This is a genomic window from Vibrio sp. JZG120, from assembly GCF_053890955.1.
In genome coordinates this window covers 230,686-288,356 of the sequence record NZ_JBSRRK010000001.1, presented here as the reverse complement: position 1 = coordinate 288,356, position 57,671 = coordinate 230,686, and the positions used below count along the sequence as shown (strand labels likewise).

At 45.9% G+C, this 57,671-nt stretch carries 52 protein-coding genes (2 of these 52 only partly in view); 27 read left to right on the top strand and 25 right to left on the bottom strand.

Annotation, left to right across the window (positions count from 1 at the left end):
* A protein-coding gene (locus ACWPOD_RS01310; RefSeq protein WP_203347615.1) for a LacI family DNA-binding transcriptional regulator crosses the window boundary here: on the top strand, nt 1-463 show its 3' portion. 524 nt of this gene lie to the left of the window's left edge; the window shows 463 of its 987 coding nt (coding positions 525-987); the start codon falls outside the window, past its left edge; its stop codon occupies nt 461-463.
* A 63-nt stretch (nt 464-526) separates the two neighbouring features.
* On the opposite strand, the gene ACWPOD_RS01305 is transcribed toward ACWPOD_RS01310, so the two are convergent.
* From ACWPOD_RS01305 to ACWPOD_RS01280, 6 genes are all read right to left on the bottom strand, one after another.
* Nucleotides 527-1,900: a carbohydrate porin gene (locus ACWPOD_RS01305; RefSeq protein WP_456231660.1), complete on the bottom strand. Its 1,374-nt coding sequence runs from the start codon at nt 1,898-1,900 to the stop codon at nt 527-529.
* A 532-nt stretch (nt 1,901-2,432) separates the two neighbouring features.
* Nucleotides 2,433-3,164 carry a hypothetical protein gene (locus tag ACWPOD_RS01300; protein WP_012842374.1) on the bottom strand — a complete coding sequence of 244 codons (732 nt, stop codon included), beginning with the start codon at nt 3,162-3,164 and terminating at the stop codon, nt 2,433-2,435.
* 311 nt (nt 3,165-3,475) lie between these two features.
* Complete coding sequence (locus ACWPOD_RS01295; protein ID WP_456231453.1) at nt 3,476-4,195, bottom strand: beta-ketoacyl-ACP reductase; 720 nt, start codon at nt 4,193-4,195, stop codon at nt 3,476-3,478.
* Nucleotides 4,196-4,467: 272 nt separating this feature from the next.
* Complete coding sequence (locus ACWPOD_RS01290) at nt 4,468-5,271, bottom strand: metal ABC transporter permease (RefSeq protein WP_104973465.1); 804 nt, start codon at nt 5,269-5,271, stop codon at nt 4,468-4,470.
* A gap of 2 nt (nt 5,272-5,273) precedes the next feature.
* Nucleotides 5,274-6,200 carry a metal ABC transporter solute-binding protein, Zn/Mn family gene (locus tag ACWPOD_RS01285; RefSeq protein ID WP_456231452.1) on the bottom strand — a complete coding sequence of 309 codons (927 nt, stop codon included), beginning with the start codon at nt 6,198-6,200 and terminating at the stop codon, nt 5,274-5,276.
* Nucleotides 6,190-7,332: a hypothetical protein gene (locus ACWPOD_RS01280; protein ID WP_085343244.1), complete on the bottom strand. Its 1,143-nt coding sequence runs from the start codon at nt 7,330-7,332 to the stop codon at nt 6,190-6,192. The genes ACWPOD_RS01285 and ACWPOD_RS01280 overlap by 11 nt, the downstream gene beginning before the upstream one ends.
* 206 nt (nt 7,333-7,538) lie before the next feature.
* Here ACWPOD_RS01280 and ACWPOD_RS01275 point away from each other — a divergent pair, with 206 nt between their 5' ends.
* Nucleotides 7,539-8,210, top strand: a complete 672-nt coding sequence (locus ACWPOD_RS01275) for a cupin domain-containing protein (RefSeq protein WP_456231451.1) — start codon at nt 7,539-7,541, stop codon at nt 8,208-8,210.
* 73 nt (nt 8,211-8,283) lie between these two features.
* Here the strand turns inward: ACWPOD_RS01275 and ACWPOD_RS01270 are convergent, their stop codons facing one another.
* Nucleotides 8,284-8,523 carry a YdcH family protein gene (locus ACWPOD_RS01270; RefSeq protein ID WP_005392770.1) on the bottom strand — a complete coding sequence of 80 codons (240 nt, stop codon included), beginning with the start codon at nt 8,521-8,523 and terminating at the stop codon, nt 8,284-8,286.
* Nucleotides 8,524-8,755: 232 nt separating this feature from the next.
* On the opposite strand from ACWPOD_RS01270, the gene ACWPOD_RS01265 reads away from it, so the two are divergent.
* Nucleotides 8,756-9,793: a DUF4382 domain-containing protein gene (locus tag ACWPOD_RS01265; protein ID WP_170892140.1), complete on the top strand. Its 1,038-nt coding sequence runs from the start codon at nt 8,756-8,758 to the stop codon at nt 9,791-9,793.
* 114 nt (nt 9,794-9,907) lie between these two features.
* Here ACWPOD_RS01265 and ACWPOD_RS01260 read toward each other — a convergent pair whose 3' ends face one another.
* Complete coding sequence (locus tag ACWPOD_RS01260; protein WP_258621235.1) at nt 9,908-10,777, bottom strand: AraC family transcriptional regulator; 870 nt, start codon at nt 10,775-10,777, stop codon at nt 9,908-9,910.
* Nucleotides 10,778-10,902: 125 nt separating this feature from the next.
* Here ACWPOD_RS01260 and ACWPOD_RS01255 point away from each other — a divergent pair, with 125 nt between their 5' ends.
* Together ACWPOD_RS01255 and ACWPOD_RS01250 are read left to right on the top strand one after the other, a co-directional pair.
* The gene (locus ACWPOD_RS01255) at nt 10,903-12,051 is read left to right on the top strand and encodes an aminotransferase-like domain-containing protein (protein WP_005392764.1); all 1,149 of its coding nucleotides are present in this window, start codon (nt 10,903-10,905) and stop codon (nt 12,049-12,051) included.
* Between the two features lie 412 nt (nt 12,052-12,463).
* The gene (locus tag ACWPOD_RS01250; RefSeq protein ID WP_258621239.1) at nt 12,464-13,492 is read left to right on the top strand and encodes a hypothetical protein; all 1,029 of its coding nucleotides are present in this window, start codon (nt 12,464-12,466) and stop codon (nt 13,490-13,492) included.
* Between the two features lie 103 nt (nt 13,493-13,595).
* Here the strand turns inward: ACWPOD_RS01250 and ACWPOD_RS01245 are convergent, their stop codons facing one another.
* Nucleotides 13,596-13,925, bottom strand: a complete 330-nt coding sequence (locus ACWPOD_RS01245) for a DUF4156 domain-containing protein (RefSeq protein WP_005392758.1) — start codon at nt 13,923-13,925, stop codon at nt 13,596-13,598.
* A gap of 195 nt (nt 13,926-14,120) precedes the next feature.
* Here ACWPOD_RS01245 and ACWPOD_RS01240 point away from each other — a divergent pair, with 195 nt between their 5' ends.
* Nucleotides 14,121-14,831 carry a lipoate--protein ligase family protein gene (locus tag ACWPOD_RS01240; RefSeq protein ID WP_456231450.1) on the top strand — a complete coding sequence of 237 codons (711 nt, stop codon included), beginning with the start codon at nt 14,121-14,123 and terminating at the stop codon, nt 14,829-14,831.
* A gap of 61 nt (nt 14,832-14,892) precedes the next feature.
* Here ACWPOD_RS01240 and ACWPOD_RS01235 read toward each other — a convergent pair whose 3' ends face one another.
* From ACWPOD_RS01235 to ACWPOD_RS01225, 3 genes are read right to left on the bottom strand one after another with little or no spacing between them, the layout of a single operon-like run.
* Nucleotides 14,893-15,930 (bottom strand): HlyD family secretion protein, encoded by a 1,038-nt coding sequence (locus ACWPOD_RS01235; protein WP_456231449.1) that lies wholly within the window; start codon nt 15,928-15,930, stop codon nt 14,893-14,895.
* A 1-nt stretch (nt 15,931) separates the two neighbouring features.
* Nucleotides 15,932-17,248 carry a glycosyltransferase family 2 protein gene (locus ACWPOD_RS01230; RefSeq protein WP_237284869.1) on the bottom strand — a complete coding sequence of 439 codons (1,317 nt, stop codon included), beginning with the start codon at nt 17,246-17,248 and terminating at the stop codon, nt 15,932-15,934.
* The gene (locus tag ACWPOD_RS01225) at nt 17,235-18,590 is read right to left on the bottom strand and encodes a TackOD1 domain-containing metal-binding protein (RefSeq protein ID WP_237284868.1); all 1,356 of its coding nucleotides are present in this window, start codon (nt 18,588-18,590) and stop codon (nt 17,235-17,237) included. The genes ACWPOD_RS01230 and ACWPOD_RS01225 overlap by 14 nt, the downstream gene beginning before the upstream one ends.
* 718 nt (nt 18,591-19,308) lie before the next feature.
* On the opposite strand from ACWPOD_RS01225, the gene ACWPOD_RS01220 reads away from it, so the two are divergent.
* Nucleotides 19,309-20,862: a DEAD/DEAH box helicase gene (locus ACWPOD_RS01220; RefSeq protein ID WP_456231448.1), complete on the top strand. Its 1,554-nt coding sequence runs from the start codon at nt 19,309-19,311 to the stop codon at nt 20,860-20,862.
* 105 nt (nt 20,863-20,967) lie between these two features.
* Here ACWPOD_RS01220 and ACWPOD_RS01215 read toward each other — a convergent pair whose 3' ends face one another.
* Nucleotides 20,968-23,847, bottom strand: coding sequence for an MGH1-like glycoside hydrolase domain-containing protein (locus ACWPOD_RS01215; protein ID WP_456231447.1), 2,880 nt, complete (start codon nt 23,845-23,847; stop codon nt 20,968-20,970).
* A gap of 220 nt (nt 23,848-24,067) precedes the next feature.
* On the opposite strand from ACWPOD_RS01215, the gene ACWPOD_RS01210 reads away from it, so the two are divergent.
* Nucleotides 24,068-24,979 (top strand): LysR family transcriptional regulator, encoded by a 912-nt coding sequence (locus tag ACWPOD_RS01210; protein ID WP_005392753.1) that lies wholly within the window; start codon nt 24,068-24,070, stop codon nt 24,977-24,979.
* On the opposite strand, the gene ACWPOD_RS01205 is transcribed toward ACWPOD_RS01210, so the two are convergent.
* A complete protein-coding gene (locus ACWPOD_RS01205) occupies nt 24,932-25,867 on the bottom strand; it encodes a LysR family transcriptional regulator (RefSeq protein WP_237284865.1) in 936 nt (311 codons plus the stop codon). The genes ACWPOD_RS01210 and ACWPOD_RS01205 overlap by 48 nt on opposite strands.
* Before the next feature lie 198 nt (nt 25,868-26,065).
* Here ACWPOD_RS01205 and grxB point away from each other — a divergent pair, with 198 nt between their 5' ends.
* Nucleotides 26,066-26,695, top strand: a complete 630-nt coding sequence (grxB, locus tag ACWPOD_RS01200; RefSeq protein ID WP_456231446.1) for a glutaredoxin 2 — start codon at nt 26,066-26,068, stop codon at nt 26,693-26,695.
* Nucleotides 26,696-26,705: 10 nt separating this feature from the next.
* The gene (locus ACWPOD_RS01195; protein WP_456231445.1) at nt 26,706-27,830 is read left to right on the top strand and encodes an alkene reductase; all 1,125 of its coding nucleotides are present in this window, start codon (nt 26,706-26,708) and stop codon (nt 27,828-27,830) included.
* 70 nt (nt 27,831-27,900) lie between these two features.
* Here ACWPOD_RS01195 and ACWPOD_RS01190 read toward each other — a convergent pair whose 3' ends face one another.
* Genes ACWPOD_RS01190 through ACWPOD_RS01180 form a run of 3 tightly spaced genes read right to left on the bottom strand, consistent with a single transcriptional unit; the run spans nt 27,901 to nt 30,287 of the window.
* The gene (locus ACWPOD_RS01190) at nt 27,901-28,959 is read right to left on the bottom strand and encodes a zinc-binding dehydrogenase (RefSeq protein WP_375223247.1); all 1,059 of its coding nucleotides are present in this window, start codon (nt 28,957-28,959) and stop codon (nt 27,901-27,903) included.
* Nucleotides 28,960-28,963: 4 nt separating this feature from the next.
* On the bottom strand, nt 28,964-29,476 hold the full coding sequence (locus tag ACWPOD_RS01185; RefSeq protein ID WP_053809405.1) for a 2,4'-dihydroxyacetophenone dioxygenase family protein: 513 nt from the start codon (nt 29,474-29,476) through the stop codon (nt 28,964-28,966).
* 49 nt (nt 29,477-29,525) lie between these two features.
* The gene (locus tag ACWPOD_RS01180) at nt 29,526-30,287 is read right to left on the bottom strand and encodes an SDR family NAD(P)-dependent oxidoreductase (protein ID WP_104970502.1); all 762 of its coding nucleotides are present in this window, start codon (nt 30,285-30,287) and stop codon (nt 29,526-29,528) included.
* Between the two features lie 131 nt (nt 30,288-30,418).
* Between ACWPOD_RS01180 and ACWPOD_RS01175 the strand changes: the two genes are divergently transcribed.
* On the top strand, nt 30,419-31,420 hold the full coding sequence (locus ACWPOD_RS01175; protein WP_258644535.1) for an AraC family transcriptional regulator: 1,002 nt from the start codon (nt 30,419-30,421) through the stop codon (nt 31,418-31,420).
* Nucleotides 31,421-31,484: 64 nt separating this feature from the next.
* Here ACWPOD_RS01175 and ACWPOD_RS01170 read toward each other — a convergent pair whose 3' ends face one another.
* The 3 genes from ACWPOD_RS01170 to ehuR all read right to left on the bottom strand — a co-directional run bounded on the left by ACWPOD_RS01170 (nt 31,485) and on the right by ehuR (nt 34,882).
* On the bottom strand, nt 31,485-32,762 hold the full coding sequence (locus ACWPOD_RS01170; protein ID WP_005392736.1) for a TRAP transporter large permease: 1,278 nt from the start codon (nt 32,760-32,762) through the stop codon (nt 31,485-31,487).
* Nucleotides 32,759-33,316, bottom strand: a complete 558-nt coding sequence (locus tag ACWPOD_RS01165; protein ID WP_006741397.1) for a TRAP transporter small permease — start codon at nt 33,314-33,316, stop codon at nt 32,759-32,761. Before ACWPOD_RS01165 ends, ACWPOD_RS01170 begins: the two co-directional genes overlap by 4 nt.
* A gap of 132 nt (nt 33,317-33,448) precedes the next feature.
* Entirely contained in the window at nt 33,449-34,882 is a 1,434-nt protein-coding gene (ehuR, locus tag ACWPOD_RS01160) for a MocR-like ectoine utilization transcription factor EhuR (protein WP_256894362.1), read from the bottom strand.
* A 273-nt stretch (nt 34,883-35,155) separates the two neighbouring features.
* Here ehuR and doeA point away from each other — a divergent pair, with 273 nt between their 5' ends.
* The 10 genes from doeA (at nt 35,156) to ACWPOD_RS01110 (ending at nt 45,883) form a co-directional block, all read left to right on the top strand.
* Nucleotides 35,156-36,343 carry an ectoine hydrolase DoeA gene (gene doeA / locus ACWPOD_RS01155; RefSeq protein ID WP_005392731.1) on the top strand — a complete coding sequence of 396 codons (1,188 nt, stop codon included), beginning with the start codon at nt 35,156-35,158 and terminating at the stop codon, nt 36,341-36,343.
* A gap of 54 nt (nt 36,344-36,397) precedes the next feature.
* Nucleotides 36,398-37,405, top strand: a complete 1,008-nt coding sequence (doeB, locus tag ACWPOD_RS01150; RefSeq protein WP_456231444.1) for a N(2)-acetyl-L-2,4-diaminobutanoate deacetylase DoeB — start codon at nt 36,398-36,400, stop codon at nt 37,403-37,405.
* Between the two features lie 332 nt (nt 37,406-37,737).
* Nucleotides 37,738-38,751: a TRAP transporter substrate-binding protein gene (locus tag ACWPOD_RS01145; protein ID WP_005392727.1), complete on the top strand. Its 1,014-nt coding sequence runs from the start codon at nt 37,738-37,740 to the stop codon at nt 38,749-38,751.
* Between the two features lie 91 nt (nt 38,752-38,842).
* Nucleotides 38,843-39,322 carry an Lrp/AsnC family transcriptional regulator gene (locus tag ACWPOD_RS01140; protein WP_006741393.1) on the top strand — a complete coding sequence of 160 codons (480 nt, stop codon included), beginning with the start codon at nt 38,843-38,845 and terminating at the stop codon, nt 39,320-39,322.
* 155 nt (nt 39,323-39,477) lie between these two features.
* On the top strand, nt 39,478-40,998 hold the full coding sequence (locus ACWPOD_RS01135; protein WP_456231443.1) for an NAD-dependent succinate-semialdehyde dehydrogenase: 1,521 nt from the start codon (nt 39,478-39,480) through the stop codon (nt 40,996-40,998).
* 41 nt (nt 40,999-41,039) lie between these two features.
* Nucleotides 41,040-42,446, top strand: a complete 1,407-nt coding sequence (locus ACWPOD_RS01130) for an aminotransferase (RefSeq protein WP_456231442.1) — start codon at nt 41,040-41,042, stop codon at nt 42,444-42,446.
* Nucleotides 42,447-42,532: 86 nt separating this feature from the next.
* Nucleotides 42,533-43,507 (top strand): hydroxyectoine utilization dehydratase EutB, encoded by a 975-nt coding sequence (eutB, locus tag ACWPOD_RS01125; RefSeq protein ID WP_258692162.1) that lies wholly within the window; start codon nt 42,533-42,535, stop codon nt 43,505-43,507.
* Nucleotides 43,508-43,521: 14 nt separating this feature from the next.
* Nucleotides 43,522-44,481 carry a cyclodeaminase gene (locus tag ACWPOD_RS01120; RefSeq protein ID WP_006741389.1) on the top strand — a complete coding sequence of 320 codons (960 nt, stop codon included), beginning with the start codon at nt 43,522-43,524 and terminating at the stop codon, nt 44,479-44,481.
* A 56-nt stretch (nt 44,482-44,537) separates the two neighbouring features.
* Complete coding sequence (locus ACWPOD_RS01115; protein WP_114323418.1) at nt 44,538-45,314, top strand: maleate cis-trans isomerase family protein; 777 nt, start codon at nt 44,538-44,540, stop codon at nt 45,312-45,314.
* Between the two features lie 47 nt (nt 45,315-45,361).
* Nucleotides 45,362-45,883, top strand: coding sequence for a DUF2058 domain-containing protein (locus ACWPOD_RS01110; RefSeq protein WP_006741387.1), 522 nt, complete (start codon nt 45,362-45,364; stop codon nt 45,881-45,883).
* Nucleotides 45,884-45,976: 93 nt separating this feature from the next.
* Here ACWPOD_RS01110 and ACWPOD_RS01105 read toward each other — a convergent pair whose 3' ends face one another.
* From ACWPOD_RS01105 to ACWPOD_RS01095, 3 genes are all read right to left on the bottom strand, one after another.
* The gene (locus ACWPOD_RS01105; RefSeq protein ID WP_006741386.1) at nt 45,977-46,591 is read right to left on the bottom strand and encodes a LysE family translocator; all 615 of its coding nucleotides are present in this window, start codon (nt 46,589-46,591) and stop codon (nt 45,977-45,979) included.
* Between the two features lie 79 nt (nt 46,592-46,670).
* Nucleotides 46,671-47,063 carry a ribosome recycling factor family protein gene (locus ACWPOD_RS01100; RefSeq protein WP_048624767.1) on the bottom strand — a complete coding sequence of 131 codons (393 nt, stop codon included), beginning with the start codon at nt 47,061-47,063 and terminating at the stop codon, nt 46,671-46,673.
* A gap of 3 nt (nt 47,064-47,066) precedes the next feature.
* Nucleotides 47,067-47,936 (bottom strand): LysR family transcriptional regulator, encoded by an 870-nt coding sequence (locus ACWPOD_RS01095; protein ID WP_253644534.1) that lies wholly within the window; start codon nt 47,934-47,936, stop codon nt 47,067-47,069.
* A 105-nt stretch (nt 47,937-48,041) separates the two neighbouring features.
* Here ACWPOD_RS01095 and ACWPOD_RS01090 point away from each other — a divergent pair, with 105 nt between their 5' ends.
* Together ACWPOD_RS01090 and ansB are read left to right on the top strand one after the other, a co-directional pair.
* Nucleotides 48,042-49,298, top strand: a complete 1,257-nt coding sequence (locus ACWPOD_RS01090; protein ID WP_104973443.1) for an adenylosuccinate synthase — start codon at nt 48,042-48,044, stop codon at nt 49,296-49,298.
* Nucleotides 49,299-49,669: 371 nt separating this feature from the next.
* The gene (gene ansB, locus ACWPOD_RS01085) at nt 49,670-50,734 is read left to right on the top strand and encodes an L-asparaginase 2 (protein ID WP_005392710.1); all 1,065 of its coding nucleotides are present in this window, start codon (nt 49,670-49,672) and stop codon (nt 50,732-50,734) included.
* A gap of 76 nt (nt 50,735-50,810) precedes the next feature.
* On the opposite strand, the gene ppsR is transcribed toward ansB, so the two are convergent.
* On the bottom strand, nt 50,811-51,647 hold the full coding sequence (gene ppsR / locus ACWPOD_RS01080) for a posphoenolpyruvate synthetase regulatory kinase/phosphorylase PpsR (protein WP_005392709.1): 837 nt from the start codon (nt 51,645-51,647) through the stop codon (nt 50,811-50,813).
* 251 nt (nt 51,648-51,898) lie between these two features.
* Between ppsR and ppsA the strand changes: the two genes are divergently transcribed.
* The 4 genes from ppsA to tyrS all read left to right on the top strand — a co-directional run bounded on the left by ppsA (nt 51,899) and on the right by tyrS (nt 57,563).
* The gene (ppsA, locus tag ACWPOD_RS01075) at nt 51,899-54,271 is read left to right on the top strand and encodes a phosphoenolpyruvate synthase (RefSeq protein WP_006741382.1); all 2,373 of its coding nucleotides are present in this window, start codon (nt 51,899-51,901) and stop codon (nt 54,269-54,271) included.
* Between the two features lie 170 nt (nt 54,272-54,441).
* Entirely contained in the window at nt 54,442-55,221 is a 780-nt protein-coding gene (locus ACWPOD_RS01070; RefSeq protein WP_395202297.1) for a lipid-binding SYLF domain-containing protein, read from the top strand.
* Between the two features lie 193 nt (nt 55,222-55,414).
* Nucleotides 55,415-56,221, top strand: coding sequence for a response regulator transcription factor (locus tag ACWPOD_RS01065; protein ID WP_258661714.1), 807 nt, complete (start codon nt 55,415-55,417; stop codon nt 56,219-56,221).
* An 82-nt stretch (nt 56,222-56,303) separates the two neighbouring features.
* Nucleotides 56,304-57,563, top strand: a complete 1,260-nt coding sequence (gene tyrS, locus ACWPOD_RS01060) for a tyrosine--tRNA ligase (protein ID WP_237310760.1) — start codon at nt 56,304-56,306, stop codon at nt 57,561-57,563.
* Nucleotides 57,564-57,641: 78 nt separating this feature from the next.
* Here tyrS and ACWPOD_RS01055 read toward each other — a convergent pair whose 3' ends face one another.
* Nucleotides 57,642-57,671, bottom strand: partial view of a DUF6559 family protein gene (locus ACWPOD_RS01055; protein WP_152813364.1) — the 3' end only. Its footprint extends 330 nt past the window's final position; 30 of the gene's 360 nt are visible here — the last part of the coding sequence; its start codon lies beyond the right edge, outside the window — the gene reads right to left on this strand; its stop codon occupies nt 57,642-57,644.

The following is a 57,671-nucleotide window of genomic DNA, read 5'->3' as shown; positions in this document are numbered from 1 at the left end:
TTGCCAAACCATGGGTTTTATTGGTGTGCAAGGTGACGATATCGCGGTAGATAAGCAACGCTCTGAAGGATTTGTTCAAGCGTTACAACATCATGGTTTTGAGCTCGCCTTCCATGCTCGTGGTGACTTTACAATCGATTCTGGCTATTCATTGGCAAAACAACACTTAACAAAGAACCCTAAGCTAGATGGCTTGTTCTGTGCGACAGACCGTATTGCTATCGGTGCGATGAGAGCGATTCAAGAGCTCGGGTTAACACCGGGTAAAGACGTTTTAGTGCTAGGAGTTGGTGATGATGAGCTCGCATCAGTGTGCACCCCAACCTTATCAACATTTAACTATGCATTTGATAAAGCAGGGGAAAATGGTGCGAAACTGTTACTAGATAGAATTGCCAACAGAAGTTTTGAAATGAGTAAGATGGTACTAACCTTCAAAACAATTGAGCGTCAGTCCTGTTAATGAAAAAGCGCCAACTGAAATCAGTTGGCGCTTTTCTTATTACTCTTTGTAGGTTAGATCCCTTTAGAACCAAGTTTCCATTTGCAGTGCAAACAGAACTTCACCACCATCACCCATCGTTGCAGCGCCCGCATCCTGGCTAATCGAGTAGCCATTCAAGTCTTCGCTCCAATCAACGTAGCTAACAGCAAAACGTAGCTCCGGACGGTCAAAGAAACCTGCTGCGGTAGACATCTTAAGCGTTGGTGCAATTGTCGCTTTGTAAAAACTGCCACTTGCTTTATCAATCGCATTGTCTAGGTCCATGTATTGGTATGAGCCTTCATAAACCATCTCAAAGTTTTGTGTAAACTCTTGCGCTAAGCGGATGTTGAACGATGCCCAAGTAAATTCATCATTTTTAGCAAAGCGATCTTGGCTGTGTTCTGCTAGCAACGCAGGTGCTACACGCCAGTTGTCGCCGATGCGTGTTACACCATAACTGAACAAGCGTACGGCTTTTGCGTCTTCTAGCAAATCACCGTTTGAACCAATGCCTTTAAGTTCTGCACCCAGTCCATCACCCACCAAAATACCAGTTTTAGAGAAGCCTTCACTCATGCCAAAGAAGTTATCGCCATGGTAAGCAAACATCGCATGTAAACCTTTGTCCGCTGCTCCTTCTACGCGATCATTGTTATCAGCTGACGTCATGCCGCTCATCATCAATTGCCAATTACCAAAGCGGTTGTTCATTGTCGCGATATAGTTTTCAACATCAGTTGACGAGCTATCAATCTCACCAAAATCACGACCATAGATCGAGAAGTTTGCTTTCCATGAATCGTTCATTTGGACGTCATACACGCCTGCACCAGTACCAGATAAGAAAACGATATCCGAGTCAAAGAAGTGAATATCAAAGTTATCACGGTCAAATCGTTTACCTGCCCAAAACGTTGCGTCAGCAAACGCACTTGATTCAGAGAACATGCTCAACTTGTTTAGCTCAGCATATACCTGACGAACGTTTAATTGACTCTCACTCGCTGTCCATTCGTTATTCGTTTCCGTACTATCTGCCAGCATGATTCGGAACAATGCGCTGGAACCATCATCTGCAAAGCGTTTGTGAATAAGGTTTGCTTCCACATAATGATCATCCTCAACCCCTAATCGTCCAATTGGCGCGCCGATAGCACCAGCAGCCGTCATGTAAGGACCAGTACCCACTGCACCATTCAGATCGTCATTAATGAGCAGCCCGGAACGAGCGTAGCCATGAAACTCAAAGCTTGAGGCTTTCTCATTTGCTTCTGTGGATACTTTTTCTGTCTGTTCAAGTCTCTGTTCTAATTCATTAATTCGCTTTTCAAGAGCGTCAACATCTGTTGTTGCGAATGCAGGTACAGTAACCAGCCCAAGCGCTACTGCCATCGTCAAAGTGTGTAGTTTCATTTCCATAGTCTCACGTAAATTTATACTTAGGTTATTTGCAAACGTTCCCAAGAAAAATTGCAAACTTATGGTGACTTTAAATGCCCATATAAAGCCTGAATTTCAGAGCGCTCAGACTCAGAGCGTCTCTACCACTTGTATCAATGGGGCGATAATATAGAAAACTTTCGGGAACGTTACCGCAAGGAAGCGATTTTGTTACTTCTATCACGTTCAATTGTGTTACTTACATAAAAATCATTAACCAGCGCACATTTGAATGGTAATGAGAAACAGGCATTGAAATTCAGCCTTATTAACAGGTGGCATTGTGGCAGAGACGTTGGCTCAACGTCTTTTATAGATTGTCTTGTGGTTAGAGCGCACAAAAAACTTCATAGAATCAGTGAGAGCATTGGCTCCATGCATTTTAATATCTACAAAACTCATTTTTTGAACATAAATGAGTTTTGTAAAATCCAATAATCTTGCTCATGGTCACATCGGTTTCGAAAAGCCACTCATTACCAAAAAGTAATCAAGCTAATGTAGTCTAATGCATCTCAACGTTATTCTCTTTGGCGACTAGTAAGTATTTAATTTGATGTTGAAAATCTGCCTCAATTATCTCTTCTCGACCTTTGGACATAACGGTGTCGTAAACCATGTTTACATATTCATACGGCAGATATTTATCAAAAACATGAACTATATCGTCGTTAATTAAAATTTCACCGTAACAAGCTAAGTCTTCATCAAACGTATTTTGGTAACAAGATATTTTAGAACTATCCCATCCAGAGTAAAATTTGACACTCTTGACATCGTCATACATCGCAATGAATAACTTTTCGATTCCAAGCTTTCCTTCAGCCTCAAACCTCGACTCAAAGTTAACATAGCCGATAGCAATACCTTCATTAGAAGCTGAGTAATCTTTATTAACTCCGTAGTGGACTTGGTTTTCTCTAAGTTTAGAATTGCCAATAGCTTTCCAAGTTAGACGGTTCCCATCAATATTTTCACCAAATGTAAGCTCTTCTTTGACCTCAATAATTTGGTTCGCCAATTGGTAAGTTAAAGGCAGGTCAAGATCCGGAACGTTAGTGGCAAGACTTAGACCTTTCCTGCTATGTTTTTCGTAAATTACCTGATGTTTTCTTGGCTCGGAGTGAGAGCTTACAACTATCCATCCGCTTTCTTCAGTAGATGGGTTAGTTGATTCGGAGTTACAGCCCAAAATAAGAAGAGTTGACGCGCTAAACAGTACAGTTTTTAAGTACATAGTGAGTATTCAAAGTTAATTATTTAGTGGCATTATCATTTAAAACAATATCATGGGCAATAAAATCATACTTTAATACCTCAATAGTTATTCTATTTCGAAGTTAATATTTTTGATTAGCTAAATTGCTAGGTTAATAACAGAGAACGATGCCAGAATGAATTACGTGTTCTAACTCTATACTTAATCATACAAATCCGGCAGTGCGAAACGAATAAAGTGAACGTGTCAAAAGCCCGAATAGCGTTACCCAACAAAACGCCCTTCACATAAGTAAAGGGCGTTTGTTATTTGAGATTTTGATTAGCGAGCTATAACACCAACCCACCATCAATCTTGAGCACTTGTCCGGTTATAAACGCACTTTTATCAGACGCTAGAAACGCAACGCCATTGGCAATGTCTTGCGCCGAGCCCATGCGTCCCAGAGGCGTTTTACTTTCCATCATTTGAATGACTTTTTCAGGCAAGCTCTTTGTCATGTCGGTAGCGATAAAACCTGGAGCAACACAGTTGACTCGGATTTGAGCGCCTTTTCTTGCGAACTCTTTCGCCCAGCCTTTGCTCATCGCTATCACGCCACCTTTACTCGCGCCATAATTACTTTGACCAATATTGCCATCCGTTCCCACGATAGACGAAATACTGACAATACTGCCTGCGCCTTGCTCTAGCATGACAGGTGCAACGCGCTGGGTGAGTAAAAACACCGCCTTTAGGTTCACGTCGATAACGCTGTCCCAGTCTTGCTCTAACATGTCTGGCAGCAGTGCATCTCTCGTTATCCCGGCGTTGTTGACCAGAACATCAATGCGTTGATGTTTCGCGACGATGCTGTCGACCACTTCACTTACCGCTGCGGCCTCACAGAGATTCACTTGATAACTTGAAAGGTTTGGCGACTGACTCCACTCCACAGGCGAGATATCTAGTCCCACGACGTGGAATCCATCTTCGAGCAATTGCTTGCAAATGGCCTGCCCTATACCGCGAGCAGCCCCTGTAACGACGGCGACTTTTTCGTCTTTCATCTTGATCTTCCTTAAATGTTGAGAGTACAAATCTTGCTTGCTCCTAAGCGCTTATCGTTATGTGGTTTTGTGCTTCTCATACGCAAAGGGGTTTATTTAGATAATGAAACTATAGGAATATTCTGGAAGTAGGATGTGAATGAATCAAGACAACTTGATGATGTTTCAGCCCGTATTATTCCTAGAATCAAGATAGAAATACGATGGAGAGCCCTAAGCCTTTGAAGAAAAAAGCACCAACAATGCCAGTGGTGCTTTGAGTAAATGCCGTGTTAATGCTTTGTCTCTAACAAGACGTGCCTTTTGAAGGGTGGGAGCAGGTTAAATATCACTCCGATGATAAACAACGTAATAACAATCGTCGCACCGCTCGGTAAATCATACTTTGCAGAAGCTGCTATCCCCAGCAGAATACCAATTGTTCCGATACCTAAACTGGCGATTAAAAAACGTTTACCTTTAAGGCTTGCGGCACATAAAGCTGGAATCACAAGCAAGGCAAACTCCAAGTAAATCCCTGTCAGTTTGACGGTGATAGGCATCAAAATAGCGAAGATGAGGTAAAAACCGCAACCATGCATAAACTCCGGTTTCAGCGTTAGCAGCAATAACATTGCCCCCGTAATTGCAGCCAAAGGCCAAACATCTTGCCATGTTGACCACAGTAGCTGACCATTCAAGATCCCTTGAATAAAATCGGCACCGTGTGGGTCTTTGCTAACCAGTAATACTGCCAATGAAGCAGACACAACAAACAAGCTGCCGATCATCGGTTCTAGGTGAGGATGGTTACGCTTTTCAAGCGCAGCAATAACACCACAAAGCACCAAAGACATCATCCAAGGACCAAGCATGCTGCCAAGCCATGATTCGGATAGCCAAGGAGAACCAGCATACCAAGAAGAAGAGTTCAGCCAATAGTGACTTAGCGCTGCTCCCAATGCTGCGACCTGAGCAACCGCCAGATCGATAAAAATGATCTGCCGCTGTAAGACTTGCTGCCCAAGCACAACATTCCCAACTAGCGCAATTAATCCGCACAAAACGGCTGGCGCCAACCAAAGGTATTCACCCATAATTAAAATTTCACTGAACTGGGTGATACCAACGTGGCGAGCAGATCAGTGATCACCTCATCATAGAGATCATCTAAACTTTGCTGTTTTGAGACCGTCAAAGGTAACTGCGCTACAGGCTTATCCGTTTGTTGCTGTAACCACATCGCCGGACGTTGATCTTGATGAGATGAAAACACAATAGCGTCAAACTGTTTGGCATCCAATTGAGTTAAAGATTGCAGATGTGAGGTCGTTGGCGATATCCCCGGTTTCGGTTCAAGATCCGCGACTTGAACCATACCTAGCCAATCAAACAAGTATCGGTAGGTGGAGTGATATCCAACGACCCGTTTCCCCTGTAATGGTTGAGCTTTTTGTTCCCATTCATTGAGCTTTTTTTGCCACTTCGCGCGAAACTTCATACCATTAACTTGGTAACTTTGCGCGTTGTCGGGATCAATCGCTTTTAAGCGCTCCGTCACTTTACGAGATAACGGAATCATGTCTTTTGCTGCAAATTGAACATGTGGATTTCCGTGCGCATGAATGTCCCCCATGCTGCGGTCAACATGATCATGAGAGTCCAACATACGCACGAAATCGGTCGCATAAATCATGCTTTGAGCACCATTTTGAACAGCACTATTACCACTTCTATTTTGAAGCATCGGCAACCAACCTACCTCCAACTCAGCGCCAGAGCACATCGCCATGTCAGCTTGGCGCATCTTGGCAATTAAAGACGGACGAGCTTGAACATAATGCGGATCTTGCTTAGCCGTGGTTGCTGAGTAAATGGTGGCGTTTGGGGCATGACTTTCAAGAAAAGCTTTCCATTCAGGCTCACAAACGAAAATGTTGAGAGCCAAAGCAGGCGAAGAGATGATGGCAGATCCCGCCGCCATCATCACTAAACTGTATTTACTTATCGCAAGTTTAGAACGCATGTGCACCGTGCGCTCCAAATGTCATCACGTATTGCAGAGTAAACACGTTGTCTGTTTCGCTGTCTTGGTTATCAATGCGAGTGTATTGCGCACGGATCGTACCGAAATGAGAAGAATCCCATGCGATCATCGCATCCATCTCTTTATCATTCAGTGCAGTGAAATGCATATGATCGCCGTGTGCGTGGCCATCATAGCTTTCTGCTTCGCCGTAACGTAGGCCTGCAGACCAACTTGGGTTGAAGCGATAAACGCCCGAAACATAGTATGCGCTTAAGTTGTCTGGTGACTCTGCATCGTTCTTGTATTTGCTGTCTACTACACCGTCTAACAACATGTATTCCGCAGATAGCGTGAAGTTGCTGTACTTGTAGTTACCATCTGGTGCCCACTTCCACACAAAATCTGCGCCGTATAGGTTCGCACCCGTTACAGCCGCAGCGTGGCTGTGGTCATGTTCTTCTTCGTGACCATGACCATGGTCGTGATCTTCGAATTCTTTAACTTTGCCATTTTCGTTACGCAGGTAACTTAAACCAAACTGCCAACTTGAAGATTCAGAGAAATCATTACCAAGCTTCATCGTTGTCGTGTAAACACCAACTTTAGAGCCATCTTCAACAGAAGACATCTTGTTGCCGCTTAATGCTTCTACACCAAACTTCACGTAAAGATCGGTTGGCAGAACGATGTTTGCGCGTACACCGTCATCATAGTAATGCGAACCAAGGAAAGTACGGTAAGCAATTGGGCGTTCAACGAAACTGTCAGTGTGCATATGTTGATTGTTGAGGTAACCGAAGTCAGATAGGAATCGGCCTGCGCGCACGTTTACACCGTAAGGCAATGCCAAAGTTTCGATGAATGCTTCTTCAAGCTCTAATTCTGTCTCATCGCCATGACTTTCAAGAACAGCGGTCAACGCACCGTGAAACTTGTCGTCAATATTTGATGATAAGTTCAATTCCGTATGGCCTAGACCAAAACCTTCTTCGCGCTCAGAATTATGACGTTGACCATCTTGGTAGTAGCCATCAACAACAACACCAATCTGTGGGTTCGATAATGTATCGGCAAAAACAGGGGACGCAAAAATGCTACCGATCGCGAGAGAAACCAATTTCTTATTCACTACTTTTTCCTTTTGTTATGTTATAACATTTAATTTTGCGATGTTATAATATAACAATTATCATTACACAAGCAGAAATTTAACTTGGTTCCGACTGCTAGCTCGTATTCAATCCCTGATTTTGACTATCAATAAGTGAATCAATTGATGTTTTTTATACGTATACTATTGAGAGTCAATCATTAGATAAGTAATGGAATTTCAGTATGTTGAATATGGATTTCTCGAAAAGAATCGTGATAGAAACAGGGGAACAGGAGTGGATCGCCAGCCCTTCCAAAGGCGTGTGGCGTAAACCTTTGGAAAGAGAAGCCAAAGAATCAGGGCACACCACCAGCGTAGTGAAGTATGAGCCAAACTCGCACTTTTCGACTCATCCTCATCCTCACGGAGAAGAAATATTAGTGCTCGAAGGAGTGTTCTCTGACGAAGATGGTGACTACCCTGCTGGAACCTACTTGCGTAACCCTCCTGGAAGTCAACATGCGCCCTATAGCAAAGAAGGCTGTGTGATTTTAGTTAAACTAAATCAATTCAATTCTGATGATCTTGAAACAGTTCGCATCAACACGAACGAAGCGAATTGGTTACCTGGCACCGGTGGGCTGAAAGTCATGCCATTGCATGATTTTGAGCATGAACATGTCGCATTGGTTAAATGGCCGAAAGGCGAGAAGTTTCAACCACACCGTCACTTTGGTGGTGAAGAAATTTTTGTGTTATCGGGGGAATTTAAAGACGAGCTAGGAACCTATCCTCCCTACTCTTGGATACGCAGTCCACATATGAGTGAGCACTTTCCTTTTGTAGAGCAAGAAACGGTCATTTGGGTAAAAACAGGCCACCTGCCACTCCAAGCTCCTGCTCAGCAATCCTAATGTTGGAATACTTGGCATCGTCCCTTGAAACTAAAATCGGCTCGTAGATTACGAGCCGATGATCATTGCGTCGCTAAGAACCCATAATTCTCGAGTGGAGCCAATCTTTGAGCTCAGCTCGATTATGTTTTAACACGTTCATTTCGTGATCATCAATCGGGCTTCCTTGCAGTTCTAGTACGCGGATTTCCTTATCTAAAGCATTGTAGTTTTTAACGGTTTCAGCAAATGATGCATCGTTTTCGGCAAGCTGAGTAATGGTATCCAAATGCTCTGGGAATTCATGAGTTAATGAGTGATTTTCACCTAACATAGAGACCTCTTGGCTAGAGTTATTGATGTATATCTCCGCTCATTTTTTGAGCGACACATTTTTAACCATAGCACTTCATTGAGCACAATATCGTCGATTTGAGCACACTTTTACTGAACGTCTTAATGATGGTTCGTGGCTGTTTTCGACCCGGTAACTCCGCTCGTTGTTATTCTGTACTTTGTCAATAATCGGCTACATTTAATACACTTCTCATAAAAAGGTACATCTAATGAACAGCATGAAAACTGGCCTAATCAGTGCATCAATAGCCGTTGCACTTATTGGCTGTAATTCAGACAGTGACTCTGTCAGTACAATGACTCCTGTTACTTTGTCCGTATCAGATGCCCCTATTGATGACGTATCAGAAGTGGTGATCACATATAACAAAGTTGCATTTCTTCCTCTGGATGGTGGCACACCACAAGTATTCGATGTGTATAAAACAGACGAAGAAGGCAATTTGGTCGACGAAGATGGTAACCCCCTTCCCGAAGGTGAAGATCCACTCCCACTAAGTGTTAACTTACTCAATTTCCAAGGCAGTGACGCGCAGGAATTGGTGGATGATGAACTGATACCAACTGGTAATTATAAACTCTGCGTGTTTGCTAATGATGGCGATCATCCAAACTACCCATCGTATGTGATTGACGAAGCGACAGGAAATCAAATCCCACTGACCGTCAAAGGTGATGGTGCTTGCCCACAAGGTGTCGGAAAGGATCCTGACTCTAGAGTACTGTTCTTTAACAACACCTTTGCAGTCAACCCTGACAATAATGAGTTCGTAGTTGAATTTGATCTGCGCCGCGGCTTAAAAGACGGAACAGGCCAAAACGAAGGCTACAGCATTCAACGCACCTCCGTCACTTTAATTAACACGGTTACAACGGGAGAGATTCAGGGTGATGTCGCAACATTGACCTATCAAAGCTGCGAAACGGATACCCCAAGTGCAAACGGATATGCGCACGCGGTCTACTTATATCAAGGAAATATCGCTGAAGAAAACATGGGGCCATTTGCCGGCGCAGAAGGCCAAGCAATGCCAATCGCAGCAGCGAACGTGGTTCAAGATGTTGATGATGCAAATTACGAGTACGAATTCGGTTTTGTAGAACCTGGTACTTACTCGGTCGGTTATACCTGTACGGCAAATGACGATTCTGAAGAAGGTATTGTCGCTGGCGAAACTTTCAGCATTTATCAATCAACTAGCGGACTTAACGTATCCGTTGGTACTAATACAGACGCAAACTTTTAAGATCCCCTAGAAATGGCAGAGTCAGCACAAGCTCTGCCTTTTCTTCATGGCGTTCTTGGTCAGCTCTTTGCTCACCACAAATCGACTCACAAGATAATACGTTCGTTTTCATCCTTAGAAGAAGCTAATGGGTAGATAGAAATCCAGCTCAAACGCCTCATCATGGCTGAGAAAGTGATTTTTATGATAATGGACATAAGCGGGTGTAGAACGCTGTTTAAAGCCAGAGTTAGGCAACCACTTCTCTAGTACCATACTGAGTTGAGGAAGAAGCTCACCATATACGCCCGTTAAGCGAAAGACGGCATGCAAACCACCCGGAATCGTCATTTGATTCACGACGCCGCGCACTTTGAGCGGCGTATCAATTGCCATACAAGCCACATAACGACACTTGTCGAGTTCGACCCAAGCAGGGTTGGAGTGATGCAAACCATATTGAACCGAAAAGTCCCGATTCTCAGAACTTGCCCACGCTTTCAAAATCAGCCACGCATTGCGAATGGAACGGTTATAGCCCTCATGTCGAACATACGCCGCAAAGCGTTGTGGGACCTCCATAATTTTAGGTTCTGGCAACTCGCGTTTCGCAACCCGATGATAACCCGCAGCCACTTCCGGATCTTTTAGATACGGCTTTTCTGCGACTTGTAAATCATGCTTTCGCCATGCACCAGGAGACATAGCGAACGTTGCTTTAAACGCTCGGCTAAAAGAAGATACCGAGCTAAAGCCGCACTTGTTAGCAATGTCTAACACCGACGAGCTGGTATCAAACATCAGTTGATTGGCGGCGTATTCCATTCTTGTGCGGCGGATATATTGATGGACAGACTCCCCTACCACGTCTTTAAAAATACGATGGAAGTGTTGTTCAGAATAGGCTGCTACATCTGCTAGCTCTTTAGCCGATAACTCTCTGCTAATATCCTGATGAATGTAAAACAACACGTCATTGATTCTGGAAACTTGTTGATGGCTCACGGAGTAAACTTTCGCTCAAATAGCATAAATGGACATATTTAACAGCATAAATGGACACACCAAGCTTGGCAATTTACCTATACTATTTCTGACATAAAAAAAGACAATTACGAGAAGCACAGCACATGGAAATAGCACAGTCATTACAACAAACTAAGTCATCCTACATCCGAGAGATCCTCGCAGCAGCGAGCGATAAGAACGTCATTTCTCTTGCGGGTGGCTTACCGGACGAAAAAACCTTCCCGATCGACTTAATGAAACCGACGCTCGAAAACCTCGCGAACATGCCAGAGGTGTTTCAATACGGCGCAACAGCAGGCTACGCACCGCTACTTAACTTTTTGACCGATTATTACCAACTGCCAGAATCTCATTTGGCGATGATCACAACGGGTTCTCAGCAAGGGCTAGATTTGATTGCGCGGGCGTACGTGAATCCGGGCGATAAAGTGGTGATGGAAGCACCAAGCTACCTTGGTGCTATGCAAGTATTCGGTTTAGTGCAAGCCAATATCGTGACCGTTTCACAAACCGAGTGTGGCCCAAACCTTGAAGAACTCGAGCAATGCTTTGCCACGCAGCAACCAAAAATGTTCTACGCCGTGCCCGATTTTCACAACCCAACGGGCGTATGCTGGGCGCTAGAGACTCGCCAAAAAGTTGCCGAGCTTTGTATCCAATACGACGTTGCATTCATTGAAGACGCACCATACCGCGAACTGCGTTTTTCTGGTGAAGCACTGCCACTGGTTTCGGAGTTCTGCCCGCAGCACTCCATCGTGTTGCGTTCATTCTCCAAAATCGCCTCACCAGGCTTGCGTATTGGTGTGGTAACCGGAAAACGCAGTTACCTTGAGCCACTCATCAAAATCAAACAAGGTGCCGATCTGCACTCTAGTATTCCTATGCAAGCTTTGCTGCATGGTCTACTGCAACATGACAACTTCGAAACGCACATTTCAACCATCTGTGCGCTTTACAAATCGCGTTACGATGTCATGTTTACTGAGCTGCAAAAACAGCTGCCAGAAAGTTGCGTACTCAAACCTGTCGATGGTGGTATGTTTGTCTGGGTAGAAATTCCAGAATGTGACACGTTCGAACTTGCGAAGACCCTTCTTGCAAACTGGGTTGCTGTGGTGCCAAGCCCGGTATTTTATCCGGAAGGTTCAAAGGTAAAAGCCGCTCTGCGTCTTAACTTTACCAATGCCACACCAGAAGAACTGACGACTGCTGTCACTCGACTTGCGGATGTACTCAACGCTTTGTAATTAAGCGCATGCGTTAGAATTTGCCTTTGAGATTCGAAAAAGTCTCAAAGGCAGCATCAAAAAAGTTCCCCAAAAAATTTTATATTTTTCTCTCAAATCAACTCTCTACAGTAAGTGCCTGTTTTCTCTTGATCCTCTCACTCATATAAAAATGAGAACCTAATCACGTATTTGATGGTTAGAAAAGTTACGTCTATCTTTCAAACAAAAGACATCAACTTCGCAGCATTAATGTTCTCAATTTCAGACACTTTACTCAGTCGTGGCTTAGCGATTGAGTAAACGACTAGAAAGCATCTGCGGGCATACCCACTACGAAGGATTGACCAGAACCATTCTGAATGTCGCGAGCCAGTCTTTTGATTGGCAATTACGTCAGTGAATCGCACCAAATGACAGAGGGGTTATCAGGATGAACACTCGAACCACGACAGGACTCGTCGCCACTGGCTGGTCCGTTATCTTTTCACTTTTTACCGCATTCGCCGCGTATGCGAATACGTCTCCAAACTGTAGTGATGTTTTAGCGGGAAACACAACTGCCGTATCGCAAAAAATGATGGTTTTACTGGGCGAAGACATCACTAAATCCAACCGCATCACCACGGTGATTCCGGCCGAAAACAATCCATTTGTAACCGAAGAATTGGTCTCGGTTTCCAATGACGTATCGCCCAATGGACGTTTGCCACAAAAGACATTGGAAGAGATCCGAAAAGTACGCTCAGATTTAGAAAAAGCCGCACAGGAAGTAAGCCGATTACAAGGTACTTTTGAAGTCGCATTTGTTAGCTTGATTGATGGTTACTGCCAGTTCTCGAACCACGAACTTACTCAGCATGCCAAAATCGACTTTGACCATTTGGAAGGTCTCACGTTGTATTCAATCCCCGCTTTGTTAGCAATGGTGGATCAATCTTACGCCATGGCAGAAAATAGAATTGCTAGCGAGCAGGAACAGTTAAGCAACATCGAGAAAGAACAACAGAGACAGAAACAGCAAGCCAGTGCTGCCGCAGCAGCACGTTACCAAGACGGTAACGTGTTGGTGAAAGTCGAGAATTTTGATGGCTCTAATGTGACGTTTTCCGTCACTAACGTCGGTTCACAAGGTTCATTACAGCCAAACTTCAACACGTTTAATGCCTATCGCACCGAAAGCGGAGAGCTAGTGTATAAATCGGAGTCTTTGTTGAACTTAGCAGATACTGCGGGTAACACGCTTGAAACCATGGGGATCGCAGAGCTATCATCACGAGGGGGAGACAACTTGTCAATCTCTCCGGGTGAAACCCGAAAATTCGTCACCAGTATCGCTTCAGAAGTCGCACCACACGCACAGTTAAGCTTGGAGTTCCCAGCCAAAGTATTAAATACCGAACAAGACTTCACGCTGTCGTTTTCTGACACGACGGCTGTGGCTACAGCGAATGTAAATTAGCTGAAAAGTGCTCATCACAACGCGCACAGACGTAAACTTGTTGTTTGGCAGCAAGAGCAAAGACAGGCACATTTCGCCTGTCTTTGCTTTCGGAAAAGTAAAATTATGGCTGTTTGCACTTATAAGCATTGGCAAACATGGTAACCGATGTGGAGAAGTCCAACGGCTCATATAAATACAATGTATCTGCGCCCAAATCTGCCGCTTTGATGCGCATTTGGTTTAACGTACCCCAAACCATGTCTTTATCTGCGTGCAGCCAATAATCATAAAAGTGCCCTTCCGAGCCAATTACCGTTCCCATTAGCTCACAGTTTTCAATCGCATTCACGTTGTCCCAAAGCACTTGGACTTGCTCAGATTCTTGGGTCGGGAACGTCACACATCCCGTCAATGATGCCGCTAACGCAAGACACATCACTCGCTTTTTCATAGTCATATCGCCTAAAAATTATTTAGATGGCGGATTTTATGAATTGCTTATGTGATGACCAACAAAATATTTCTATCGCCCCTTTAAATAGAAATAATGGAAGCGAAGAAAACTCTAAAGGCAGCGTATACCGCTAGTAATCACATGGTATCTAAGATAAAACAGTAGCGATAATATACGGATGAGGGATAGAGTGTGGTTTCTAAAAATAAGCTAATTCGCTATACGGCTACGGAAGTCGCTGATGCATTTGAAAAAGAAGATGAGCTCATTAAACAAGTTCAGTCCAACCAACTCTCGCAAGTGCTATTACTTTGGCAAGTAAAAAGCCCGACGCTCGTGCTTCCCGCAGGTAAAAAGTGGCCTATTTCTAACGAGTTAGAACATGCGTTAAATGCGTCTGGCTGGAAACTCTTTTCCCGTAAAACTGGTGGTGCCCCCGTCCCTCAAGTACCGGGTATTATTAATCTATCCCACATCTATCACTGGCCAGACGGTGAGTCTTACGACATCAAGAAAGCGTATCTCGATTTGTGTGCGATTTTGACAGTTTTCTTTGAGCAACTGGGCGTGAAAGTAGATGTCCATGCTACGCCTTATTCCTACTGTGATGGCGAGTATAATCTTAATATTGGTGGTCAAAAAGTTGTGGGAACCGCGCAGCGCGTTTTACTGAAAAAAGGCGGTGGACAAGTGGTGTTATCACAAGCATGCATTCTGATTGATGCCGACGTTGAAAAGATTGTCGCACCGGTAAAATTGTGTAATCAACTTTGCGGTTACAACGATGATATTCGTGGTGATGTCCACACACCGCTCTTCAATCATATATCCGACCGCCCCTCGATAGATTCACTCTTTCAGCAACTGACTAGCGCGTTTTTAATGCATGCTAAAGGCGACTAAAGGCGCGTTAGCAACCAAAGAAAAGGAGCTTTTCGCTCCTTTCCTACTCAATCAACCGACGTTAAAAGCGAACTTCCACTTCGACCCCTTCAATCCATCGACTTTTTTCCAACGGCTCATCAAAGCTCAGTGTGACTTTTAAATAGGCAGGCTGCCCTTCAAATGGGCTTTGAAGTTCTGAAGGCAATTTGTTCACAACCTCAACTGGCTTCGATACCGTCGCTCTAAACTTTCGACCATCAGGAAATACGACTTTTGCTTTGGTTTCCATATTACTGTATTCGAGGTATTTAGGATTTAGAAAAGCCGTAATTTCAGGTGTCACGTTGCGAGCAATCGTGAGCAATGGCGTATTTTCCGATACATTTTGCCCCTCATGCACATGAATATCGAGTACACGACCGTTCATAGGAGAACGAAAGGTGAGATCTTCTTGTTGAGCACGCTTTACTACCAGCTCACGCATTAAAGAACGATACTCTTGTGTCACTGGACCAGCCAACTCTAACTCTTCCAAGTTACGCATCGCATCCACATAAGCAATTTTCTGACTGCTTAACTGATTACTCAGTGAGTTATTCACACTCACAATAGCCGCGTAATCCACCTCAGACACTTGCCCTTTCTTTCTGTAAAGGTCGTATTTTTTCTGAATATCACGAACCTTCTTCAAGCCTTCGGCTGAGCTTTCAATAGCACTTTTGTATAGCTCATCAGTACTTTGCACCTGATTTTTAGACAGTTTCACCAGCTCATCTTTAATGAAATCAATCTCTTTGTTCAACGCATTATCTTTTAACAACAGCAGCGCTTGATCCTGAGTCACTTCCGTACCGACATTCACAGGCACTGGCCCAACAATGGCAGAGCGAGTTGCCGTCACCGTAAGTGGATGTGACGTGATAACGGCAGGCGCCGTCACTAACACTTGCGTTCTAAACAAGTAATAAGCCATAAACAAAAGCGGACTGATTACAATCGCTAAAATCAAGTACCAACGGAGACGATAACCGCCACGCTTTGCCTGTCCGTAGACGACTTTCATCCCGTTCTCAGACTGCGGTTTGTTTTTCTTATCTAAGTGAAAGTTAACTTTCATACTAAAACTTTTTACCTCGCTTCAATACCCACCAAGGTGCCATACTCGACTCTTCATGACTTCTCCTCACAACTTCATTAACCATTGAGAAAGCGGTAATCAAACGCATGAAAAACTGGTAGATAGGGTAAAGAAATAACCATTTCGCTGACTTCAAATCCTCTTTTTTTCTCTCTGATACAAGCCCAATGTAGACAACAAAAATCAGAGCAGATAAGAAGAGGTAGACAAAATAGAGCATTAGCATCAACGCCAATACAAATTTAAGTGGATAGACAATCACCATGTACACGCTAAATATCACCACAAGCAGCGGCAATAAAACGTTTTGAATCACGCCATAAGCCAAAGTGAATAAAAAGTTCCCCCAACCAAGTAGCCGTGGAGACAACCCTTCATTGTGTTTACGCAAAAACAAAAACAATAAATCGCCATCCCAACGCAACCGCTGCAATACCAAACCTTTCAACGTATCTGGTACATCAGTATGGCCGATGGAGTGCGTCGAAAAGGCCAATTTATTATCAGGGTAACGACGTTTGTATTGCTTCAAGCGCATGGTTAAGTCGAGATCTTCTGCGGTATGCGTATCCCAGCCCCCCACTTGCTTAAGCAGATTCTTCCGAAATGCTCCGAATGCGCCAGAAATGTTATTGAGAACACCCCACGTAGCCATCCCCGTTTTACCGGCTTGCATCGACAGCATGTACTCCAAGGATTGCATTTTGGTCAACAAGTTGGCGTTATGGTTGCGAACTCTTAACGCACCACCACTCGCAATCACATTTTTATCCGCGAACTGTTTCATCATGGTGAAGACCATGTCGTTATCGAATGACGTATCTCCATCCACGTTAATGACGATTTCACCACTAGCCATTGATAAGCCAGCATTCAGTGTTGAAACCCGGCCTCCTCGTTGCCATTTTGGCAACACTCGCACTTTACGATTACGAACGCCTGCATGCCTTTTCTCACCATTTAACGCGGCTTGATAGGTATCTTGGTTTTGTACCGCCCCATCAACCACAGCAAGTACTTCAATATGACCTGGGTAAACTTGCTCAACTAACGTATCGATAGTGATCCCAATCGCATCACCTTCACCATAACAAGTAATAACGAAACTCACTGAAGGAAACCGCTTTAATTCTGGATCTTCTTGCGCATATGACCAACGAAATATCCCTGTTAGCACCAGCAAATATAGAGGTAGCTCGATAATGATCATGACGGGAAACAGCAATAGCCATAACTCTTCATTGTGAAGTAGCATGCCTCGAAGATAGTCGAGCAGAACGAGACTATCTTGCAGCATAAATCTCACCCATCAGCGATTCCATCCAAACAGAAACACCGTCTTCAATGATCGGATCGGGCAGGTCCCAAGCAAAGACATCCAACTCAAACTCTTCGTCTTCAACAAGTTCACCCAGATCCGATAATTTTTGCTGTAAAATGGACAGGCTCGCGTTGGTCGTATTTGGCATTAGGACAAGCAACACATCCTGTTTGTACTGACAACAGATATCGGTATCTCTAAACAAGCCGCTAAGACGACGCGTCAGTTGATCCATCAATGAGAACAATTTTGCATCGCCATATTGCTTACCGTATTCATCGATCGTCGGTAAATGCAGTCCAAGTAGAAGGTGCTGTTCTTTGTGTCTCAGCGCGACTTTATTTAACCATGCAAGCAAATTTTGGAAAAAGCTGACTTCCACTTTGCCTTTGATCGAGAGCTCAGGAGCTTGAATGGACTTGCCGTGTTGGAAAATGTATTCACCCACTTCACCAAGTCGATATTGGTAAATTTTACGGACAACAAGCTCTTCGACTTTGATCTTTGAGTCACAACTTAAACATTGACTGATCGTCGCCGCTTCAACAAATAAACTGGAGCAACTATTACAAACGTGGTTTTCAAGCGGGCGATCATAATCAACGCCGATATGGCGCAGCTGGGTCAAACATTTAGGGCACTCAAGCTTTCCACGGCGCTGAAAGCTGTGTTGTTCACCAACATGGCCACAAGTGAAACAGTGCAAAGAGCTTTGAGAGTCGATATCGATGCTGCTGCAATCCGGGCACACCTCTACATAATTCAAGTGTCCGCTGTTGCAATGAGAACAAACACGAATTCTATCGATCAGTACTTCCGCTTCTAATACTCCGCGACCTTGCTCTGAGAGCACGTATCGATAAGTCGAATAAATATCAGGAAACAACATATCAATGATTGGGTACGAATAAACCGACATAGACTCTAAGCTTTTTAAAGCAGTCACTCTTCGCTGACGATTGACCCCAAGCCAACCATTCAAAGGATCTAACACTTCCGGTTCATCAATGGCATCGAGCTTGCTCTGAATGGATCGCCAAATTTTTATTGATTCTCTAGCTTCAAAGACACCGTCGGTAACGCATCGAGAATAAGGGGTTTCCACAGTGACATAAACCGCCCAAGACCAACGCCCTTTCTCCTGATAAAACGCTTTCAGCGCGGTATCTATTTGGTGTGGATCTTGATAAGCAATACACACCATGCCACCGAGTCCCGTTGCCACCTCATCAATATGATTAACCAAAACCATATCTTCAGCTAACTCACTGACAGGCTGTTCACCAACCCAGTAGAAATTGTTATTTATTGACGACATTTTATTAGTTCTCACAACCACAAAATTAATTCATAACATCAGAAATATAGAACTTGCAGTAACAAAGCACTCTAGGTAGACAAGCCTTGCCACCGTTAAATACAACAATAGAACAAATATTTAGAGAGCTTTAACTCAGGCAGTAAAAGCAGAAAGATCTCTGAATAAAGTGTGAAGGAGGCCGTGAGTAGAGAAATCGGATAGCAAAGCGCATAGTACAACCTTTTGTTAGCAAGCTGGGATAATAGTGCGATTTGATGCAGAATGAGATCCTTGCATTCACATCAAGCTCATTGTTTTATATCAGTCGATTCCTTTCTGCTCAGCATTTAACCATACCGACATGTATCAAATCTGAGACTTGATAATACTTTACTAACTAATTTCCATTAAAATTGAGTGGCAAAACACTGAATAACATTCAACTATTCTGATTATTTATCAAACAAGTATTTTTAAGCCATTTGAGTGATTAATAATCACCATTTGTCTCGCTGTTTTTTCCGAAAGAACACGTAACACATTCAAACTACAGAATGAATCTACGTCACTTTTCTATGCTCTTTTTTGTTCAAAAAAGAAATGAGATCCAGTTCAAATATTTATCCATAACAGAATTAGTTGAAGCCAGCGCGTAAAAGCCTCAGAATGTCGCACTTTTCGTACCGATTTGTTTTCGGCGCGTTGTTATCTAACTCTACAATTGAGAATCATACATATGGGTTTTACCTCTTTAGGTCTATCTGCTCCAATCCTTAAAGCTATTCAAGAAAAAGGCTACGACACCCCTTCGCCAATTCAGGCAAAAGCAATTCCTGCTATTTTGGAAGGGAAAGACGTAATGGCAGCAGCGCAGACTGGTACAGGTAAAACTGCAGGCTTTACGCTACCGATTCTTGAGCGTTTATCGAACGGCCCTCGCGTTCGTGCTAACCAAGTTCGTGCACTGATCCTAACGCCAACACGTGAGCTTGCAGCTCAGGTGCAAGAAAACGTATTTATGTACGGCCGTCATCTTCCACTAAGCAGTGCGGTTGTTTTTGGTGGTGTGAAGATCAACCCGCAAATGCAGCGTCTTCGCAAAGGTGCGGATGTGTTGGTCGCGACACCAGGCCGCCTGATGGATTTGTACAACCAAAATGCAGTGAAGTTCGACCAACTGGAAGTGCTGGTACTGGACGAAGCAGACCGCATGCTAGATATGGGCTTTATCCGTGACATTCGTAAGATCCTAGCTCTGCTACCAAAACAGCGTCAGAACCTACTTTTCTCTGCAACTTTCTCGGATGAAATCCGCGACCTTGCGAAAGGCTTGGTGAACAATCCGGTTGAGATTTCCGTTAACCCGGCAAACTCGACGGCGAGAACGGTTGAGCAAAGCATCTACCCAGCAGACGTGAAGAAGAAAGCACCGATGTTGGTTAAATTGATCAAAGACGGCGATTGGAAGCAAGTGCTGGTGTTTACGAAAACGAAACACGGCGCAAACCGTCTGGCGAAGTTCCTGATCGAACAAAACCTACCGGCTGCTGCCATCCACGGCAACAAGAGCCAAGGCGCGCGTACCAAAGCACTGGCGGATTTTAAATCGGGTGAAATTCGTGTGTTGGTCGCGACGGACATTGCTGCGCGCGGTATCGATATTCCGCAATTACCGCAAGTGGTGAACTTTGAGCTACCTAAAGTGGCAGAAGACTACGTTCACCGTATTGGTCGTACTGGCCGTGCTGGCGAAGTAGGTAAAGCGATTTCACTGGTTTGTGCGCTGGAAGCATCTGAGCTGTTTGCGATTGAACGTTTGATTCAAGAAGTGCTACCACGTAAAGAGTTGGAAGGTTTTGCGCCAACCAATGTAGTGCCAGAATCTAAACTGGATACTCGCCCAATCAAACCGAAAAAACCTAAGAAGCCGAAAAAACCAAAAGCGCCAAATGCTGCGGGTGAAAACGCTCCAGCAACCGAAAAGAAAGCAGGCAATGGTGCAAACAAACCTAAACGTCGCTTCAACGGTGGTAACAACGGCAACAAAAACAGCACCAACCAAGGCGGTGCGGGTAAGCCTAAAGGCAACCGTGAAGGCCAAGGTCGCGCAAACAGCAAACCAGATGACCGTAAACTTAACGGCAATAAACCGAATGGAAATAAACCAAACGGTAATAAGAGTGGCAACGCTGGTAAACCGTCTGGTAACCGCAAGCCAAATAATGCTAAGCCAGCAGGAAACAAACCATCAGGTCAGCGCCGTAAACCTCGTCCGCAGGCGACAAACTAATCTGTAAACGGCCCCGATAGCAAATACAACAAAGCCGCTGATAATCTCAGCGGCTTTGTTTTTCTTAGAACACAGTTTTTTAGAACACAGCTTTATTAAAACAGCCTACATTATAGGTGTGATTCGAATATCTGCGATTTGCGCTTCGTTCTTTTCACCCTCAATACCACCAGCGTAGATGTAGGTTTCATTCGATGTGAGGTAACTCATATTGAAGTGATCCTTCAGCGCGATCTGATAGGTTTTCCCCTGCTCCAACGCGACTTCAATTGGCGTTGAGTAACGCATACCTTGGTTTTCACCAATATGGCCCATCTGCAAGTAACCTTGACCAACCACTTTACCTGCATCATCCAATACCTCTAACAATTTCACGGTGTTCGTGATGCCGGTATTAAGTTGTCCTAGGTTATTGTTGTACCAAGCATCGAACTGGTAAGTGCCCGTTACAGGAGCTGTAAACGACTCTGTACCTTTTACGATGCCACTGTCTTTGCTCACCGTAACCACTGAGACATTGTCTTTGAGTGGCTGATATTCGCCATCAAGTTTGATGCGGATCTCTTCACCGACACAAGCCGGTTGGCTTGGGTTAGAACGGAAGCCGTTATCGTTAATGCTTTCAGCCAAATAACAAGCAAAACCTGTTGGCGTATCGGAATAAGATTGAGCAATCACGTTCTTTTGAATCAGCTCGCCATTGCGATACAAGTTCACGTTGTACTTGCTCGTCACGTCAATCGAAACCGAATTATCAACGCTTGTTACCACCAATGTTGGCTCTTGCGGAGAATAAACGCGGCTGTCTTTACTCACATACGGTTTCACACCAGAGACTAAAGTAATGCTGCTATCTACATTCACAAGCGCGCCCAGTGTCACGTGGAAATGCCCCTCTTCGTCCATCGTGACATTTTCAACTGGGTAGTAACCTGTTTCATCTTTGCTTACTTCAGGCAAATCAATGGTTACCGAATAGTTATTTCCTTTAAAGGCAAAGTTTTCCAACGTGATTTGTTCAGACTGAGCCAACAAGTTATTGCGCACCCAACTTGTGATAAACGGCTTCACTTCCAACTTACCTGTTTCGGTATGGATGCCAAATAGGGTCTCTACCACCATGTTCAAGTAGCCACCCACAGACCAAAGCTGACGCTGAGAGTTAATCACTGGGCCATCCAAGCTCGGATCTTCGCCATGATCACTATGGATGATGAATGACTTACCAGAAAGCCACTCTAAGTTTTCCATGTTGGATAAATTGGTCGCTGTACCACGAACCAACGATTGAATGGCATTGTTCGCCGCAGCCACGTTTTGTGTTTGATGCGCGGCGCGCAAGCTGTACGCGGTAACAAATGGCCAAATTGCGCGGTTATGGTACACAGGCACATCCGGTTGTTGAGGGAAATAAACCGGCACGCCAAACTCACTGTGTGGGTAATTGGCCATGATTTGTTTCGCCTGCGCATCACTTGCCACGCCACTGATGATCGCAAGTGCTTCGCCCAACATGTCGTATTTGTCGACCGCGATGTCTTTGCCATTATCAAACAAATAGCTTACGTACATACCGCGTTCGGCATTCCAAAACTGCTCGTTGATAGCGGTTTTTAACTGCTCAGCCCACTCGGTGTATTTGACCGCGTTGGTTGAATCGTACTTCTCTGCCAACTTAGCCGCGAGCTGAATCGCGCGGTAGTGAACCACGTTTGTCGATAACGCTTTGCTGCTACCAATCGCATTGACATCGTTTGGCGTCCACGTTGAATACGTTTGCTCACGCCAATCGAGGAATGATTGCTCACCAGTGTATAAACCGGATTTCGCATCAAAAGCCGCCAGGCGATCGGCTTCAAGTGTATTACTGATAGCTTTATATGCGCGCTCAGCAAACTGGTTGTACTCTTCTCCATCCAATGCCGAAAGTAAGCGTTCTGCACCAAGCGCCCAAGTCGTGCGGTCGGTACTGATTGGCCAGCTGCCGCCAGTGCCCGTGTCTTGCACAATCTGCTCGCCATCATATTGCTGATCAGTCGTATCGCGGAAAGCAGACAATTTAAAGTTAAGACCATTTTGCACGCGAGTTGGATTCATCAAAGCAAGCGAAAGGTCTGCTGCGTACGCCAAATCACGCGTCCACACGTAATGCCATTTCGCGCCCGTCTCAAAAACTTCCGCTTTGATTGGGTTGTTGTAGTTGTAATTGCCATCTTTGATTTCAGAAACAGCAAGCTGGTCTAGCTCTTTCATCGTCAACGCAAACAACGCGTCAAACGCGACATCACCCGACACCACTCGCGGCCCTGTTTGTTCATTAATCACTAAGCCTTGGTCGAGCGCATCACGCAATTCTGTCGTCGTTGAAATACCAAATTCACGCTGCTTGGCTTTTGGGTCTTTCACCGAGAAAATCACGGTATCACTCGAGTCATCGTAATTGGCGAACAGTTTCACTTCTTTACTCTGATGCCCTTCATGCACCATTGCAGGGTCGAGAATCGCATCAGAGTAGTATTTTTCCGCTTCTTCTTGCGTTGCTTTTGTCACAGTCATTGTCGCGCGACTTTCATCGGCAAAGCTCACAGAAAACTTGTAATACCCTTTGTCTTCAAACGTGATCTCAGAGTTACAATCATCGTTCATACACGCTTCATTCGTGTCTGGTTTTGGCAGGTACTCCTGAGCTTTATCGAACGCCGCGGGCTCCTCAAAATAGGTGTATTGGATCTGCCAACCCGGATCAGCAATCTTGAACTGATTGCTACCTCGAGCGACGCGCAGTACGGTTTCGTACTCGTTATTACCCAAATAGTTTAGCTTGGCATGCTCTGCCGTGCCCCAATCCCCATTTAAACCACGTAAATATAAGTCGGCTGAAATAATTGGTTTGTCGACCGGCACAGGCGCATCAGAAGAATCTGATCCACATCCAGCAAGACCAATACAAGACGCGACAGCAAGCGCAATAAAACTCGGTTTCATGTTCATCCCTTAGATTGTTGTTTTGGCGACAGTCTAAAGAACACCCTTTTGAGGGGAAAATAGGAAGTCAGGAGCGAGCTATAGATAACATCTATACGTCAAACCCCAACAGTGATGTAGATCTATGAAATGCGCATAATTTCAATCAAATGAGATTACAGATTTGTGATTTATAAATGAAATTGTGCAAAATACCCCTCGTTATTAGAGGGGAAAGAAAATGGACAAATCTCTGCAGCAATTTTTACTGGTTGCACGCTGCCAAAGCATCAGTGCTGCGGCAAGAATGGCAGGGTTAAGCCAGCCAACGGTAACAAGCAATTTAAAGAAGCTGGAAGAGAATCTCGGCGTGACGCTGTTTGAACGTCACCCTAATGGCATGGTGTTGACCGAATACGGGCGCATCCTCTATCGCCATAGCAACGCAATGCAGCATGAATACAACCAAATGATGCAAAGCATTGATGAACGGAAACAGTACCAAGTCGGAAAAATTAAAATGGGTACTGGCGATGCGTGGTGGCCGCTGTTCGTCAAACAAGCACTCAATGAACATCTGACCAAGCAGCCATCGGCATCTACGCACGTCGAATTTGGCAACCACTTAGGCTTGATGGATTCATTAATCAACGAACAGATTGAATTCTTCATCGGCCACGAGATTGTCGGCTTGTCGTCTAAATGCGATGTTACGTTTATTCCGTTATTTCAAACGGTTGATGCCTATTTTGTTTCCCCAAACCATCCACTGCTAGGTAAAACCGTCACCGAAGAGATGCTGCACGAATACCCCGCTCTTTCAGTCACTTATGACGCTAAGAAATTCGCTCACGTCATCGATAACCCAATCCCGAAACAAAATGAACGCGAAAGGCAGCAACTGGATGACAGACCGACTTACGAAGTGGATTCTCTGCTCGCCAGTATTGATGTACTGAAAGAAAGCGTCGCGGTGATGTCCTATACCGGCCACCTGAAACCGTATTTGGAATCCTTTGGCTTACGATGCTTAACCATGGAAAACGAACCAAACCCTGGCACCGTCGGGATTTATCGCCACCGCCGAGAAACCTCTGAATCGCATCTAGATCTGATTGCTGGCATCACTCAGCGCGCTAAATTGCTCAACTAGAAAGTCCAAAAACAGGCGAACTCTTTTCGGTTGATATTGGCGGCTTTGATAAATGACATGCAGATCCGCTTCAGCGCCTTGCGAAAAGGCGCTGAAGTTTTTCATATACCCATCCAAAACCGTTACTAAACGTTGTTGTTTGAGGTCTTGCTGAATATCTAAAATCGATTTCAACGCAATCCCCGCACCGTCCAACGCCCATTGTCGAATCACTTCACCATCATCAGAAAAGCGCTTTGGCGTAACCGTGATCGTTTGGTGAGACTCTTCATCTTTAAAGTGCCACGTTTTTAATTCTTCATTGCTGCGCACCATGGCTAAGCAGCGATGATCCGCGAGATCTTGTGGACAGTTTGGGACACCTTGCTTCGCCAAGTAATCAGGTGACGCGCACAGCACACGTTGACTCGACGCCAGCTTGCGCGAGATGAGATTACTGTCCGCTAACTCACCGTAACGAATCACCAAATCGAGCCCCGATTCAGCCAAGTTCGATAAATTGTCATTAAGGTAAAGATAAGGCGTCACGTCCGGATATTGCTCAGAAAAAGCCGACACCATCGGCGAAATAATTTGTTTGCCAATATCTCGTGGAGCTGAAATTTTCAACTTTCCGCGCACTTGCGAAATACCCGTTTGCAGCAAGTTTTCCGTCTCTTTCACGCTATCAATGATGTTCAGACAAGCTTGATGGTACATTGCCCCTGCGTCCGTGAGTGATACGTGGCGTGTGCTTCGGTTGAGCAGCTTTACGCCATAGCGTTCTTCTATCGCTTGCAGCCTTGCCGTTACCGTCGCCGGAGACAAACCTAGCTCCCTTCCCGCCGCTGCCAGACCTTGATGTTTAACTATGCTGACAAACAACGTCATATCCGAAAACTTATCCATCTTCGCGCCCTTATTATTTAGAAAAACTGAATAATCAATTCAGATATTACCCAATTATCAAATTAAGTCGAATCCATATACTGACCCTATCGACATTGTTTAGACCCAGAACGTTATGTGACAGGGCAAAGTTAAACGCCGTAATGCTGTTCAACGCACAACAACACGCCCTGCCCAGCCAGAGATAGGAAACAAAAAATGAAACTGTACATTTATGAACATTGCCCCTTTAGCGCCCGCGTCCGTTTTGTTGCAGGCATGCTGAATATTCAGCTCGACGTCATCAACATTGCTTATGACGACGAGAGCACCACCACAAACATCATCGGCGCAAAACAAGTTCCTCTTTTGATCAAAGACGATGGTGAAGCCATGGCGGAAAGCTTAGACATCATCAACTACTTCCTTGAATTGGCATCTTCTAACGAAAGCAGCCAACCCTCAACACTGGTTTTAGACTGGCAAAAACAAGCGTTTTTACCGCTACAAAAAGTCGGGTATCCGCGTTGGTCAAACATGACGTTACCGGAATTTGCAACAGAAACCGCTAAACAAGCATGGCGTGCAAAAAAGGAAACCGAAGCGTTAAATTTTGAAGCCTTGATTAACGATACGCCAGCGATTGCGAAAGAAGTCGCCGCTTTGATAGAACAAACCAAGCCCTTGCTCAACCTAAATTCAGAAAAGCAAACGTCACTGGTTGATCAAGCCATTATGTTCTCCATTCTACGAGGTTTTTTCAGTGCGCCCGAAGTGCAATGGGATCCAACCGTACTTCACTGGATGGCAACCGCTCGTAAAGCGACCAACGTGCCAGTACTTATCTAAGGAGCGCAACATGAAACAAAGACCAAATAAGCTGTTTGAACCAGCTCAACTGAAATCGTTGTCACTACAAAACCGTATTGTCATGGCACCAATGACTCGCGCACGCACCACTCAGCCGGGCAACATCCCGAATGAGATGATGGCAACGTATTATCAACAGCGCGCTTCTGCCGGGCTGATCATTTCCGAAGCCACACAAATTTCGGACGATTCTCAAGGCTATTCGTTCACACCAGGCGTTTACACCGATGCGCAAGTGGCGGGCTGGCAGGGTGTGACCCAAGCGGTCAAATCACAAGGCGCAGCGATGTTTTGTCAGCTATGGCATGTGGGCAGAGTGTCTCACCCAACATTCCAAAATGGTGAACAGCCTATCGCACCATCTGCGCTCGCTCCGGTAGAGACGCAAGTTTGGATTGCAGATGAACAAGGCAACGGCAATATGGTCGATTGTGTTGAGCCACGCGCAATGACACAAGCGGATATCAACCGAGTTGTCGGTGATTTCGCGAACGCAGCCAAACGCGCCATTGAATCGGGTTTTGATGGTGTAGAAATCCACGGCGGGAATGGGTATCTGATAGACCAGTTCTTAAGAACCAATTCAAACCATCGAACAGACAACTACGGCGGTTCACGAGAAAACCGTATCCGTTTTCTTATCGAAGTAGTGGATGCAGTTATCGCCGCTGTTGGTGCGCATCGAGTTGGAGTGAGATTGGCACCATTCATTACGTTTAAAGATATGGACTGCCCAGATATCGTGCCAACGATCTTAGAGGCATCAAAACAGCTACAGGAGCGCGACATTGCCTACTTGCACTTGTCCGAGGCCGATTGGGCCGATGCACCAACGATTCCCGAGACGTTTCGAATCGAACTTAGAAAGCGCTTTCGCAACGCTATCATTGTCGCAGGTCGCTACGATCCTCAACGAGCAAACGAAGTGTTAGAGAAAGGCTACGCGGATCTTGTCGCATTCGGACGACCATTCGTAGCAAACCCAGACTTAGTCTCTCGCTTGCAACATCACCATCCGTTGGCAGAACTCGATGGCTCAACGTTGTTTGGCGGAAACGAACGAGGCTACACCGATTACCCTGCTCTTCAACAGGAATACGCAGAACAGGCCTAACAAAAAAAGCCCCAACCTAGCTGCTACGGTTGGGGCTGTCACCAAACTAAAATTGGTTTTAGGCTAAGAGTTAAATCACTTCTAACGCGCCGCTGCGCCAAGGTTCGATAACGACTTTAATATGGTCATTTGGCGTCATTAACTGTCTAAACGCATCTTCCACACCATCGATTCCCACTTTGGCGGTAAGCATTTTCTGCCAAGGCAACTTATGTTCGGCAATCGCTTGTAGGCATTGCTCAAACTCGTGCGGTTGGTAGTAGTAAGAGAATCTCAAATCGAGCTCTTTTACCGTCGCGTACGCGTAGTTAACGGTTGCTGGAGTCGTATGAATGCCTGATACAACGATTCGTGCTCGGGCAGGAGCACGGCGCATGAAATCATCAATTAAAGTATGTTTGCCAACACACTCATAAATGACCAAACGTGAATTCATTGCGTACTGCTCACCAACGGCGATCTCGTCTTCCTTGGTCGGGTTGATCAATTGATTTGCGCCAAACTCGCTGGCAAGTTGCAGCTTCTCTTCCTGAAGATCAACCGCAAGAATGTTACTCACGCCGCGTTGTTTCAGCGCTGTAATCACCGCCAGCCCTATAGGGCCACAACCGACAACCAGCGCTGTTTCTTCCGTTTCGATTTCACTGCGATTGACCGCGTGCAAACCGACCGCCAGTGGTTCGGTCAATGCCGCCGCCTCAGACGGCATGCCGTCTGGGACAGGTAGCAATAACGCTTCATCAAGCAGGAAGTACTCAGAGTAAGCACCATAAGTCCCCGGAGTGACACCAACGCCCGCGCCATTTTGACTGAGCAATATCGGCACTGAGGTAACTCGGCTACCAACGGGTAACGTTTGCTGCGTATCGGCACCGTATTCGACAATTTCCGCACAGAATTCATGTCCCAACATCACTTGAGCGTGCTCACCTACTTCATCAGGCATCAACCCGAGCTGGTGGAATACATCAAACACCTCATCCGCGTGTCGAGTAATGTGTAGGTCGGAGCCACAAATCCCACAGGCAAGGCTGCGAACCAACACTTGTCCTGCTGTGGGCTGAGGTATTTCGACTTGCTGCAGGCGGACACGGCCATCTAGCATTACGATACTGTTCATCTGTTGCATGGGGTTACTCCGCTAGCTCATCACTCAGGGCAGCAATCGCACCCGGTTTGATATAGCGCGCAGTGAAGCCTTGCGCTTTGGCAGCGGCAACCACCACTTGCTCAATCCAACCTGCATCCATGATGTTGATAAAGTTACCCTCTTCGTCAAAGTTAATGTTCGCACCTTGGATCACCATAAAGCCATCTGCGCCACCCGACTCTTCTGGACAGTGAAAGGTATGAATCGAACCGCCCGGCTCATATAAGTAGCTACCAGCGGTTTGGACTTGGTCTGGGTACTCAATGTAGTGCCAAGCGCCGCTTAGGGTATAGAAGTGCACCACACCAGTGTGGAAGTGCTTAGGTAGAGTCACGCCCGGTTTGAACTTGGCGCGAATCACCCACGTACCGTTTTCTGGATCAAGAAACAGTGGGTAAACATCAACACCCGGTAGCGCGTCTTTGATGATCGACTCTTCATTAGTATTAAGAGTTAATAGGAAATCTTGATGCTGAATAACTTCTGGTAATGACATAACTTACATCCTCACTATTGCTGTAATTTGGCGTGCTCGCCTATTCCATCTATCCCATGAGTGGGTACTTAAAATTCTCGAAACCGTCAGATGCGCTAATGGTGCAGCCGTTGATACAATTTGCTTTTTCGCTGACAAGAAACGCCACCACGTTGGCAATCTCTTCTGGTTGCGTGAAGTTTTGACGCATCTGTTCTTTGCGGATGTGGTTCCACAAGCCAATCTCTTCGTATTGCCTTAACATCGGAGTATCAACGCGTCCCGGAGCGACCGCGCACACACGAATATCCAGAGGCGCTAACTCTAAAGCGGCGCATTTGGTCATCATATCGACTGCGGCTTTGCTGACGTTGTAGGTAAACGTCATCTCGGAGGCCATTTGGGCGTAAACGGAAGAGGTATTGAGGATCACGCCCGGTGTCCCTTGCGCTTGGAATTGTCGTCCAGCGGCGAGAATTCCATAGTAAACGCCGTTTTGGTTGACTTTAGAGATAGGCTCAAAGTCGGCGATAGGATCATGTTCAAGCAGAGGTTTCGGTGCGCCGATGCCTGCATTGTTGACCATGATGTCAAGTGAGCCAAATTGTTCGACCGCGTACTTCACCATGGCTTCGACTTGTTGGTAATCGGTGACGTCCGCAACAAAGGTTTCCAACTGCTTAGAGCCAAAACTTGCGTACATTTGCAGTGATTGATCTGAAATATCGACAGCAAGCACTTTGGCTCCTTGCTCTCTTAGCTTTGCAATAATAGCTTGCCCAATTCCACCCGCAGCGCCAGTCACGATGGCAGTTTTATTGATAAGTTCCATACAGCTTCTCATCCATGCGTTGTTGTTATCGAAATGTAACTTAGATCAACTCACTGGCACTCACTTGACCTTTTACGAAGTAAATTTGATATATTGCGATTTACAACCTGTTAACATTTAAAAATCGAGACATGTATATCGTACGAAGTGGCGCTGCCGATAAATTTGATAGCTTGGTTTCAGAATTAGGTCAGAATCCGCAAGAGATAATGGCCGCTGTTGGCCTGTCTGCCGCGCAGTTTCGCGATCCCGATACCTATCTCGCCTACCCTAGGTTGGCTGAATTACTGGAAGAAGCGGCTGCTCGTTGTAAGCAACCGTTGTTTGGTGCGTTACTCGCCGAGCGCCAAAACCTGCAAAGTTTAGGCGATTTGCCGATGCTGGTTTCTCGTGCTGAAACGGTCGGTGATGCATTGGCGCGGGTGAATGATTATCTCTATCTGCATTCGTCAGGCGTTACTCTCAACATGACGCCACAAGATGATTGGGTACGATTGTCGCTCAATATTGATGTGAATAGTGACCGCGGTATTGCGCAGTTGATGCAGCTCAGTGTGTCACATTTAGCCATGTTTATCGCCAGTTTGCTCGATATTGAAGCAAGCCACTTCGCGCTGCATTTGACTCAACACGCAACATTGGAAGTAGAGCAAAGCAAGTTTGCCCAACAGAACAAACTGCGTTTTGGTGATAAGTTTGACGGTGTATTGCTCAAAGCCAACCTGCTCAACGCTAAGAATCACCAAGACGAAGACGCACTGGATCGCCACTTTCAACAGCACCTCAAGTATTTGCAAACCCGCTATCCTAACAATCTCAGTGACCAAGCGGCCAATATGATTGGTCGTTTGCTATCGACGGGAGAATGCAGCGTTGAGCGCGTCGCCAGAGCATTAGACCTGCATCCGAGAATGCTACAAAACAAGTTGAAACAGCAGGAAACAAGTTATCGACAGTTGTTACAACAAGTACGACAGGATTTTGCCGAGCAGCGTTTAAGTGAAAATATTCAGAGTATTACCGATATCGCATTGCAACTGGGCTATGCAGAACCCGCGGTATTCAGCCGCCACTTTCGCAGTTGGACGGGGAAGTCTCCCAGCCAATGGAGGCTGGAGAAAAGAATAAGTTGAACCAGTTTGAGAGCAAAGATTAAAAAGCCGCTGATATTCAGCGGCTTTGAGCGTTTAGTCGATACTATCGAAACGCTAGATCACGTAAGAAAAGTGAAATCGAAGGGAAGAAAATCAGCATCACAGAGACCAAAAGCAAGATGAACACAAACGGTGGTGTGCCGCGAATCACTTCTACATAAGGACGTTTAAACACGGCAATCGCGGTAAAAATATCACAACCGAATGGCGGCGTTGCAGAACCTATCGCAGCTTGCAAGGTCACGATGGTGCCGACCAGTACTGGGTCAATGCCAGAGGACTTAATCACAGGTGCAAAGATAGGGATCAAAATCAGCATCACTACGATTGGATCAACGAACATACAACCAATAAAGAACGCAATTGAAATAACGACCAGTAACTCGGTCTGCGAAAGATCATTAATCCCGATCATACCCAACAATTCTTGCGGGATCTGGGCAAATGAAATTACCCAAGAAAAAGCAGCCCCTGCTGCGACTAAGATAAATACCACCGCGGTAACCATGCCCGTAGAAAGCGCGATTTCGCCAAGCTCCTTCCATTTCACTTTACGGAAGATAACCATTTCTAATAACACAGCGTACAACACCGAAACCGACGCCGCTTCGGTAGGGCTAAATACTCCAGCATAAATACCGCCAACAGTAATGATCGGAAAACCAAATGGTAAAACCGCTTTACGTATTGTGGTCCAACGTTCTTTCCAGCTGGCTCGCGGGGCATTTTCTACAGAGCTTTTGCCTGCATAAAAATAACAGTAGGCAGAAAACATCAATAAAATCACGATCGCCGGTCCAATACCAGCAATAAACAGCTCAGCAACCGATGTTCCAGACACCACACCATAGATGATCATACCGATACTCGGTGGAATAAGGAGCGCTAAGTCAGAGGCGTTAATAATCAAAGCCAGAGCAAAGCTGTCTTTGTAACCATACTCCAACATTTTCGGTCGCATAATAGAGCCAACAGAAACAACGGTGGCTTGTGTAGACCCAGATACCGCACCAAACATCGCACAGCTAAGCGATGAGGTGATCGCCAGACCGCCACGAACGTGCCCAACAAACGCCATTGCGACATCTAGCAAGCGCGTTGCTGCCACGCCTCGGGTAATAATTTCTGCCGCGAGAATAAACATCGGTACTGCGATCAACGCAGCGGGTTTGATGCCAGCAAGCATTTGCTGGATCATAAAATCTGGCCCCAGACCAAGAAAAACAATAAATCCCAACATGGTCGCCGCTAATAGCGGTACCAACATCGGAAATCCAAAAGCCAACAACGTGATCATCGTTGCTACAAGAGCGGTCGTCATAGCGCTTTCTCCTGCTTAGTGGCAGAGCCGATGCCATCTGGTCGAGATGAGCGTGAAAGCTTTGTCAGCATTATGAAACGTTTGATATGGCGACTACCCACACGCGCGAACTGAACCGTGCTAAAGAAAAGGCCAATCGGTGCGATTAAGTACACCCAACTCAAAGGTACTTGCATTGCAGGAGAAAGACGCCCCATTTGGCTCACCTTGCCAATGTATTGCCACGAATACCAAGTTAGCACCGCCACCAATGCGGCGGTGAGTAAATAAATAATGCCGTTGGCTAAAGTTTGTATACGCTTTGGAAGCATATCGGTAAATGCCGTCATACGGATATGGCGAGATTGGCGGGCAGCATAACTGCAACCAATAAACGTGACGGCAATAATGAGGAAATAATTGAGTTCTTCTGAAAAGTAGATGCTTTGGCTAAAGAGGTAGCGCCCTAACACGTTAGCAATTGAGTTCAACGCAATAAGAAGCACCGAGCCAATGAGCAGTGCCGCCTCCGCTTTCTGTATATATTTATCTAGCCACTGAAAAATCCCTTTCATCCGCGCTGCTCCTGATCAACAAAAATGTTAATGAAACGTTATCTTTTTCATGACAATCAAGTCAATCAGGTGAATAAGAAAGATTTTCTGAACTTGGCGCTTTCGCAGAAAAAATTGGTCAGAGCATACTGCTCAGACCAAAAAGTGAGAGGTTGGAGGGTTTGTATCGAGAATTTCTGCAATCACAGATAACCCATGCTTAATGTAACCTCGATTAGTCTCTGCTCCCAAACTGATTCGCACGTAAGGCATTGGCTGATTAGTATCGAGAACAAAAGGTTTATACCCCGTGATCTGCACCCCAGAACGCTTAGCCGAAGCGACCAGATCATCACTGCTCCACTGTTCGGGTAACCTCAACCAAATGTGCTGACCATTCGGGTGTGAGCTATAAACATGCCCTTCTAAGGTGGCTTTTGCTATTCGCTGGCGCTTGGCAAATTCATTGACTTGAAATCGAACCAGTCGATTTAATGTACCGTTCTCGATCCACAAATGAGCGACTTCAAACGGTAGCGGGGTCGCAGACCAACTCGTCGCTGCCAAACGGCCAATCGCATGCTGCAAAAAATGACGTGGGACCGTTAAATAGCCCGTACGCATACCTGGCGCTACGACTTTGGTTAAACTGGTGACATAAAAAGCCTGCTCGGGTAACAGTGCGGCGAGAGGTGGAACACGATTGGGCTCTAGTGCCCCATACACGTCATCTTCAATCACGTAGATCTCATACTGCTTCGCAATATTTGCTATCGCCTCTCGGCGCGAAATATCCATATGCGCACTATTCGGATTGGCCATGCTCGGTGTGCAACACAGCGCCTTGATTGGTTTGTGTTTACATGCCCATTCAAATGCATCCGGCGTGATACCAAACTCATCCATCTCAAGCGGCTGTAACTTAAATCCAAGCATTCTCGAGCGAGAGATCAAGCCATGATCGACTAAGTGGCCACAAGCGACTAAATCACTGTGTTCAACAACGGTGCTTAAAGCCAAGGTCAAGCCATGGCATGCACCGTTTGTGAGTAATATTTGATCGGTACCAACGTCTAACCCTTGGCTACTGAGAAATCGCGCTCCGGACTCAATATGATGAGGCTGACCTGTTACTGGCTTTGCTTTACTGATCAAACTGCGATTGTTTGTTTGCCCAGCAATTTCCATTAACGCCTGATTAAAAAGCGTAATGTGGCGATCGGTTACTACCGGATGAGCGATCGACATATCAATTTCATCCGGCGTTTCTTTCATCTCTTGCGTCAGCATGAACTCCGTGTCCGTGCTTTCATCCACAAAGCCTGATTTTACAAACGTACCGTTTCCCACCCAAGACTCGAGCGCACCTTTTTTCTCTGCATAACCATATGCATGACTGACGGTTTGTACGCTCACGCCAATTTGCTCCGCAAACTCACGATGTGTGGGTAGTCGAGTACCGGGTTTTAGGTAACCACTGCGGACACATTCGACAAGATAATTGCCAATGGAGATGTACTTAGCGGTGCCTGGGCGAATGATCGGGTTCAAAGAAATTGTCATGACACAATATTTTAATTGATTCATTTTTAATGCTCATTGTAACTTCAATTTAACAAATGGCGAGTTTTTAGCCATCAAATGCGGTGTAATGCACAAAAATGAGCCACAATTGTAATGGTTGACATGAGAAATATAGATTCAACAAACATGTTAAATGGTATCGTTTAATCCAAACCCAGCCGCAGTGGTGAGTTGCAATAGTTTTTAAACGCAGGTCTGGCTGACCTGGTGGAAGGTAGAAATACCTCAACGTCTCCGAAGGCCCATAAGGCGTCGGATTTTTAACAAGGAGAAAATATGAGAGGCGTTGCTTTGCATTTTACACTGGATGAATTCCAGGACCGATTAACAAAAGTTCGGCAGTCGATGGAAGAACGAGAGTTGGATGTCCTTATCATTCACGATCCTTCTAACATGGCATGGCTGACAGGTTATGACGGTTGGTCTTTTTATGTCCCACAATGTGTCGTTGTAGGATCATCTGGCGAGCCTGTTTGGTTTGGGCGCTGCCAAGATGCCAATGGGGCATACAGAACTGCGTATATGTCGGCAGAAAATATCACCTACTACCCAGACCATTATGTAATGAACCCACCATTGCACCCAATGGATTTTCTGGTAGAAGCGGTACTCGCCCCGCGTCTTTGGGATCGCGGCCGTATCGGTGTGGAAAAAGATAACTATTACTTTAGTGCCACCGCTTACGAGTCACTCACCACGCACTTGCCGAATGCTCAACTTCTCGATGCAACCGGGCTAGTCAATTGGTGTCGCGCCGTTAAATCTGATCAAGAACTGGCTTATATGTACCGCGCAGCTCGCATTGTTGAAAACATGCATCGCGTCGCGTTCGATATGATCGAGCCAGGATTACCGAAACATCACCTTGTCGCCGAGATTAACCGCCAAGCAGTACTTGGGCATGAAGATCACTTTGGCGATTACACCGCGATCGTACCGCTTTTGCCATCTGGTTCTGATGCTTCTGCACCTCACCTAACGTGGGACGATAGGCCTTTCAAAAAAGGCGAAGGTACTTTTTTCGAAATCGCTGGCGCGCATCGCCGTTACCATTGCCCACTCTCTCGCACTATTTTTCTTGGGGAACCGGACGACAAATTCAAACGTGCAGATGAAGCATTAACTTTAGGTCTCGAAGCAGGCTTAGAAGTCGCAAGACCAGGCAATACTTGCGCCGACATCGCCAACGCATTGAACCAAGTCCTCGATAAAGCAGGATTCTCACGTGAAGGCGCCCGCTGTGGTTACCCAATTGGTCTGAGCTACCCACCTGATTGGGGGGAACGAACCATGAGCTTGCGAGACACTGATAAAACCGTATTAAAAGAAGGCATGACATTCCACTTTATGCCGGGGCTATGGTTTGAAGATTGGGGGTTAGAAACCACCGAAAGCATTGTGATCACCCGTGATGGTGCAAAAACACTGTGTGATTTCCCACGCCACTTATTTGTTAAACACTAACTTTTCAAACCGTAAGTTCTGTTGAACTAGGCTTAAGAACAAAAAGGACTCGATATGCAAAAGAGCTCGATCACAGCCACCGTAGAGTTTGACCGAGAAGGCGTGCAGCACGGCTTTTTAGCGCTGCCCTATTCCCATGATGACTCCGCTTGGGGAAGCATCATGATACCTATCACCGTGATCAAAAATGGTCACGGGCCAACGGCGCTGCTTACTGGCGGTAATCACGGTGATGAATACGAAGGCATCACCAGCCTGCTAAAATTGGCAAACTCGCTGCAAGCAGAGCAAATACAAGGTCGCGTCATTATTGTGCCAATGATGAACTTACCTGCGGTACAAAATGCCTCGCGCACATCGTCTATCGATAAAGGGAATTTAAATCGCAGCTTTCCCGGAAACCCTGTAGGCTCAGTGACCGAAAAAATCGCGGATTACTTTACTCGTTACTTAGTACCCATGTGCGATTTTGCGTTAGACATTCATTCAGGTGGTAAAACGTTAGACATCGTGCCTTTCGCCGCAGCCCATCGCCTCGACAACCTCGATCAAGAAGAAGCATGCATCTTAGGTGCAAAGCTGTTTGGCGCACCTTACACCATGATCTTGCTCGAAATGGACGCCACCAGCCTGTACGACACCGCAGTGGAATCTCAAGGCAAAATTTTCGTCACCACAGAGCTCAGAGGTGGCGGAACCAGCACTCCAGAAACCATCGCTTATGCCGACCGTGGTATTCGTAACTTCTTGCGTTTTTCGGGCAACTTATCAGGTGATTACGAAAAACCAACCCTGCCAACTAGGTTGCTTGATATGCCCGATGCAAGTTGCTACGTGCAAAGCCAGCACAACGGTATCACCGAATACTTATTTGAGCTTGGCGATACCATCAAACAAGACGATGTACTGGCAAGAATCTATTCAACCGAGCGTACAGGGAGCGACCCAATCGAATACAAAGCGCAGCGCAGTGGGATTTTTGCTGCACGTCGTTTCCCTGCCATGGTCAACATTGGTGACACGGTCGCCGTAATTGCCGAAGACTGTGGCGAATTAAACTAACTCTTACTAGGGCGTATTGACCTTTCTCGGTTAAATTTTGTTCGAGGTAAAATCGTTTTAGGCGCGGCGAAGACTATGCAGCCTAGTCATTCTAAGCAAATGGTCTTCAACAAAGCATAAAACGATTTTTGCGGGGGCGCCTAGCTCGAACCCTTCGGGCAGCCTTTGTGGTTCATTTCTACTGCGTTATCGGCTTTTTATGCAGGCCACCCACAAATCGCTGCAAAAATCAGCTCGAAAGGTCAACACGCCCTAAACACGACACAACATCGGGTCTGGTGTATCACCTGCCGTTGGTGAATTGACTCACAAACTGATTAAGGAAGAAATGGATGAATCCGATGAAACACAGCTACCTAACGAGTGCCGTACTGATCGCTGCCAGCTTTGCCACCAGCAATGTTTATGCAGAGACGTGGAAATTCGCTCTAGAAGAAGTCAAAGGCTCGGTGCAAGATGCTTATGCGCAAGAGTTTAAAAAGCGCATCGAAAATGCAACCGATGGCGACGTCACAGTGGAAGTCTATCCATACGGTACATTGGGTCAGTCAGAAGATCTTACCGAGCTTACTGCGAACGGTATTATCCAATTTACCAACGCATCGCCAGGTATTTTTGGTTCATTCGTGCCCGAAATGCAGGTTTTCTCCATCCCTTACCTTTTGTCGCAAGACAATGATGTGAATAAAAAAGTGCTGAGTTCAAGCCCTACTATCTATGACACACTCGGCGGAAAGCTAGAACAGAAAAACCTCAAACTTCTCACTATGTATCCAGAAGGTGAAATGGTGTGGACGACCAACCGTGAGATTCGTTCTCCAAAAGATTTTGATAACTTCAAAATGCGCGTGATGGCATCGCCAATGCTGGTTGAGGCTTATAAATCGTTTGGAGCCGACCCTACGCCTTTACCCTACTCAGAAGTCTATGGTGCTCTGCAACTTAAAATGATCGATGGTCAAGTAAACCCCGTTTTTGCTATCGAAGAAATGAAGTTCTACGAAGTGAACGACTACATGATCTGGGCAGGACAGCAACAATTTACTACGACTGTCATTACCAACAACAGTTGGTTCGAAACCCTCCCACAAGCCCGCCAAGATCAGGTCAATAAAGTCATCGCTGGTATGACTGACTTTATATTTGAAAAACAGGATGAGTTTAACCAAAAACGTCTTGATCAAATTAAGCAAGCCAAACCAGATATGCAGATGATAAAACTCGACAGTGACGAACGTGCAGCATTTAAACAAGCTTCTATGCCAATGCGGGACAAATACATCGAGCTTACAGGCGACAGCGGTAAAGCAGTGCTGAGCTCACTGGAACAAGAGTTCAATCAATAACAGAAAAAGGAGTGGCCTTCGGGCCACCTTATAGCGGTTGACCAGTCATCAACTATTCTGAACTGATTGGTATTTTACAGGGAGACCAATTATGCGCCTCGATCGCTACGACGTAAAAATTTTACAAATACTTCATGACAATGGCCGTATTACCAAATCTCACCTTGCCGAGGCCATTAACCTATCTGTGAGCCCTTGCTGGGAGCGTGTCAAAAAACTGGAAGAAGCAGGCATCATTGAAGGCTATGGGGCAAAAGTAAATACCGATGTTTTGTTCAAACGAACGTCGGTCATGGTTGAAGTTACGCTCAAAGAGCACAGCGCCCAAGCGTTCAAACGTTTCGAGCAACTGGTTCAACACTCACCAGAAGTCACTGATTGTTATGCCACAGGAGGCGGTGTCGATTACATCCTCAAAATTCAGTCGGAAGATATTGATCAATATCAGCGGCTTATCGACAACTGGTTAGAGTCAGAAGTGGGCATTGAGCGCTACTTTACTTACATCGTGACGAAAACAATCAAACGTGATGCAGGCACATTAGAAGTGAACCAAAACGCCTTGTTCTAAAAGGGAAAACACGCTTAAAAGACGACCAGAAAAATCACCATATCTAACGATGTGGAAAAGAAAGTTTTGATGGTTTAAACCTCGGCATCAGAAATTATTTCGGTCACTTCTCCATTACAGTTTAACTATGGACAACGACGCTGGGAGAAGGACTCATGACAGCACTGCACAGCTTACATGCTGAGGAATTAAAAGCCTCGCACGACATGATGGCGATAATGAAAGACGTACGTTTGGTGAGAGGTTTAGCGTACATAAATGGCAAATGGATAAGTGGTGACCAATTTCATCCGGTGGATAATCCAGCGGATGGTACGGTCATCGGCTACATTACCAAGCTATCTCAGCAACAACTCTATCAAGCGATTGATGAAGCCGACCAAGCCTTTCGTCAATGGCGAAAAATGCAAGCAGAAGAACGCGCTGAAATTCTCATGCGTTGGCACGATCTGATTTTAGAATCAAAACAAGATCTTGCTCGTTTGATGGTTATGGAGCAAGGCAAAACATTAAGTGATGCTTTGGGTGAAATCGACTACGGCGCATCCTTTGTTCGTTGGTTTGCAGAGGAAGCACGCCGCAGTTATGGCGAAACCATCCCAAGTCATATTCCGAATGCGCAGCTGTCAACGGTGCGCGAACCGATTGGTGTCGCAGCATTGATTACACCATGGAATTTTCCTAATGCAATGGTCACCCGTAAAGCCGCCGCAGCATTAGCGATAGGCTGTCCGGTGCTCATCAAACCTGCCAGTGAAACGCCTTTCTCCGCATTGGCCTTGGCAGAGTTAGCAGACCGAGCTGGCTTTCCACCTGGTGTATTTAACGTGATCACTGGCGATGCGGTGATGGTGTCACAAACCTTGTGTCACTCCGATAAAGTCAAAGCGCTCTCATTCACAGGTTCAACTCGAGTGGGTAAGTTGCTGCTGCGTGACGCGGCACAAACCGTGAAGAAGTGCAGCATGGAGCTCGGTGGTAATGCCCCTTTCATCGTGCTGCCAGATATGGATGTCGAGCAAGCAGCCAAAGCCGCCGTGGATGCCAAGTTTCAAACCGCAGGACAAGACTGCTTGGCCGCAAACCGTATTTTCGTCCCTGACGATAAGTACGAAGCGTTTTTGGAAGCGTTTGCCAAAGAAATGAACCACATTGTTTTGGGCAATGGTTTAGATGAAAAAACCACCATGGGGCCGCTGATCAATCGCGCTGCGGTGGATAAAGCGCATGATTTGGTGCGTGACGCACTCGACAAAGGCGCGCGATTGGTAGCGGGATACCACCAGCCCGTACCAGGCGAAAACTTCTTCGCGCCAACATTACTGGCCGATGTCACCCCAGACATGGCGGTATATCGCGAAGAGAACTTTTGTCCTGTGGCAGGCGTATTGCCTTACCAAGACTTAGATACCGTGATTGAAATGAGCAACGACACTGAATACGGCTTAGCTGCCTATGTTTATGGCCACGATATTCACCAAATTTGGCGCTGCATGCGTGGTTTGGAGTTTGGCATGGTGAGCGTGAACTCCGTCAAGATGACTGGCCACCCTATCCCATTCGGCGGTGTGAAACAGTCAGGGCTTGGACGAGAAGGCAGTCGCCACGGCTTTGAAGAATACAGTGAAATCAAATACTGCTGCTTAGGCGCTTTACCAACCGTCAGTGGCAGTTAAGGCACGAAATATGGATATCCAATTATTCGAGGAGAAGGATCATGAGCAACAAAACCAAACAACTTTTAGAGATCGACCGTCAGAGAGTATTTCATGCCTCAACCCACCTGAAGCAGTATGCGGCTGGGGAGCTTTCGGGAAGAATTATCTCGAGCGGAAGCGGAATACGCATCACCGATTCAGAAGGCATCGAGCTGATAGACGGCTTTGCCGGGTTGTATTGTGTGAACATTGGCTATGGTAGGACTGAAATGGCCGATGCCATTTATGAACAAGCCAAAGAGCTGGCGTACTACCATACTTACGTCGGTCATACCAACGAAGCACTAGTGACACTATCAGATCGCATCATCAAAATGGCGCCTGAAGGCATGAGTAAAGTCTACTACGGCATGTCAGGCAGTGATGCGAACGAAACTCAACTTAAATTGGTCTGGTATTACAACAATGCTCGTGGTCTACCAGAGAAGAAAAAAATTATCTCCCGTGATCGCGGCTACCATGGTTCAAGTATCGCTTCGGGTTCAATGACAGGGTTGCCTCTGTTCCACGCACATTTTGATTTACCGCTTGAGCGCATCAAGCACACCATGGCGCCGTATTACTATCGCCGTGAAGACGAGAGCATGTCTGAGCTTGAATTCTCTCAATATTGTGCGGATCAACTCGAAGCGATGATCTTGGAAGAAGGCCCTGAAACGGTGGCAGCGATGATTGCAGAACCAGTGCTCGGTACTGGTGGTATTGTGCCACCACCAGAAGGATACTGGCAGACGATTCGCAAAGTACTCGACAAATACGATGTACTCTTGATTGCGGATGAAGTGGTCTGTGGCTTTGGCCGCCTCGGCTCCGATTTTGGTTCGCTGCACTACGACATGAAACCGGATCTCATCACGGTAGCGAAAGGGTTAACCTCTGCGTATCAACCGCTATCTGGCGTGATCGTCGGTGAACGAGTTTGGAGTGTGCTAGAAAACGGCACCGACCAATGGGGTGCTATCGGACACGGTTATACCTACTCCGGTCACCCAATGGGAGCGGCAGCCGCGAACTGCAACCTCGATATCATTGAACGTGAAGGCCTGGTGCAAAACGCAGCCGAAGTCGGCGCTTACTTGCAGCAACGTATGGCGGAGACGTTTAACGATCATCCATTAGTCGGTGATACTCGTGGCGTTGGCTTGTTGCATGCGTTGGAGTTTTCTTCAGACAAGCTTCGCCGAGCACACTTTGATCCAAACTTGAAAGTAGGTCCGCAAATCGCGGCGGCCTGTTTAGAGCAAGGCTTAATCGCTCGCGCCATGCCACATGGTGACATCCTCGGCTTTGCTCCACCGCTTATCGCGAATCGTAATGACATCGACACTATTGTCGACAAAGCGCACCAAGCGGTCAATAAAGTGATGGATAACCTCGTCACGTCTAAACAGTGGCAGCCAAAATAGCCGCGAATTAACCAACTCACAAACCTACCAACGATTACCGCCCTCTCTGACCAAGTTAGAGGGGGCGGTCCTAAGAGACGTACTACATGGAAACACAAGCAATCTTTGCCGCAAAGAAAGCGATTAACGGATTAGTCAGTCGCACACCATTACTTCACTCACCACTGTTATCGCAACAATATCAATGTGAAATTTGGTTAAAACTGGAAACACTACAACCTATTGGTGCTTTTAAATTGCGTGGAGCGACTCATGCCATGAACAAACTGAGTGAGGAACAAAAACGACATGGCGTCGTCACTTGCTCTACTGGTAATCACGGCCGTGCCGTGGCTTATGCTGGGAAACGACTAGGAGTCCGCACCGTGATTTGTATGTCCAATTTAGTACCACAAAACAAAGTCGACGCAATTAAAGCACTAGGCGCAGAAGTTCGAATTGTTGGTCAAGCTCAAGACGACGCGGAGCGAGAAGCATTGAGGCTAACAGAAGAAGAGTCGATGACCTATCTCTCACCATTCGAACACCCAGACATCATCGCCGGACAAGGGACCATTGGGCTAGAAATCATTGAAGATCTTCCTGATGTCGACGTCATTTTCGCCGGGTTATCTGGCGGCGGATTGATTGGTGGTATTGGCTTAGCCGCAAAATCAAACAGCAGCAAAGTGAACGTGTATGGCGTTTCCATGGACAAAGGCGCTGCGATGGTAGAAAGCATTAAAGCAGGAAAACCAGTACAAGTTGAAGAGCACGAATCGTTTGCTGACAGCTTAGGTGGCGGCATAGGTTTAGACAATCGCTATACCTTCAAACTCGTGCAAGAAGTCATGGATAAAGCGTTTTTAGTCAGTGAACACAACATCGCCAAAGGCATGGCAGATATTTTCGATGCAGAAAAATTTGCCGTAGAAGGCGCGGCCGCAGTGGGGCTTGCCGCCATTCACCAGCATCAACTGGACTTACGCGGTAAGAAAGTCGTTTTGGTGCTCAGTGGAAAAAACGTCTCTTCAGACACTTTTGAGACGGCATTAAAAATTGGCCGCCAAGTCAAAGAATAACCGAGGTCGTGCGAATGAAAATCTATAATAAATCTCAGATAGAGCAAGTGACTCAGTTAGATCTTAATGCGTTAGCGGCCGTGGAAAATGGCTTCAAAGCGCTTGGGCAAGGCAACGTCACTATGCCTCCGATTCTTAGCATGGCAATCGAAGAGCATAACGGCGAAGTGGATGTAAAAACGGCGCATATCAAAGGTAATGAGCGCTTCGCGATAAAAATCAGCCCAGGTTTTTTTGATAACCCAAAACTGGGACTACCCAGCCTAAATGGTTTGATGGTGCTCTTTAGCGCGAAAACAGGGCTGGTTGATAGCGTATTGTTTGACGAAGGGTATCTAACCGACATTCGTACTGCTCTCGCCGGCGCTATCTCCGCGAAATACCTGTCGAACTCAGAAGCATCCAAAATTACGGTTATTGGCAGTGGGCTTCAAGCAGAACTCCAAGTCGCTGCAATAAAATTAGTTAGGCCAATCTCCCAAGTGAACATCTGGGCAAGAGACAACACAAAATCGCAGGCTTACAAACAACGTATGGAGCAACGATACGATCTATCCGTATCCGTGCATTCCTCTATCCAGCAAGCATGCCAAGAAGCCGACATTATTGTCACGACAACACCATCAAAAGAACCTTTGCTGAATTGGGAAGATATCCCATCAGGAGCACACGTGATCGCTATGGGTTCAGACAGCCCTCATAAACGTGAGCTTGCCACCTCAGTCATCCTAAACGCTGAGCATCTGGTGGTTGATCGAATCAGTCAGTCAGAATCACTTGGCGAATTACGTGGTGTAGACAAACCGCTCACCCGTAGCCTAGTCGAACTTGGCGACATCATTTGCGGCAAGCACCCCTACTCAAGGCGTGTTGACGATGTTTCGGTATGTGATTTAACAGGGACTGGCGTTCAAGACACCGCAATCGCTGACTATACTGCTCAACAACTCACCAGCATTCAATCCACGATGTAACTTATTCCCTGTGACTTTGGCGGTGGGCAACCACCGCACTTTTTGAGGGCCGTAACATGCCAGAGCTCTGTACGTTTCAATCTTTAACCACTCAGTTTGAGTTTTCGGCGGATGTCTCCGCTTATCAACGTTCAATCGGACTCATTCAACTCGCGACCGACTATGTGCTAGAAAACGAATGGCGCGAGCATTTACCCGCAGATGTTCGCTTATACACTTCACGCTTTCTCACCACAGGTACTGTCGATCCTCTGCACTTAACAGACATGCAAAACAGTATCCGCGAGTGTGTACGCACCATCGTGCCAATGTGGCCAATCAACGTCATGGCGTTTGGCTGTACGTCAGCTAGTGTGCTCATTGGCTCCGATCAAATCACTGATTTAATTCGTCAAGAGAGACCCGAAGCCATAACAACTAACCCTTGGCAAGCCGCACTGAGAGCGCTTGAACACCATCAAGCTCAAAGAATCGTTATGCTGACGCCGTATACCAATGACGTCAATCACCCACTTTATGAGTCCATGACCGAACATGGCATTGACGTTCTAGCCTTTGGGTATTTCAATCTCGACTACGATCCCCATATCCCAACCATTGGAGGGCAAGACGTAGAAAATGCCTTAGCGCAGCTGCTTGAGTCGATTGATTGCACTGTGGACGCGGTATTTATTTCATGCACGAACATGCGAGTCATGCATCTACTGCCTTATTTCTCAAGCCGCTTTGGTATTCCTGTACTAAGCTCCAACCAAGTGATGCTTTGGGACGCATTGCGTTTGCTTGAGTCCGATAATTTCTCCGACGTGTCATCATCGCCCTTTCCTTGCTGATAAGGACTCGCTAAAATGCACAAAATTGCGCACTAACTGGATGAAACATGGCAAAACTTACCCTTCAAGAACAAATGCTGAAAGCTGGCTTAGTTAATGAAAAGAAACTAAAGAAAGCGAAGAAAGGCTCTAAAAAATCACGCGTTCAAGCACGCGAAGTAAAAGCGGCGGTTGAAGAGAATAAACGCCAACAGTTAGAGCGTGATAAACAATTGAGCGAACAGCAAAATGCCGAGCGTTTGAATAAAGAGATCAAAGCGCAAATCAATCAATTGATTGAGATGAACAAGATCGACTTAAAAGATGGCGATATTAAGTACAACTTCACCCATGGCACCTTGGTTAAGTCACTGTATGTTGATGCTCTCATCCGTGAACAGTTGATTAAAGGCATTCTAGCCATTGCTATTGTCGGTGAAAGCTACGTTGTCATTCCACGCGGAGTAGCAAATAAAATTGCTCAACGTGATGAATCCGTCATCATCGAACAGAAAGAACCAGAATCGGACATTCCAGCAGAAGACGACCCATACGCAGATTTCGTCGTGCCAGATGACTTGATGTGGTAACAACAAACAATAGATGCATCAACGAAAAGAGCCGCTGATATAACATCAGCGGCTCTTTTTTAATAGAAAAATACGCTACAGAAATGATATGCGTTATTGCTTACTTAGTAGCAAATTCACACCAGATGCTGCTAAAAACAGCGAACATCCGCGATTAAAACGTTTCGCCATTTTTGGATTTGAAAACCAGTGTCTAAGGTACAAACCAAAAATCGCGTAAATTGAAATGGCGACCATTTCTAAAATCAAAAACGTGGAGCCAAGAGCAAAAAACTGCTCTTGAACGTTAGCGTTCACGTCTACAAACTGCGGTAAAAATGCAGTAAAAATAAGAATCGCCTTCGGGTTACCGGCGGCAAGCGTAAACTCTTGTTTCGCAAGCCCTGCATAGTTGCGTGAGTTAGTTAACTCAGAGATCGGGCTCGATTCCGAACGCCAAAGGTTGAATGCAATCCACAATAGGTACAACGCACCCACCAGCTTTAACGCTAAAAACAGCATTTCTGATGTGTACAAAATCACGGCGAGCCCAGAGGCAGACAACGCGATCATGCCAGAAAATGCCGTAATACGCCCTAAACTAGCGACAAACGCGGCACGAAAACCGTAACAACGCGCATTATTCATTGCCAATAAGTTGTTTGGGCCTGGAGTCATATTCAGAGCAAAGCAAGCGGGAATAAAAAGGAGGAGCTTCCAAATATCCATGATAAAAAATGGCCTTAATTTTTAGTAATAGCCCGCACCGTAACATTGGCTGCTAGAATGAGTAAATAAAAATTCTACGCTAGAGCATTTCCGCTTCAAACCGAGCTGCTCTGGCTTGCGCAATCGTACAGTGCGTTTCTGTCATCAACTCCGCCAAGGTGATATTTGGGTTTTGCACCACCAACCGAATCAGTTTTTCTTCCAACGGTTCCAGTTTGTCCTGATGAACGGATAACCCTTTCTCCAACTTATTCATCACAAACCTTAGCTCTTCACACTGCCCTGCTTTTAGCTGATCAAGTAACGCTTTTAAGTTCAAAGCTTCTCCAGAAACTTGCCAATGACGTGAGCGCCTAACTCGCTTAACGTCACACCCGCAATCCGCCGCAATGACTTTAATGCGTTTAGCATTCTCACCGCCAATGCGATGAATCAGAGAGGGCAGCGAAACAATAATGTCGTCATCTTTCATCCGTTACTCTCCCACTACTGACACATTCTCTCCAACCCAAGTGAGTAGCTGTTTGGCGGCTTTGGAGAGTACCTGATTTTGGCGCACAATGTAGCCGAAATCGGTGTTTGGAAAACTAGGCAAAGGCGTGATCTCTCGGGAAAGCGTTAACCTCGGATCAAGAGAGAAATCCGGCACAATGGCGGTCCCAAACCCCGCTTCTGCCCAGTCGATTTGTGCTTCCACACTGCCCACTTCCATCACGCGATGCTTCGGCAGATTTAACTCAGGTAAAGACGCATCTATCAGCTCACGGGTTCGCGTGTCGTGCCCTAGCAAAATCAACGTCTGGCTCTCTTTTCGATTGTCCTGCCACTCAAAAATGTTATCGCCGAACGCACACCAATGAATCTGCGTGAGAGGCGTAAAATGCAGCGGTTGACTCTCTTTTTGTGCGATAACAAAGCCGATATCGGCACGCGCACTTTTCACCAAATCCACCGCTTGAGAAGACGTGGTATTGAACAATGCCAAGTCGATACCCGGGTATTCACTTTTGAATTGCTGAAATGGTTTGATAAGCAGTAAACGTGAAACAATATCGCTCGCCGCAATAGAAAGCGTCCCCTGCGTAAGATCATTGATGGCATTGAGATCCGACTGACAAATTTGCAGCTCATTGAGCATTCGCTGCGCCGTAGCTAACAAACGCTTCCCCGCTTGCGTCAACTGCACAGGATTTCGCTCAATCAATTTCGTGCGCGTGGCCTGCTCCAACTGCTTGATATGCAAGCTGACGTTCGGTTGCGTCATGTGCAGTTCCGTCGCTGTTTTGCCAAAATGTTTTACCTCTGCAAGAGTTACGAAGGTTCGTAGCCAGTTCAAATCTAACATTGCCAATTCCGATATGAAATTCTTATCAAGTTAATGAGTATAATTAATTTCTCTTATTATGGCGAACGTCTTAAGATTTTTGCATCTGTTTTTGGAGATTAAATTATGTCGTCTATCGTTGTTGTGGGTGCAAACTGGGGTGATGAAGGCAAAGGCCGCATCGTTGACTTTTTGGCAGAGCAAGCTTCTGCGAGCATTCGTTTCCAAGGTGGTAACAACGCGGGTCACACCGTGGTTAACGATCTAGGTACGTTTAAGCTGCACCAGCTACCAAGTGGCGTATTCAACCCAGACTGTTTGGCAGTGTTAGGTCCGGGTATGGTTATCAGCCCTGCGTTGCTGTCTCAGGAGATTGCGGAAGTTGAAGAAGCGGGCGTAAAAGTGAATATGTGCATCTCTGATCGCGCAACACTGTGTCTACCTCTACACGCACTAGAAGATACGCTAGAAGAACAGCGTTTAGGCGACAAAGCATACGGCTCAACTCGTCAAGGTATTGCACCTGCGTACGGTGACCGCGTAATGAAGAAAGGCATTCTTGTTGGTTGGTTGAAGCAACCAGAAGTATTGGTTGAACGCCTTCAATTCATGATGGATTGGAAACTGCCGCAACTGCGTGCGCTTTACCCGACGTTCGAGTTCGAGCAAACCGCGGAAGAAATGGCGAACTGGTTGCTAGAGGTGTCTGCACCTTGGCGCGATTCAATTTGCAACGTAACGCTTCCTTTAAAAGAGCTACAAGCAAAAGACAAAACACTATTGTTCGAAGCGCAGCTTGGCGCGGGTCGTGACCTTGTTTACGGTGAGTACCCTTGGACAACATCTTCTAACGTTGTATCAATGTATGCGGGTATCGGCAGTGGTCTTCCGGCACTTCGTCCTGAACGCGTGATTGCGGTTGCAAAAGCATTCAGCTCATCAGTAGGTACTGGTACGTTGATCACGGCAATGGAAGAGCAAGACGCTTTCCGTGAACTTGCAGGCGAGTTCGGTGCAACTACAGGTCGTCCGCGCGATATGGGCTACTTCGACGCAGTCGCTACGAAGAATGGCGTTGAACTGCAAGCCGCAACTGAAATTGCACTAACGAAAGTAGACTGTTTGACTGGCCTTAACGATCTGAAAATCTGTGTTGGCTACGAAGGCGACCACAGCGAAAACCCAATCTGGCCTCAAACTGCATCTCTTGCGCCAATCTACGAGAAGATGGAAAGCTGGAGCGAGGACATCACAGGTTGTCGTAAGTTTGAAGAGCTACCAGTAGCAGCACAGAAATACGTTCTACGCATTGAGGAACTCATGGGCGTACCAGTAAAAATGGTGTCTGTGGGTCCTGGTCGTGAACAAATGATTATGCGATAAGATGTGAATTAACACATCATTGGCAAGCGGCTTTTATCTGTTCCGGGGTAAAGCCGCTTTTTTTTTACACTGTAAACTTTGAAGAAATTGCACTTCTCAATTCGTGTTTAGTAACCTAATCGCGCCTCCCTTCCCTCTTTATTTCCCAATCAATAGATTAGAGCATATAACGCATTATGCACGTTATTAGTACATCTCACTTGTTAAAGAAGCACGTTATTTAAGTTAATTGTTTGAATTAATGTTCTTTAACTGATTGCTTGATCACGATTTTCATCTGCAATTTGTTGAACTAGTGCTCAAAAAATCTAACCCGCTGTTTTTAGGATAGATGAGTTCCCCAACATCCAACCTAACAGCAGGTGATTCCCATGACGAAAAATCTTTTCCGCCTCAGTACGATAACTCTCGGTTTATGCATCAGTTCGTTCTCTTTTGCGCAATCCGATCTTCCGAACATTAAAATTCTTGCCACTGGCGGCACCATAGCAGGCGCAGGTCAATCTGCGACAGAGTCAAACTACACAGCAGGTAAAGTCGGCGTTGAATCATTGATTTCTGCGGTACCTAGCATGACCAACATTGCCGATATTTCCGGAGAGCAAGTAGTCAGCATTGGTTCACAAGACATGAATGATGAGGTATGGCTTAAATTAGCCAAACGCGTCAACGAACTGCTCGCTCAAGATGATGTTGACGGTATCGTCATCACGCATGGTACCGATACGTTAGAAGAAACCGCTTACTTCCTTGATCTGACCGTCAAGAGCAAAAAGCCAGTCGTGATCGTCGGTGCAATGCGTCCTTCCACCGCAATGAGTGCTGATGGCCCAGTTAATTTATACAACGCCGTCGTGACAGCCACCGATGAAGATTCTGAAGGGCGCGGCGTGTTAGTCGCGATGAATGACACTATATTCGACGCGCGAGACGTAACTAAAACAAGCACCACTTCCGTCAGTACTTTCCAGTCACCTAACTTTGGCCCTATCGGCTACATTCATAATAGCGATGCCAAATATCAACGAAGCCCAGAGCGTAAACACACCACAGAAACACCATTCGATGTATCAAAACTCAACACACTACCTAAAGTAGGCATTGTTTATAACTATGCAAATGCGTCGAGCTTACCAGTCAAAGCCTTTGTGGATGCGAAGTTTGACGGTATTGTAAGTGCTGGTGTGGGTAATGGTAACTTGTACCACACGGTCTTTGATGAGCTAGAAAAAGCGAGCAAAGATGGCGTTGTTGTTGTAAGAAGCTCTCGCACACCAACCGGCTCAACCACTTTGGATGCTGAAATTGATGACGACAAATATGGCTTTGTTGCCTCAGGCACACTAAACCCACAAAAAGCACGTATCTTACTGATGCTGTCACTGACTCAGACCAAAAACTATCAAGACATCCAAAAGATGTTCCAATACTATTAATTCTGTCTAAGGTTCATTCGATAGAGGAGGTACACACCTTACCTCCTCTTACACATAGCGACATGAGCTTGTCTTGTTAGCCAAACAAGCGACGCTTCATTCCTGCTTTTTCCAGAATACGCGTAGTAATTTCCTCAACAGACAGAGAGGACGTATTGATATATGGGATCGCCTCTCTTCTAAACAACGCCTCTACGGTGTCTAGCTCCAGCTTACACTGCTCGGTACTGGCGTAATCACTTCCGGATAAACGATTCTCACGGATTTCAGTCAAACGTTCAGGGTCGATAGTAAGCCCGAATAATTTATGACGATGGATCTCAAACTCAGGCAACAAGCGCATCATCTTCACGTCTTCCGCGATAAATGGGTAGTTCACGACACGCAAACCAAACTGCATCGCCATATATAGGCTGGTGGGGGTTTTCCCGCTGCGCGATACGCCAAGTAAGATGATATCAGCTTGCTCCAACCCTTTTAGCGTAATGCCATCATCATGCGCCAATGTATATTCAATGGCCGCGATACGGTCGAAATAGGTATCGGAATCTTTCCCTACACTGCGAGAACGTTGCAACTTGGGTTTTGGCGCCATCTGAATGTCGTCTTGCACTTTCTGTACAATGCTTTCCAACACATCGTAGCTGTATGCAGGCGCTTCCAACAGCATTTCACGTACGTCTGGCACCACGATAGAGAAAAACACCAGAGGTTTGACGCCATTGCGTTGGTAGGAAGTTTCAATTTCTTTTACAACGTCAGCAACTTTGTCCTGGCTTTCTACGAACGGAAAGGTTTTTTCGTTAGGAATGAACGGAAATTGACCGAGAACAACATGCCCTAATGTCTCACATGTTATCGCCGTACCGTCAGAAACATAGAACACATCACGACTTTGGTTATTTATTTGCATTTCTGTTTAATTTTTCAAAATCTTTTGAGTAGGATGGTAAACATAATATTAATAAATCAGTTTGGCTTTCAGTTAGGTTCACCACAGCTTTAAAAATTCTTTTGAATTTTTTTCAGCCAGAACGTAATCGTTTGCCTTTGATATCAATCTAAATGAAGCAATGTATGGTCAACGTGTAATAACAGCCAACATGCGATTGTTTAGAGCGATTTAAGTCCCCCTACTAAGCTGCAATGTTTCTGGAGAAAGACATGCAAAAGAACACCCTCTGGTTCAATGGCCTATCCATGGATGATGTCGACAAAGTCGGCGGTAAGAATGCTTCACTTGGCGAAATGGTTTCTAACCTAGCGAACGCAGGCGTTTCTGTACCAAATGGTTTTGCGACAACCTCATACGCGTTTAACCAATTCCTTGACCACGAAGGTTTGGATGAGCGTATTCACCAATTACTTGATGAACTAGACGTTGAGGATGTGGAAGCTCTGCGTAAGACAGGTGCAACCATCCGTCAATGGGTATTAGAGGCCCCTTTCCCTGCGGACCTTGAACAAGAAATCCGTGAAAACTACCAAGAACTGATTGAAGGCAACCCTGAGCTTTCAGTCGCAGTTCGTTCATCTGCTACGGCAGAAGACCTGCCTGATGCTTCTTTTGCTGGTCAGCAAGAAACGTTTTTGAACGTGAAAGGCATCGACGCAGTACTAGAAGCAACTAAGCACGTTTACGCTTCTCTATTTAACGACCGTGCGATCTCTTACCGTGTACACCAAGGTTTCGACCACCGTGGTATCTCGCTATCGGCGGGTATCCAACGTATGGTGCGTTCAGACAAAGCTTCTTCGGGTGTAATGTTTACGCTTGATACTGAGTCTGGTTTCGACCAAGTTGTCTTCATCACCTCTTCATGGGGCCTAGGTGAAATGGTCGTTCAAGGCGCAGTAAACCCTGATGAATTCTACGTTCATAAGCCAATGCTTGAAGCGGGCGAACACCCGATCGTTAAGAAAACATTTGGTTCTAAGTTGATCAAAATGATCTACTCTGACAACCAAGAGATCGGCAAACAAGTTGATATCGTTGATACTTCTGATGAAGAGCGCAACACGTTCTCACTGAACGACGAAGAGATCAAAGAGCTCGCCAAACAAGCGATGATCATCGAGAAGCACTACCAGCGTCCAATGGACATTGAATGGGCAAAAGATGGCATCGACGGCAAGCTGTACATTGTTCAAGCTCGTCCTGAAACCGTATGTTCACAAACGGAACAAAACGTGATTGAGCGCTACGAGCTACAGAACAAAGCAGATGTTTTGATTGAAGGTCGTGCCATCGGTCAACGTATCGGTAAAGGTGCAGTACGTTTGGTTGACTCTCTGGACCAAATGTCATTGGTTCAGGAAGGTGATGTGTTGGTTACAGACATGACTGACCCAGACTGGGAACCAGTGATGAAGAAAGCTTCTGCTATTGTTACCAACCGTGGCGGACGTACTTGTCACGCAGCAATCATTGCTCGTGAACTCGGTATTCCTGCAATCGTTGGCTGTGGCGATGCGACAAGCAAACTGACTGATGGCGCAACAGTAACAGTATCTTGTGCAGAAGGCGAAACGGGTTACGTTTACCAAGGTGAACTTGAGTTTGATGTAAAACGCTCTTCTGTTGATGAACTGCCACTGCTGCCGACCAAAGTGATGATGAATGTGGGCAACCCAGATCGCGCATTCGACTTTGCTCAGATTCCAAACGAAGGTGTTGGCCTTGCTCGTCTAGAGTTCATCATCAACAAGATGATCGGTATTCACCCGAAAGCATTACTTAACTTTGATGCGCAAAGCGATGAGCTAAAAGCAGAAATCAAACAGCGCATTCGTGGTTACAAAGATCCTATCGATTTCTACGTAAGCAAACTGACTGAAGGCATCGCGACTATCGCTTCTGCTTTCTGGCCAAAACGCGTCATCGTTCGTATGTCTGACTTTAAATCGAACGAATACAGCAACTTGGTTGGTGGTAAAGCCTACGAACCGCATGAAGAAAACCCAATGCTCGGCTTCCGTGGTGCGTCTCGTTACATTTCTCCAGTGTTTGAAGATTGCTTCGAGTTAGAAACTCAAGCTATCAAGCGCGTTCGTAACGAAATGGGTCTGAAGAACGTTGAAATCATGATCCCATTCGTGCGTACACCAAGCGAAGCTGCATCAGTGATTGATTTGCTAGCGAAGTTTGATCTGCGCCGTGGCGACCAAGGTCTTAAAGTCATCATGATGTGTGAACTGCCATCCAACGCGGTACTTGCCGATGAGTTCTTGAAGTACTTTGACGGCTTCTCGATTGGTTCAAACGACATGACTCAGCTAACGCTTGGTCTGGACCGTGACTCTGGCGACGTTGCTCACCTATTTGATGAGCGTAACGCGGCGGTGAAAATCATGCTGAAAATGGCAATTGACGCAGCAACCAAAGCTGGCAAGTACGTGGGTATTTGTGGTCAGGGCCCATCAGATCATGAAGATTTGGCGGAATGGTTGATGGAGCAAGGCATCAGCTCTGTTTCACTAAACCCAGACACCGTTATCGATACTTGGTTACAGCTCGGTAAAGTTAGCAGCAAGTAACACGCTAAAAACTCAAGCCCTCACACTCCCCTTGTGAGGGCTTTGTTATTCATACGTCATTTCGCAATCAGTTCGTGATTCCTCTCTCAAGATCGCTATTTAGTCAATTTCATTATCAAAGTCTGATGACCTAGAATGAATGATGTATCGACAACTCCAGAGAGAATTTGATGAAAAAGTCTATCGCACTCATTACCACATTGATGCTCATCGCATCTCCCGCTTACGCAGATTGGGATGATATTTCCAACAAAATGTCTGAGCTAGGCGAAGCGGTTTCTGATACTGCGCAAGATGCTTGGGACGATACCAAAGCCTTTTCAAAACAAGCGTGGCAAGATTTCACGAACTGGTCCGAGGAAGCAATCAATACCGCGGGCGAGTGGACAGAAGCTAGTATCGAGAAAAGCAAAGAATGGATAGATGCAGCCGACAAGAAAATTGATGAACTGATGGAAGGCGACACGCCAGAAGAAGCTCGCCAAGCCGTAGACTTAATGGCGGATAGTGCTTTGCTCAAGTTGTTTAATGAAAAGCCGGAGGCCAAAGCCATTTACGACAACGCTTACGGCTACGCGGTCTTTGATTCTCGTAAATTGTCTTTATTGTTTCACACCAACTCAGGGTCAGGTGTCGCAGTCAATAAGGAAACAGAAAAACGCACTTATATGAATATGTTTGGTTTGGGCGTCGCACTTGGGGCTGGCGGCAAGTTTTACCAACAAGTGATTCTGTTTGAGAGCAAAGAAGACTTTGATACGTTCGTCAACGAAGGATGGGAAGCGACCAGTGAAGCCTCTGCTGTAGCTGGCGAAGATTCTGAGCAACTTTCAAAGCAATTTAACAGTGGCGTCGCCGTTTATCAGTTGAATGCAAAAGGCTTGCTCATCGATGCCAACGTGTCTGGTTCTAAATATTGGGTTAACGAAGAGCTCACCAACACGCAGTGACGCATAGCAACTAATTGCTTAAACAGAACGGTTATTATGCACCCTTATCAATAAGTTAACGCAGCTATGACTCCTCAAAACTGAGTACTTGTGCAACTTTCTCATGGGAAGTCACCAGAAGATGGTGACTTCCCTTTCTCGTTGGATGGCTTTTCGTTATGCTTGCCCAAAACCATCTGCGATTCGGTATCCCATGCCTGACAATAACTTTAATAATCTGCTGGCAGAAGCAATTTCTGCTCTTAATACGCCTAACTTTACTCCTAAGCTTATGCGTGTCATTCGCACTCTTTTTCATTTTGATTGCGCGGTTATTTTAGGTTATCGAGAAGGTAAACATCCTATTTATCTCTACGACTCGATTGAGAACGAGCGAGAATTACTTTTTCAACGCTACCTTACTGACTCATTTCAAAATGACCCTTTTTTTCTCAAACTAAACGAGACAAAGCAACAAGGCGTATTTACGCTCAAAGACGTAGCACGCAAAGGCGTTGATTTTACTTCCTACTGCGAACAGTTCTACCATCAGACCGGGTGGAAAGACGAACTGAGCATTCTAGTCGAAGTCGAACCTGGCCGTTGGGTCATGTTGTACTTCGGGTATATGAATGATGGAAAATACTTTTCTCAACAGCAAATCAATAAATTAAAGCCCTACTTCCCGATAATTCAATCGCTTTGTCAGCAGCACTGGAAACAAACGGAGTTTACCTTTTCTGAGCCTGTTTTTGTCCAGAGTGCTTATTCTGGCAGTATGCGATTAGCCATTGAGCAAGCTTTAGCAACATTTGGCGTAGAATCACTCACTCGTCGCGAGCAAGAGGTGGCTTCACTTCTCGCTCAAGGGTTTGACACCAAAGAAATTGCCGCGCGGTTACACTTAGTGCAAGGCACGGTCAAAAATCATCGAAAACGCATTTACTCGCAGTTAAATGTGTCTTCATTGAGTGAGTTATTCCAGCTTTTCCTCAATCACCTTATTCTCCATTCAAGATAAAAAACTGTCCCTTAAGGGATATATCGACAAAAGGTGTCGCGTTTTAGTCTGAATACAACAACCACTAAGACAGACAAAAAGAATGACGACACCATTACTGCAAGATTTACAAGATCGTGGCTTGATTGCACAGGCCAGCGATTTGGAAGAAATTCAGACACTTCTCTCACAGCCACAAACCGTTTACTGCGGCTTCGATCCTACAGCAGGCAGCTTGCACATCGGCCACCTTGTGCCTTTGATTATGCTTAAGCGCTTTCAAGATGCGGGACACCAAGCTGTTGCCTTGATTGGCGGTGCAACGGGCATGATTGGCGACCCGAGCTTTAAAGCGACCGAGCGCAGCCTGAATTCTTCAGAAATCGTCTCAGGTTGGGTTAACGATCTTTCTAATCAAATTCAGCAGTTGATGAATCACCAACTGACCAAGCCAATGATCATGGTGAACAATGCTGACTGGATGAAAGCGATCAACGTCATCGACTTCTTCCGTGATGTAGGTAAGCACTTCTCGATCAATACTATGGTCAACCGAGAATCGGTAAAACAACGCCTGCAACGACCTGACCAAGGTATCTCCTTCACCGAATTTAGCTACGCCCTACTGCAATCGTACGATTTTGCCGAGCTAAACCGTCAATACGATTGTCGTTTGCAAATCGGTGGCAATGACCAATGGGGAAACATCGTCAGCGGGATCGATTTAACTCGTCGTCAAAATGGTGAGCAAGTATTTGGCTTAACTCTGCCACTGATCACCAAATCCGATGGTACCAAGTTTGGCAAAACCGAAGGCGGCGCAGTGTGGCTAGATCCTAGCAAAACCTCTCCTTACGCCTTCTACCAGTTCTGGCTTGGCGCAGAAGACGCCGACGTTTACCACTTCTTGCGTTACTACACGTTCTTGAGCTGCGAAGAAATTGCCAGCATTGAAGCGCAAGACCAAGCAAGCCAAGGCAAGCCACAAGCACAACGTATTCTCGCTGAAGAAATGACGCGATTTGTTCATGGCGAAGAAGGTCTAGCCAGTGCCGAACGCATCACGCAAGCTTTATTCAGCGGTAATGTGCAACAACTCAGTTTGGGTGAATTAAAACAATTGGAGTTGGATGGTTTACCAAGCATTGAGAGCGCACAACAAGATTTGGTTGAGCTGTTGATTGAGTCAGGCTTAGCAAGCTCAAAGCGTGTTGCACGCGAACACATCAGCAACAACGCCATCAGTGTAAACGGAGAAAAAGTGTCGGCTGATAACCCGAGCTTGAGCTTCCCACTGTTTGACCAATACTGGTTACTGCAACGCGGTAAAAAGCACTTCTGCCTCGTAAAGCGTGCCGCTTAACAAAGCATCGGAGTGACACCTCACAAGGCAAAGTGATATAGCGAGTTAACTGACAAGACTTTATAAGGTTAGCTCGCTCTAGTATCGGCTGTGCATACCAAAATGATG

Bases quoted from the DNA above. Each gene is read 5' to 3' on its own strand.
- ACWPOD_RS01305 (WP_456231660.1), bottom strand. From the start codon at position 1,900: ATGAAACTACACACTTTGACGATGGCAGTAGCGCTTGGGCTGGTTACT.
- ACWPOD_RS01300 (WP_012842374.1), bottom strand. From the start codon at position 3,164: ATGTACTTAAAAACTGTACTGTTTAGCGCGTCAACTCTTCTTATTTTG.
- ACWPOD_RS01295 (WP_456231453.1), bottom strand. From the start codon at position 4,195: ATGAAAGACGAAAAAGTCGCCGTCGTTACAGGGGCTGCTCGCGGTATA.
- ACWPOD_RS01290 (WP_104973465.1), bottom strand. From the start codon at position 5,271: ATGGGTGAATACCTTTGGTTGGCGCCAGCCGTTTTGTGCGGATTAATT.
- ACWPOD_RS01285 (WP_456231452.1), bottom strand. From the start codon at position 6,200: ATGCGTTCTAAACTTGCGATAAGTAAATACAGTTTAGTGATGATGGCG.
- ACWPOD_RS01275 (WP_456231451.1), top strand. From the start codon at position 7,539: ATGTTGAATATGGATTTCTCGAAAAGAATCGTGATAGAAACAGGGGAA.
- ACWPOD_RS01270 (WP_005392770.1), bottom strand. From the start codon at position 8,523: ATGTTAGGTGAAAATCACTCATTAACTCATGAATTCCCAGAGCATTTG.
- ACWPOD_RS01265 (WP_170892140.1), top strand. From the start codon at position 8,756: ATGAACAGCATGAAAACTGGCCTAATCAGTGCATCAATAGCCGTTGCA.
- ACWPOD_RS01255 (WP_005392764.1), top strand. From the start codon at position 10,903: ATGGAAATAGCACAGTCATTACAACAAACTAAGTCATCCTACATCCGA.
- ACWPOD_RS01250 (WP_258621239.1), top strand. From the start codon at position 12,464: ATGAACACTCGAACCACGACAGGACTCGTCGCCACTGGCTGGTCCGTT.
- ACWPOD_RS01245 (WP_005392758.1), bottom strand. From the start codon at position 13,925: ATGAAAAAGCGAGTGATGTGTCTTGCGTTAGCGGCATCATTGACGGGA.
- ACWPOD_RS01235 (WP_456231449.1), bottom strand. From the start codon at position 15,930: ATGAAAGTTAACTTTCACTTAGATAAGAAAAACAAACCGCAGTCTGAG.
- ACWPOD_RS01230 (WP_237284869.1), bottom strand. From the start codon at position 17,248: ATGCTGCAAGATAGTCTCGTTCTGCTCGACTATCTTCGAGGCATGCTA.
- ACWPOD_RS01225 (WP_237284868.1), bottom strand. From the start codon at position 18,590: ATGTCGTCAATAAATAACAATTTCTACTGGGTTGGTGAACAGCCTGTC.
- ACWPOD_RS01220 (WP_456231448.1), top strand. From the start codon at position 19,309: ATGGGTTTTACCTCTTTAGGTCTATCTGCTCCAATCCTTAAAGCTATT.
- ACWPOD_RS01215 (WP_456231447.1), bottom strand. From the start codon at position 23,847: ATGAAACCGAGTTTTATTGCGCTTGCTGTCGCGTCTTGTATTGGTCTT.
- ACWPOD_RS01210 (WP_005392753.1), top strand. From the start codon at position 24,068: ATGGACAAATCTCTGCAGCAATTTTTACTGGTTGCACGCTGCCAAAGC.
- ACWPOD_RS01205 (WP_237284865.1), bottom strand. From the start codon at position 25,867: ATGGATAAGTTTTCGGATATGACGTTGTTTGTCAGCATAGTTAAACAT.
- grxB (WP_456231446.1), top strand. From the start codon at position 26,066: ATGAAACTGTACATTTATGAACATTGCCCCTTTAGCGCCCGCGTCCGT.
- ACWPOD_RS01195 (WP_456231445.1), top strand. From the start codon at position 26,706: ATGAAACAAAGACCAAATAAGCTGTTTGAACCAGCTCAACTGAAATCG.
- ACWPOD_RS01190 (WP_375223247.1), bottom strand. From the start codon at position 28,959: ATGCAACAGATGAACAGTATCGTAATGCTAGATGGCCGTGTCCGCCTG.
- ACWPOD_RS01185 (WP_053809405.1), bottom strand. From the start codon at position 29,476: ATGTCATTACCAGAAGTTATTCAGCATCAAGATTTCCTATTAACTCTT.
- ACWPOD_RS01180 (WP_104970502.1), bottom strand. From the start codon at position 30,287: ATGGAACTTATCAATAAAACTGCCATCGTGACTGGCGCTGCGGGTGGA.
- ACWPOD_RS01175 (WP_258644535.1), top strand. From the start codon at position 30,419: ATGTATATCGTACGAAGTGGCGCTGCCGATAAATTTGATAGCTTGGTT.
- ACWPOD_RS01170 (WP_005392736.1), bottom strand. From the start codon at position 32,762: ATGACGACCGCTCTTGTAGCAACGATGATCACGTTGTTGGCTTTTGGA.
- ACWPOD_RS01165 (WP_006741397.1), bottom strand. From the start codon at position 33,316: ATGAAAGGGATTTTTCAGTGGCTAGATAAATATATACAGAAAGCGGAG.
- ehuR (WP_256894362.1), bottom strand. From the start codon at position 34,882: ATGAATCAATTAAAATATTGTGTCATGACAATTTCTTTGAACCCGATC.
- doeA (WP_005392731.1), top strand. From the start codon at position 35,156: ATGAGAGGCGTTGCTTTGCATTTTACACTGGATGAATTCCAGGACCGA.
- doeB (WP_456231444.1), top strand. From the start codon at position 36,398: ATGCAAAAGAGCTCGATCACAGCCACCGTAGAGTTTGACCGAGAAGGC.
- ACWPOD_RS01145 (WP_005392727.1), top strand. From the start codon at position 37,738: ATGAATCCGATGAAACACAGCTACCTAACGAGTGCCGTACTGATCGCT.
- ACWPOD_RS01140 (WP_006741393.1), top strand. From the start codon at position 38,843: ATGCGCCTCGATCGCTACGACGTAAAAATTTTACAAATACTTCATGAC.
- ACWPOD_RS01135 (WP_456231443.1), top strand. From the start codon at position 39,478: ATGACAGCACTGCACAGCTTACATGCTGAGGAATTAAAAGCCTCGCAC.
- ACWPOD_RS01130 (WP_456231442.1), top strand. From the start codon at position 41,040: ATGAGCAACAAAACCAAACAACTTTTAGAGATCGACCGTCAGAGAGTA.
- eutB (WP_258692162.1), top strand. From the start codon at position 42,533: ATGGAAACACAAGCAATCTTTGCCGCAAAGAAAGCGATTAACGGATTA.
- ACWPOD_RS01120 (WP_006741389.1), top strand. From the start codon at position 43,522: ATGAAAATCTATAATAAATCTCAGATAGAGCAAGTGACTCAGTTAGAT.
- ACWPOD_RS01115 (WP_114323418.1), top strand. From the start codon at position 44,538: ATGCCAGAGCTCTGTACGTTTCAATCTTTAACCACTCAGTTTGAGTTT.
- ACWPOD_RS01110 (WP_006741387.1), top strand. From the start codon at position 45,362: ATGGCAAAACTTACCCTTCAAGAACAAATGCTGAAAGCTGGCTTAGTT.
- ACWPOD_RS01105 (WP_006741386.1), bottom strand. From the start codon at position 46,591: ATGGATATTTGGAAGCTCCTCCTTTTTATTCCCGCTTGCTTTGCTCTG.
- ACWPOD_RS01100 (WP_048624767.1), bottom strand. From the start codon at position 47,063: ATGAAAGATGACGACATTATTGTTTCGCTGCCCTCTCTGATTCATCGC.
- ACWPOD_RS01095 (WP_253644534.1), bottom strand. From the start codon at position 47,936: ATGTTAGATTTGAACTGGCTACGAACCTTCGTAACTCTTGCAGAGGTA.
- ACWPOD_RS01090 (WP_104973443.1), top strand. From the start codon at position 48,042: ATGTCGTCTATCGTTGTTGTGGGTGCAAACTGGGGTGATGAAGGCAAA.
- ansB (WP_005392710.1), top strand. From the start codon at position 49,670: ATGACGAAAAATCTTTTCCGCCTCAGTACGATAACTCTCGGTTTATGC.
- ppsR (WP_005392709.1), bottom strand. From the start codon at position 51,647: ATGCAAATAAATAACCAAAGTCGTGATGTGTTCTATGTTTCTGACGGT.
- ppsA (WP_006741382.1), top strand. From the start codon at position 51,899: ATGCAAAAGAACACCCTCTGGTTCAATGGCCTATCCATGGATGATGTC.
- ACWPOD_RS01070 (WP_395202297.1), top strand. From the start codon at position 54,442: ATGAAAAAGTCTATCGCACTCATTACCACATTGATGCTCATCGCATCT.
- ACWPOD_RS01065 (WP_258661714.1), top strand. From the start codon at position 55,415: ATGCCTGACAATAACTTTAATAATCTGCTGGCAGAAGCAATTTCTGCT.
- tyrS (WP_237310760.1), top strand. From the start codon at position 56,304: ATGACGACACCATTACTGCAAGATTTACAAGATCGTGGCTTGATTGCA.